This is a genomic window from Sphingomonas sp. CFBP 8760, from assembly GCF_014841615.1.
GTDB lineage: Bacteria > Pseudomonadota > Alphaproteobacteria > Sphingomonadales > Sphingomonadaceae > Sphingomonas.
In genome coordinates this window covers 1-57,671 of record NZ_JACYUG010000020.1, presented here as the reverse complement: position 1 = coordinate 57,671, position 57,671 = coordinate 1, and the positions used below count along the sequence as shown (strand labels likewise).

At 65.5% G+C, this 57,671-nt stretch carries 51 protein-coding genes and 1 tRNA gene (1 of these 52 running past the window's edge); 23 read left to right on the top strand and 29 right to left on the bottom strand.

What is annotated here, in order from left to right; genetic code table 11:
• Both IFT82_RS17690 and IFT82_RS17685 read right to left on the bottom strand, forming a co-directional pair.
• Window positions 1-1,214, bottom strand: the 5' portion of a protein-coding gene (locus IFT82_RS17690) for an HlyD family type I secretion periplasmic adaptor subunit (RefSeq protein WP_274602267.1). 85 nt of this gene lie to the left of the window's left edge; only the first 1,214 of its 1,299 coding nucleotides appear in the window; it begins with the start codon at window positions 1,212-1,214; its stop codon lies off the left edge, out of view.
• Window positions 1,215-1,255: 41 nt separating this feature from the next.
• A complete protein-coding gene (locus IFT82_RS17685) occupies window positions 1,256-2,989 on the bottom strand; it encodes a type I secretion system permease/ATPase (RefSeq protein WP_192129315.1) in 1,734 nt (577 codons plus the stop codon).
• Window positions 2,990-3,293: 304 nt separating this feature from the next.
• Between IFT82_RS17685 and IFT82_RS21240 the strand changes: the two genes are divergently transcribed.
• From IFT82_RS21240 to pelF, 8 genes are read left to right on the top strand one after another with little or no spacing between them, the layout of a single operon-like run.
• Window positions 3,294-6,860, top strand: a complete 3,567-nt coding sequence (locus tag IFT82_RS21240) for a M10 family metallopeptidase C-terminal domain-containing protein (RefSeq protein ID WP_192129313.1) — start codon at window positions 3,294-3,296, stop codon at window positions 6,858-6,860.
• 24 nt (window positions 6,861-6,884) lie between these two features.
• Window positions 6,885-8,282: an exopolysaccharide Pel transporter PelG gene (gene pelG / locus IFT82_RS17675; RefSeq protein ID WP_192129311.1), complete on the top strand. Its 1,398-nt coding sequence runs from the start codon at window positions 6,885-6,887 to the stop codon at window positions 8,280-8,282.
• Window positions 8,273-9,178 carry an endo alpha-1,4 polygalactosaminidase gene (locus IFT82_RS17670; protein ID WP_244646916.1) on the top strand — a complete coding sequence of 302 codons (906 nt, stop codon included), beginning with the start codon at window positions 8,273-8,275 and terminating at the stop codon, window positions 9,176-9,178. Before pelG ends, IFT82_RS17670 begins: the two co-directional genes overlap by 10 nt.
• On the top strand, window positions 9,175-11,295 hold the full coding sequence (locus tag IFT82_RS17665) for a hypothetical protein (RefSeq protein ID WP_192129309.1): 2,121 nt from the start codon (window positions 9,175-9,177) through the stop codon (window positions 11,293-11,295). Before IFT82_RS17670 ends, IFT82_RS17665 begins: the two co-directional genes overlap by 4 nt.
• Complete coding sequence (locus IFT82_RS17660; RefSeq protein ID WP_192129307.1) at window positions 11,292-12,791, top strand: hypothetical protein; 1,500 nt, start codon at window positions 11,292-11,294, stop codon at window positions 12,789-12,791. Before IFT82_RS17665 ends, IFT82_RS17660 begins: the two co-directional genes overlap by 4 nt.
• Entirely contained in the window at window positions 12,791-13,735 is a 945-nt protein-coding gene (locus IFT82_RS17655) for a hypothetical protein (protein WP_192129305.1), read from the top strand. The genes IFT82_RS17660 and IFT82_RS17655 overlap by 1 nt, the downstream gene beginning before the upstream one ends.
• Window positions 13,732-14,697, top strand: a complete 966-nt coding sequence (locus IFT82_RS17650; RefSeq protein ID WP_192129303.1) for a hypothetical protein — start codon at window positions 13,732-13,734, stop codon at window positions 14,695-14,697. Before IFT82_RS17655 ends, IFT82_RS17650 begins: the two co-directional genes overlap by 4 nt.
• Entirely contained in the window at window positions 14,694-16,166 is a 1,473-nt protein-coding gene (gene pelF / locus IFT82_RS17645; protein ID WP_192129301.1) for a GT4 family glycosyltransferase PelF, read from the top strand. The genes IFT82_RS17650 and pelF overlap by 4 nt, the downstream gene beginning before the upstream one ends.
• A 20-nt stretch (window positions 16,167-16,186) precedes the next feature.
• Here pelF and IFT82_RS17640 read toward each other — a convergent pair whose 3' ends face one another.
• Window positions 16,187-16,525 carry a hypothetical protein gene (locus tag IFT82_RS17640; RefSeq protein ID WP_192129298.1) on the bottom strand — a complete coding sequence of 113 codons (339 nt, stop codon included), beginning with the start codon at window positions 16,523-16,525 and terminating at the stop codon, window positions 16,187-16,189.
• Window positions 16,526-16,699: 174 nt separating this feature from the next.
• Here IFT82_RS17640 and IFT82_RS17635 point away from each other — a divergent pair, with 174 nt between their 5' ends.
• Together IFT82_RS17635 and rsgA are read left to right on the top strand one after the other, a co-directional pair.
• Window positions 16,700-17,020, top strand: coding sequence for a hypothetical protein (locus IFT82_RS17635; RefSeq protein WP_192129296.1), 321 nt, complete (start codon window positions 16,700-16,702; stop codon window positions 17,018-17,020).
• A gap of 309 nt (window positions 17,021-17,329) precedes the next feature.
• Complete coding sequence (gene rsgA / locus IFT82_RS17630; protein ID WP_192129340.1) at window positions 17,330-18,370, top strand: ribosome small subunit-dependent GTPase A; 1,041 nt, start codon at window positions 17,330-17,332, stop codon at window positions 18,368-18,370.
• Between the two features lie 57 nt (window positions 18,371-18,427).
• Here the strand turns inward: rsgA and IFT82_RS17625 are convergent, their stop codons facing one another.
• Window positions 18,428-19,231, bottom strand: a complete 804-nt coding sequence (locus IFT82_RS17625; protein ID WP_192129294.1) for a phosphate/phosphite/phosphonate ABC transporter substrate-binding protein — start codon at window positions 19,229-19,231, stop codon at window positions 18,428-18,430.
• A gap of 6 nt (window positions 19,232-19,237) precedes the next feature.
• A complete protein-coding gene (locus IFT82_RS17620; RefSeq protein WP_199860564.1) occupies window positions 19,238-20,149 on the bottom strand; it encodes a fatty acid desaturase in 912 nt (303 codons plus the stop codon).
• Between the two features lie 694 nt (window positions 20,150-20,843).
• Here IFT82_RS17620 and IFT82_RS17615 point away from each other — a divergent pair.
• From IFT82_RS17615 to IFT82_RS21540, 3 genes are all read left to right on the top strand, one after another.
• Window positions 20,844-22,424, top strand: coding sequence for a tyrosine-type recombinase/integrase (locus tag IFT82_RS17615; protein ID WP_192129292.1), 1,581 nt, complete (start codon window positions 20,844-20,846; stop codon window positions 22,422-22,424).
• A 1,363-nt stretch (window positions 22,425-23,787) separates the two neighbouring features.
• Window positions 23,788-25,491, top strand: coding sequence for a hypothetical protein (locus tag IFT82_RS17610; RefSeq protein WP_192129290.1), 1,704 nt, complete (start codon window positions 23,788-23,790; stop codon window positions 25,489-25,491).
• Between the two features lie 437 nt (window positions 25,492-25,928).
• The gene (locus IFT82_RS21540) at window positions 25,929-26,363 is read left to right on the top strand and encodes a BLUF domain-containing protein (RefSeq protein ID WP_192129288.1); all 435 of its coding nucleotides are present in this window, start codon (window positions 25,929-25,931) and stop codon (window positions 26,361-26,363) included.
• 32 nt (window positions 26,364-26,395) lie between these two features.
• Here IFT82_RS21540 and IFT82_RS17600 read toward each other — a convergent pair whose 3' ends face one another.
• The 14 genes from IFT82_RS17600 to IFT82_RS17535 form a co-directional block, all read right to left on the bottom strand.
• Window positions 26,396-26,893, bottom strand: coding sequence for a GAF domain-containing protein (locus IFT82_RS17600; protein ID WP_192129286.1), 498 nt, complete (start codon window positions 26,891-26,893; stop codon window positions 26,396-26,398).
• A gap of 435 nt (window positions 26,894-27,328) precedes the next feature.
• Entirely contained in the window at window positions 27,329-27,517 is a 189-nt protein-coding gene (locus IFT82_RS17595) for a DUF6771 family protein (RefSeq protein ID WP_192129284.1), read from the bottom strand.
• A gap of 118 nt (window positions 27,518-27,635) precedes the next feature.
• The gene (locus tag IFT82_RS17590) at window positions 27,636-27,866 is read right to left on the bottom strand and encodes a hypothetical protein (RefSeq protein ID WP_192129282.1); all 231 of its coding nucleotides are present in this window, start codon (window positions 27,864-27,866) and stop codon (window positions 27,636-27,638) included.
• A complete protein-coding gene (locus tag IFT82_RS17585; protein WP_192129280.1) occupies window positions 27,863-28,372 on the bottom strand; it encodes a type IV secretion protein Rhs in 510 nt (169 codons plus the stop codon). The genes IFT82_RS17590 and IFT82_RS17585 overlap by 4 nt, the downstream gene beginning before the upstream one ends.
• A 120-nt stretch (window positions 28,373-28,492) precedes the next feature.
• The gene (locus IFT82_RS21375; protein ID WP_342355147.1) at window positions 28,493-28,678 is read right to left on the bottom strand and encodes a PEPxxWA-CTERM sorting domain-containing protein; all 186 of its coding nucleotides are present in this window, start codon (window positions 28,676-28,678) and stop codon (window positions 28,493-28,495) included.
• Between the two features lie 98 nt (window positions 28,679-28,776).
• Window positions 28,777-29,355 carry a recombinase family protein gene (locus IFT82_RS17575; protein ID WP_192129276.1) on the bottom strand — a complete coding sequence of 193 codons (579 nt, stop codon included), beginning with the start codon at window positions 29,353-29,355 and terminating at the stop codon, window positions 28,777-28,779.
• A gap of 367 nt (window positions 29,356-29,722) precedes the next feature.
• On the bottom strand, window positions 29,723-30,298 hold the full coding sequence (locus IFT82_RS17570; RefSeq protein WP_192129274.1) for a hypothetical protein: 576 nt from the start codon (window positions 30,296-30,298) through the stop codon (window positions 29,723-29,725).
• Window positions 30,295-31,434 carry a hypothetical protein gene (locus IFT82_RS17565; RefSeq protein WP_192129272.1) on the bottom strand — a complete coding sequence of 380 codons (1,140 nt, stop codon included), beginning with the start codon at window positions 31,432-31,434 and terminating at the stop codon, window positions 30,295-30,297. Before IFT82_RS17565 ends, IFT82_RS17570 begins: the two co-directional genes overlap by 4 nt.
• Before the next feature lie 371 nt (window positions 31,435-31,805).
• Window positions 31,806-31,880, bottom strand: a tRNA-Glu gene (locus IFT82_RS17560).
• Between the two features lie 69 nt (window positions 31,881-31,949).
• Window positions 31,950-33,707 (bottom strand): single-stranded-DNA-specific exonuclease RecJ, encoded by a 1,758-nt coding sequence (gene recJ / locus IFT82_RS17555; protein ID WP_192129270.1) that lies wholly within the window; start codon window positions 33,705-33,707, stop codon window positions 31,950-31,952.
• A 408-nt stretch (window positions 33,708-34,115) separates the two neighbouring features.
• Window positions 34,116-34,799 (bottom strand): prolyl hydroxylase family protein, encoded by a 684-nt coding sequence (locus IFT82_RS17550; protein WP_192129267.1) that lies wholly within the window; start codon window positions 34,797-34,799, stop codon window positions 34,116-34,118.
• 57 nt (window positions 34,800-34,856) lie between these two features.
• The gene (locus IFT82_RS17545) at window positions 34,857-35,849 is read right to left on the bottom strand and encodes an RcnB family protein (RefSeq protein WP_244646912.1); all 993 of its coding nucleotides are present in this window, start codon (window positions 35,847-35,849) and stop codon (window positions 34,857-34,859) included.
• Window positions 35,850-35,962: 113 nt separating this feature from the next.
• Window positions 35,963-36,511, bottom strand: a complete 549-nt coding sequence (locus tag IFT82_RS17540; protein ID WP_192129265.1) for a (2Fe-2S)-binding protein — start codon at window positions 36,509-36,511, stop codon at window positions 35,963-35,965.
• 191 nt (window positions 36,512-36,702) lie between these two features.
• Entirely contained in the window at window positions 36,703-36,924 is a 222-nt protein-coding gene (locus tag IFT82_RS17535) for a hypothetical protein (protein WP_192129264.1), read from the bottom strand.
• Window positions 36,925-37,034: 110 nt separating this feature from the next.
• On the opposite strand from IFT82_RS17535, the gene IFT82_RS17530 reads away from it, so the two are divergent.
• Window positions 37,035-37,205, top strand: a complete 171-nt coding sequence (locus IFT82_RS17530; RefSeq protein WP_192129262.1) for a hypothetical protein — start codon at window positions 37,035-37,037, stop codon at window positions 37,203-37,205.
• A 31-nt stretch (window positions 37,206-37,236) separates the two neighbouring features.
• Here IFT82_RS17530 and IFT82_RS17525 read toward each other — a convergent pair whose 3' ends face one another.
• Window positions 37,237-37,854, bottom strand: a complete 618-nt coding sequence (locus tag IFT82_RS17525) for a S24 family peptidase (RefSeq protein ID WP_192129260.1) — start codon at window positions 37,852-37,854, stop codon at window positions 37,237-37,239.
• A gap of 89 nt (window positions 37,855-37,943) precedes the next feature.
• Between IFT82_RS17525 and IFT82_RS17520 the strand changes: the two genes are divergently transcribed.
• The 6 genes from IFT82_RS17520 (at window position 37,944) to IFT82_RS17495 (ending at window position 47,927) form a co-directional block, all read left to right on the top strand.
• Window positions 37,944-38,120 (top strand): hypothetical protein, encoded by a 177-nt coding sequence (locus IFT82_RS17520; RefSeq protein WP_192129258.1) that lies wholly within the window; start codon window positions 37,944-37,946, stop codon window positions 38,118-38,120.
• Entirely contained in the window at window positions 38,117-38,446 is a 330-nt protein-coding gene (locus tag IFT82_RS17515) for a hypothetical protein (protein WP_192129256.1), read from the top strand. Before IFT82_RS17520 ends, IFT82_RS17515 begins: the two co-directional genes overlap by 4 nt.
• 106 nt (window positions 38,447-38,552) lie before the next feature.
• Window positions 38,553-40,724 carry a TonB-dependent receptor gene (locus IFT82_RS17510; protein WP_192129254.1) on the top strand — a complete coding sequence of 724 codons (2,172 nt, stop codon included), beginning with the start codon at window positions 38,553-38,555 and terminating at the stop codon, window positions 40,722-40,724.
• A 288-nt stretch (window positions 40,725-41,012) separates the two neighbouring features.
• Entirely contained in the window at window positions 41,013-41,771 is a 759-nt protein-coding gene (locus tag IFT82_RS17505) for a class II aldolase/adducin family protein (RefSeq protein WP_192129252.1), read from the top strand.
• 43 nt (window positions 41,772-41,814) lie between these two features.
• Window positions 41,815-43,815 (top strand): autotransporter assembly complex protein TamA, encoded by a 2,001-nt coding sequence (locus tag IFT82_RS17500; protein ID WP_192129250.1) that lies wholly within the window; start codon window positions 41,815-41,817, stop codon window positions 43,813-43,815.
• The gene (locus IFT82_RS17495) at window positions 43,815-47,927 is read left to right on the top strand and encodes a translocation/assembly module TamB domain-containing protein (RefSeq protein WP_192129248.1); all 4,113 of its coding nucleotides are present in this window, start codon (window positions 43,815-43,817) and stop codon (window positions 47,925-47,927) included. The genes IFT82_RS17500 and IFT82_RS17495 overlap by 1 nt, the downstream gene beginning before the upstream one ends.
• Here the strand turns inward: IFT82_RS17495 and IFT82_RS17490 are convergent.
• Window positions 47,921-48,319, bottom strand: a complete 399-nt coding sequence (locus IFT82_RS17490; RefSeq protein WP_199860563.1) for a PIN domain-containing protein — start codon at window positions 48,317-48,319, stop codon at window positions 47,921-47,923. The genes IFT82_RS17495 and IFT82_RS17490 overlap by 7 nt on opposite strands.
• Window positions 48,319-48,579 carry an AbrB/MazE/SpoVT family DNA-binding domain-containing protein gene (locus IFT82_RS17485; RefSeq protein ID WP_192129241.1) on the bottom strand — a complete coding sequence of 87 codons (261 nt, stop codon included), beginning with the start codon at window positions 48,577-48,579 and terminating at the stop codon, window positions 48,319-48,321. Before IFT82_RS17485 ends, IFT82_RS17490 begins: the two co-directional genes overlap by 1 nt.
• 122 nt (window positions 48,580-48,701) lie before the next feature.
• Here IFT82_RS17485 and IFT82_RS17480 point away from each other — a divergent pair, with 122 nt between their 5' ends.
• Together IFT82_RS17480 and IFT82_RS17475 are read left to right on the top strand one after the other, a co-directional pair.
• Entirely contained in the window at window positions 48,702-49,685 is a 984-nt protein-coding gene (locus IFT82_RS17480) for a quinone oxidoreductase family protein (protein ID WP_192129239.1), read from the top strand.
• 123 nt (window positions 49,686-49,808) lie between these two features.
• On the top strand, window positions 49,809-51,137 hold the full coding sequence (locus IFT82_RS17475) for a GGDEF domain-containing response regulator (protein ID WP_192129237.1): 1,329 nt from the start codon (window positions 49,809-49,811) through the stop codon (window positions 51,135-51,137).
• A gap of 146 nt (window positions 51,138-51,283) precedes the next feature.
• Here IFT82_RS17475 and glnA read toward each other — a convergent pair whose 3' ends face one another.
• From glnA to aroQ, 7 genes are all read right to left on the bottom strand, one after another.
• The gene (gene glnA / locus IFT82_RS17470) at window positions 51,284-52,696 is read right to left on the bottom strand and encodes a type I glutamate--ammonia ligase (protein WP_192129235.1); all 1,413 of its coding nucleotides are present in this window, start codon (window positions 52,694-52,696) and stop codon (window positions 51,284-51,286) included.
• A gap of 109 nt (window positions 52,697-52,805) precedes the next feature.
• The gene (locus IFT82_RS17465; protein WP_056528474.1) at window positions 52,806-53,144 is read right to left on the bottom strand and encodes a P-II family nitrogen regulator; all 339 of its coding nucleotides are present in this window, start codon (window positions 53,142-53,144) and stop codon (window positions 52,806-52,808) included.
• Window positions 53,145-53,295: 151 nt separating this feature from the next.
• A complete protein-coding gene (locus IFT82_RS17460; protein WP_192129233.1) occupies window positions 53,296-53,613 on the bottom strand; it encodes an ArsC/Spx/MgsR family protein in 318 nt (105 codons plus the stop codon).
• Window positions 53,610-54,074, bottom strand: coding sequence for a hypothetical protein (locus IFT82_RS17455; RefSeq protein WP_207105821.1), 465 nt, complete (start codon window positions 54,072-54,074; stop codon window positions 53,610-53,612). The genes IFT82_RS17460 and IFT82_RS17455 overlap by 4 nt, the downstream gene beginning before the upstream one ends.
• Before the next feature lie 40 nt (window positions 54,075-54,114).
• A complete protein-coding gene (gene accC, locus IFT82_RS17450; protein ID WP_192129229.1) occupies window positions 54,115-55,467 on the bottom strand; it encodes an acetyl-CoA carboxylase biotin carboxylase subunit in 1,353 nt (450 codons plus the stop codon).
• Complete coding sequence (gene accB / locus IFT82_RS17445; RefSeq protein ID WP_192129227.1) at window positions 55,467-55,949, bottom strand: acetyl-CoA carboxylase biotin carboxyl carrier protein; 483 nt, start codon at window positions 55,947-55,949, stop codon at window positions 55,467-55,469. Before accB ends, accC begins: the two co-directional genes overlap by 1 nt.
• Before the next feature lie 34 nt (window positions 55,950-55,983).
• Window positions 55,984-56,430, bottom strand: coding sequence for a type II 3-dehydroquinate dehydratase (aroQ, locus tag IFT82_RS17440; RefSeq protein WP_192129224.1), 447 nt, complete (start codon window positions 56,428-56,430; stop codon window positions 55,984-55,986).
• A 161-nt stretch (window positions 56,431-56,591) separates the two neighbouring features.
• Here aroQ and thiS point away from each other — a divergent pair, with 161 nt between their 5' ends.
• Window positions 56,592-57,623, top strand: coding sequence for a sulfur carrier protein ThiS (gene thiS, locus IFT82_RS17435; protein ID WP_192129222.1), 1,032 nt, complete (start codon window positions 56,592-56,594; stop codon window positions 57,621-57,623).
• Window positions 57,624-57,671 lie beyond the last annotated feature (48 nt).

The following is a 57,671-nucleotide window of genomic DNA, read 5'->3' as shown; positions in this document are numbered from 1 at the left end:
AGAATTTCTGCTGGTGCTCCCGCTCGTAGCGTCGTCTGTCCGCCGCGTCGATTGATTCGCGCCATTTCATTTGCCGGCACGGCGATCTCACCAAGATAATAGCCTTGGCCGGAATGGTCATCGACAAAGGCGTCGGCGGACAATCTGGTCAGTTGGCCGGTAAGATCGGTCTGAGCGCGATCGTGCAATGACGGGAACCGGACCATCGCCTTTTGGCCGATCCGCAAATCGTCGGCATCGTCGGGCGAAAAGCGTGCCTGTACGATCAGCTTTGCCCGATCGGGCACGATATCCATCAGCTTTTGTCCGCCCGCGACGACACCGCCGGGGGTGAAGGCCGTCAGCCCGACGATCGCCCCGGTCGCCGGTGCCCGTATCATCGTACGGCGCAGTTGATCGCGGGCAGCGGCCAGCTTGGGCAGTGCATCGCCCAGGGCGGTGTCGACTTCCCGAAGCTCGGCGGCGACCCGCTCGCGATAGGTGCGCTGCGCCTCAAGGCTTTGCAGCGCGCTCTCCTGCGCGGATTCGCGGCTGCCGCCGATACTGGCGTCGTACTGGCCCTCCTGCCCCTGTAACTGCGCACGCAGCCGTTCCAGTTCGCGCAATCGGGTCTGCGCCACGAAGCCACGCTCGGCCAGCGGTGCGAGCGCGGCGAGTTGCGCGTCGACGATCCGCAACTGTTCGACTGTCGCCTCCACCTGGCGCGTATAGCCGCGCCCCTGGGTCCGGGCCTGCGCGGCGCGCTGGCCCAGTGCGCCGCGCTGGGCGGAGACGGTGGCCCGCCGTGCCGATAGTTCGACTTGTTGCGCGTGCAAGGCGCGGGCCGCGGCCGGGCGATCCTCGTCGGGCAGATCGGCGAATTCGGCAGGGGTGGCCAGCCGGGGCAGATCGGACTGTTCCGCCTCCAGCCGCGCGCGCTGCGCGAGCAGGCGGATCACGCTGGAAGCCAGCGCGCGTTCCTGGGCGCGTACCTCCGGCGCTGCCAGCGCGATCAGCAATTGCCCGCGACTGACATGCTGTCCTTCATGCACCATGATACGGCCGACGACCCCGCCCTCGCGGTGTTGCACCGCCTGACGCTGACCCGAGACGACCAGTTGGCCGCCGGCATGGGCCGCCGCATCCAGCCGGACGAAACCGGCCCAGCCGAGCAATCCGACGAAGAAGACGATCGCGACAATGGTGCCGGTGCGGATATCGGATGCGGGGTTCATCCAGTGCGCCGTGCTGGCGCGTGATATCGATGGCGCGTGCATCACAGCGCCACCGGCCGGCGCGGTTGCAGCGGTGTTACGGCAGCGGATGGTTGCAACTTGGCCATCACCTCGTCCCGCGGGCCGAACAGCGCTTTGCGACCGTCGCGCATGACCATGATCTTATCGACGACCGGCAGCACGGACAACTTATGCGATACGATCACGATCGTCTTTCCCTGCGCCTTCAACCGGGTGAGTGCGGCGACCAGCAAGGCGTCGCCTTCGACATCGAGATGCGCATTCGGTTCGTCGAGCAGCAGGATCGCGGGATCGCCGAACACCGCACGGGCCAGCGCGATCCGTTGCGCCTGCCCGGCCGACAGGCCGACGCCGCCCGCACCCAGTTCATAGTCGTAACCGCCCGGCAGACGGACGATCAGATCATGGGCACCGATCGCCTGCGCTGCGGCGACGACCGCCCGGTCGATCCCCTCCCGATCATCATCCAGTTCGCCGGAGAACCGCGCGATGTTGTCGCGTATGCGCCCGGCCAGTAACGCGGTGTTCTGCGGCAGGAATCCCAGTGACCGGGTGAGACGTTCCTGATCCCAGTTCTCGCTCGCCGCCCCGTCGAAGCGGATCGCCCCATGATCGGCGGGCAAGGCGGTGGCCAGCAGTCGAAGCAGAGTGGATTTACCTGCCCCGCTCGGCCCCATGATCGCCAGCACATCGCCCGGCGCCAGTGCGAAGCTGACCTGATCGACGAGCGGCTGTTCGCGGCCCTGCAACACCGATGTCAGCCCTTCCGCCGCGATCGCGCCGCGCGGGGCGGGCAAGGCGGTGGGCGCGACGGGGGCGGCATCGCCGACCAGGGCGGACAGCGTCGCATAGCTGTTGTGTGCCTGCACCAGTCCCTTCCAGGCGGCGACGAGTTGTTCGATGGGGGCCAGTGCCCGCGCGATCAGGAAGGATGCGGCAAAGATCGAACCGGGCGAAATCTGCCCGTCGATCGCCAGCAGCGCGCCAAGCCCGAGTGCCAGCGACTGCAAGGCCAGCCGCACGAACTTGGTCGTAGCCAGATAGAAGCCGCTGGTGAATCCCGCCTCGGTCGACAGGTCGAGTGCCACTTCACGCTGGCGCACCTGCCGGGCTACGGTTGTGCGGCGCATGCCGAGCGCCCGTACCGCCTCCGCAGACGCCAGCAGCGCGTCCTGTGCGGCATAGGTCGCGACCGCGGCGTATTGCGCGCGCTTCATCTTCGCCCCGGTCGCCACCTCGTTGCGCCATGCGATACAGGGCAGCAGCAGACCGCCCACCAACGCGACCCCACCGATCGCGGGGTGCACGAGGAAGCAGACCAGAATATACACGGGGGTCCATGGCGCGTCGAACAGCGCCAGCACGCCGGGGCCGGTCAGCGTCTGGCGCATCGCGTCGAAATCACGCAGGGCCTGCCGGCTGGCGGGCGGATCGGGACGACGGATCGCCGCATCGAGAATCGCGGGCGCCAGCATGACGTCCAGCACCACGCTGGCCCGGACCAGCAGGCGCATCCGCACCCGGTCGAGCACCGCGATCACCAGAAGTGCGGCGATCAGCACGATCGTCAGGAACAACAGCGTCAGGTGGCCGTGCGTCGGCACCACCCGATCATATACCTGAAGCATGTAAAGCGTGGGCGCGATGTACAGCATATTCAGGAGGGCACTGAACACGCCGCCCGCGATCAGATGCCGCCGGCACGCCGCCAATGCGGTCTGCATCGCGCCGACCGGCCGTTCCGCCCCTGCCATGCCATCCCTTCCTTAACCATCTATCCCCCCTGTAGGGACACTTGGAGTTTTCGCGACGATCGTCCCCAGGGGGCATTGCGTCTGCCCCAGTAAAAGGAAAATGTTATTAAATCCTAATGGCGAGGGATCATGTTCCATATTGGAACAGCCGCCGCGACCATCCCGTCAGCCAGTTTACCGCGCGATTTCATCCGTGATAGGCGACCGTCAATCAGGGCTACAAACAGCAAAAATACAAACGACTTGATGCTGACCAATAGGTCAGCATTGCAGAGGTTGTTTGCAACATTCCGGGGCAACATCAATGATCGGCAAACATGTTCCAATCCGCGTCGACGGCGTTCTCGACGACTGGAATGAAGCCGATCGCATCGATGGTTCGGGCCCGGTCGGTGGATACCGCGTGTACGGCACGTCGGATACCGGCAGTTATTCGATCGCGCTGACCGCACCCACCGCGATCGGCCCCAATACGACGATCTGGCTCAACACCGATCGTAACGCCACGACGGGGTATCAGGTGTTCGGCTTTGCCGGCGGCGCCGAGTACAACATCAACATCGCCGCCGATGGCACCGCATCGTTGTACACCGGGGGCGCCGGGCAAACGCTGGTTGCCGCCAATCTCGTGATGGCGCGATCCGCAGACGGCAAAACGATGGAGGTGCAGATTCCCAAGGCGCTGATCGGCAATCCGCCCGCTATCAGCATCCTGACCGACGTCAACGACGCCGCCTTCGTTCCCGGCAGCTACTCGGGTCCGCAATACACGATCTTCGGGGACACGGGCATCGTCCCCGATGCCGGCAAGCGCGTCGCGATCGTCTATTCCGAAACGACCGCGAAGAATTATTTCAGCGAAACCGCCTATACGCAGCTGTTCATGGCGGCGCAGTCGCAGGTGATGCAGGCAGGGGTGCCATTCGACATCCTGACGGAAAAGGATCTCACCAGCCTCCAGACCCTGTCGAAGTACGATACCATCGTTTTCCCCTCGTTCCGCAACGTGCAGGCAGGATCGGTCGATGCGATCACCGCCACGCTGGAACAGGCGACGCGCCAGTTCGGAATCGGACTGGTCGCAGCGGGCGAGTTCATGACCAACGGCGCCGACAATGCCGCGCTGGCCGGGGATTCGTACAGCCGGATGAAGCTGTTGTTCGATGCGACGCGCATCACCGGCGGCTTCCCTGCGGACGTGACGCTGAAATCGGCGGATACCAACCATCTCGTCCTGGACAATTATGCCGCAGGGGAAACGATCCGTCAGTATAGCGGCGTCGCTTGGACCGCGATCGACAGCGTCAGCGGCACCGGCACCGCGATCGTCACCGAAACGGTGAACGGGCAGAATTATACCGCGGCGCTGGCGACGCAGACCGCTGGCGGCGGCCGCAACGTCATCTTCTCGTCCGAGGCGGTGATGGCCGACAGCAACCTGCTGTGGCAGGCGGTCGATCATTCGATCAACGGTGCCGGCGTGTCGGTGGGCTTGCAGATGACGCGGAACACGTCGATCGTCGCATCGCGCAACGACATGGACCAAAGCCAGTACACCGACGAGGTGAACCCGGCCAACAATGCCGCCGGTATCTACGACAAACTGCTGCCGATCCTGGAGAGCTGGAAGAAGGATTTCAACTTCGTCGGCAGCTATTATGTCAATGTCGGCAACAATGCGGCAGCGCAGGAGCAGACCGACTGGACGGTGTCGGGTGCCTATTACAAGAAGCTGCTGGAGATGGGTAACGAACTCGGTTCGCACAGCTATACCCATCCCGAGAACACCAATACCCTGACGCCCGAACAAGTGGCGTTCGAGTTCGGTGAAGCCCGCAAGGTGCTGGAACGGGAAATGTCGAAGGTGCTGGGGTACGCCTTCACCGTCGGCGGCGCGGCGGTGCCCGGCGCGCCGGAAGGGCTGGCGACCTCGCAAGAGATCATGAAGTACGTCGATTACTTGTCGGGCGGCTACAGCGGTGTCGGGGCCGGTTACCCCAACGCATTCGGCTATATCCAGCCCGGCACGGACAAGGTGTATCTGGCCCCGAACACCAGTTTCGATTTCTCGCTGATCGAATTCCAGGGCAAGACGCCGGCACAGGCCGAGGCCGCATGGGCGGCGGAATGGGGGGCGCTGACTGCCAAGGCGGAAGTGCCCGTCGTGGTATGGCCGTGGCATGACTATGGTCCTACCGCATGGTCGGCCGATCCGGTGGCGGCGCCGAGCAAGTACACCCAGTCGATGTTCACCGACTGGATCCAGCGTGCCTATAACAGCGGTGCGGAATTCGTGACGCTGCTGGACCTGTCCCAACGCGTCAGTGCGCTGTCGCATGCCACGCTGACGACCAATGTGGTCGGCGACGTCGTCACCGCGACGGTCGGGGCGAGCAACGTCGGCACCTTCGCGCTGGATGTCGATGGACAGGGCAGCAAGGTCATCAAGAGCGTCGCGGGCTGGTATGCCTATGACAATGACAGCGTGTTCATGCCGGCCAATGGCGGCACGTTCACTATCACGCTGGGCGCGGTGGCGGACGATGTGACGCATATCACCGCCTTGCCGATGCGCGTGTCGCTGATCTCGGTGAAGGGCGATGGCCGCAACCTCGCATTCACGGCAATGGGCGAGGGGAACGTGACGATCGACCTCGCCGCTGCCGGCAACGACTGGGTCACGATCCAGGGGGGCACGGTGGTATCGCGGGTCGGCGACATCATGACCCTGGCGCTCGGCGCGATCGCCAGCCACGACGTGGCGGTGAACTACATCGCCAATGTCGGCCCCGTGCTGACGTCCGGATCGGGCAAGGCGAGCGTGGCGCTGACCATCGCGGAAAACACCGCCGCCGTCGCCACGATCACTGCGACCGACGCCAACGTGCCGCTTGGCGATGCAGTGAAGTACACGCTGGCCGCCGGAGGCGACGCCGCCCTGTTCGCGGTCGACGAAAAGACGGGTGTCCTGAAGTTCATCGCTGCGCCCGATTTCGAGACGCCGCTCGATATCGGCAAGGACAACGTCTACAACGTGACGGTACTGGCAAGCGACCTGCGCGGTGCCAGTGTTGCCCAGGCCTATGCGGTCACCATCCGCGATGTCGCCGGCATCTCGCTCAAGGGCGGTCTGTTCGCGGACAAGCTGACCGGCACCGGCGAGAACGATACGATCGACGGCGGCTGGGGTAACGATTTCCTGTATGGCGGCGGCGGTAACGACGTGCTGCTCGGGGGGCTTGGCGACGACAGTTTGTTCGGTGAGGATGGCCACGACGCGCTGACCGGTGATCTGGGTCGTGACACGCTGGATGGCGGTGCGGGCAACGACACCCTGAACGGCGGATCGGGGGAGGACTTCCTGTATGGCCGCGCCGGTAACGATACGCTGATCGGCGACACCTATGACGATTATCTGGACGGCGGTGACGGCGACGATGTCCTCGATGGCGGCAACAGCGAGGACACGCTGATCGGTGGCGCCGGCAACGACATCCTCGACGGCGGTGACAATGAGGACATGCTGACCGGTGGCAGCGGGCGTGACATCTTCCGGTTCAGCAAGGCCGGCGACACGGGTGTGTCCCGGTCGACGCGCGACGTCATCACCGACTTCGTGCGCGGCGAGGACCGGATCGACCTGTCGCTGATCGACGCCAACACCCGCGTCAGCGGCGATCAGGCGTTCACCCTGCTGACGGGGGCGAACGCCAAGTTCACCGCGCCAGGCCAGCTGCGCGTCGTCTATCAGGTGATCGACGGGGTCACGCACACGATCGTCGAAGGCAGCACCGACACCGGATCGCTCGCCGAATTCACGATCGATCTGGTGGGTCATTTCACGCTGACGCCTTCCGACTTCATGCTGTGAGGACGGGGCGGGGGGCCTAACATCATGGCAGGTATCGGCTTCAGGCTGGCCCGTATCGCGCAGGTCGGCGGCATCGGTGGCGTCGTGTCCGCGGCGTCGCACGGTGCCGTCATCAGTTCCGGCCCGTGGCTGATGGCGGCGGGCGCGGTGATGGCGCTGGAGTCATGGGGACAGCGCCATGCCGGCATGGCGGTGACGGGGGCGTTGCAGACGATCCTCGTCTATGCGTTCAGCCTGTCGGCGCTGGCGGCGGCGCCGACAATCGCGGTCACCACGCGGGTGATGTCCGATATGCTGTATGCGCGACGACCATCACAGGTCCCCGGCATCCTGATCGCGGCACTGGTCGGTGCCGCCATGACCGCCGTGCCGACCGGGGCGCTGGTCTATGGCCTGTCGGGGCTGGCGCTGCTCGATCAACTGGCGGCCACCGCCATTCTGACGCTGCTCGCCGAAATATGGGTCGCGAACCTGTTCCTGACGGCGACGCGGCGGCACCGGGCGGTGCTGACGGGCTATGCCGGCGGGATCGGCGTGGTTGTGCTCGCGGGTGCGTTCGCGACCGATGTCGGGCTGCGGGGGCTGTTGTGGCTGACGCTGGCCGGGGTCGGGGTGACGGCGATCATGCTGGTGCGCGCCGTGCGCTACAGCTTCGTCGCCCCACCGGTCTGGCCGATGGACTGGGGCAAGGCGTATCGTCGCCACGCCCTGCTCGCCATCGGCGGCACCTTTGCCACCCTTGCGCTCTGGATGGACAAATGGATCACCTGGTACGCCGCCGGTGACAGCGTGGCCGGGCTGTCGATGCTGAGGTTCAATCCGATCTACGATCCCGCCAGTTTCCTCGGCCTATTATCGCTGGTGCCAGGGCTGACGTTGTTGCTGATCGCAACCGAAACCCGGTTCGACCGGCGCTTTACGGTATTGATGGCCGCCTGCACCGGCACCGCGCCGATCGCCGGCATCCATGATGCGCGCCGTTCCGTGATCCGGACCGTATTGCACGATGCGCGCCTGCTGGTGGTGGTGCAGGCAACCATCGCTGCTGCCCTGTGGGTGCTGGCACCGGAAATGTTCAAGGCGATCGGGGCCGATCCGCGCGGAATCTTCGCTTTTCGCTTCACGGCGGTGGGGGCGGTGTTCCATCTTGCGGCGTTGTTCTTCACGATCATCCTGTCCTATCTCGACCTCGCGGGACGGGTGTTGATCGTCTGGGCGATGTTCTTCGTCGTCAGCACGGTGGCGACGCTGATGACGGTCCATGCCGGGTTTGCCTGGTATGGATGGGGTTATCTGGCGGGTGCGGTGATGGCGGCGACGACGGGGGCGGCGCTGGTCGCGCACGCGCTGTGGAACCTGATCTACCTGCTCTTCGTGGGCAACAATCCTGCCATCATGGGGGACCGTCGGCGATGGGCCTGAACGCCGACATGCCACTATATCGTCGTCTGCTGCGGTTGGTGACCCGCGCCGGTCTGGCGCTGCTGATCGGGCAGGCGGGCGCCTTCGCCAAAACGCCGCGCGAGCTACGGCTGCCGGCCGGCAACGACTGGCGCTGGGCGGTCGATTATGGCGCGCGCACCGATCCGTCCCATGCCCGGCAATACGATCTGCTGGTACTGGAGCCGGATCACGCCCGGCCGCTGGCGCCGCTGCGACGGCCGGGTGCGCTGGCCATCGGCTATATCAGCCTGGGGGAAGTCGAAAAGCGGCGGCCTTTCGCGGCGGCGCTGGCCACCGCCGGGGCATTGCTGGCTGCCAATCCGCACTGGCCCGACGCCCGTTATGCCGATCTGCGTCATCCCCGCTGGCGCGCCGAAGTACTCGACCGTCTGGTGCCAGCGATTATGGCGCGGGGCTACAACGGAATTTTCATCGATACCCTCGATAACGCGGAAGCGATGGAACGAGCTGATCCGATAGGCCGGACAGGCATGATCGATGCGGCGGCATCGCTGGTGCGGGCGATTCGTGAACGTTTCCCGGCGGCGATCATCGTCATCAATCGCGGCTATGCCCTGTTGCCCCAGGTCGCCGATGCCATCGACGGGGTACTGGGCGAAGCGATGGCGACGCGGTGGAACTTCGCGACGCGCGGCTACGATCGATTGAGCGATACCGACTGGCAATGGCAGGCGGAGCGGTTGCGCGCGGCCAAGGCGAAGAACCCGGCGCTTGCCCTGCTGACGCTGGATTACTGGAATCCTGCCGATGCGGCAGGCGTCCGTGCGCTGTACACGCGCGAACGGGCCGCCGGCTTCGTGCCCTATGTCTCGGTACTGGCGCTTGATCGCATCCTGCCGGAGCCGCCTCGGTGATCGCAGCCCGACAGGCGCCCATCGTCGCGGCGCTGGGGGTGGCGGCGGTGGGAACGGGATTGATCCTGTTCGCCGGGGGCTGGCTGCTGGCGCCCACGACAGGAGAGAAACTGAGCGCGGCGATGGGCACGGCGGACCGATCCACGCTGGCGCAACTGGCGCAGGAAAAGGCGGAAGGCGATGCCGGCACGCAGGCGCTGATCGCCCGTTCCCTGCTGGCGGCCGGCAAGCCGGATCAGGCGCTGGCGCGACTGGCGCCGGTGGCGGCCGGACATGCCGACGATCCGGTGCTGATCGCGTTGATGAGCCAGGCGCTCGCCGCGGCGGGACGGCAGAACGAGCGGCTTGCCTTGTTGCACGATGCGGCTGCCCGAACCGATAGCGAGGCCGATCTGCGACGCCTGCGGGTGGTCGCGCTTGCCGCGAACGACGCCCGCGAGGAACGGTTCGCACTGACCCGGCTGGCGCGGATGGCCCGCCTCGAAGGGGACGGTATCGAACGGCTGGCCTATCTGGAGGAGCTGGCGGGAGCCGGGGGTGCCGCGCGGACGCGGCTGGCGGCGTATCAAGCCGCCGCCGGTCGGGCGATGTCGGCGGATGCGATGCAGCGGCTGTTGCGGCTGTCACTGGACAGTGCCGATGCCAGGACACTGGGGGGGATGCTGGAGGCGTTGGCCGCCCGCGGTGCCTCGCCGAACCGGACGGGCATCATCGACGAACTGATCGCGCGGGGCCGTCCGCGGGTCGCACTGGCGCTGGCCGGCGACCCTGCGGCAACGACGCCGGCGCTGTGGCGCAGACGTGCCGAACTGCTGACGGCGCTTGGCGACGAGGTCGGTGCGCGCCGGCTGCTGGCCGCTGCCGCCTCACGCCCCGGGTTCGCGCCGCCGGTCGACATCGTCGCCGTCGCCTACCGGCTGGGCGCGCCGGACATGATCCTGCTGGCGGCGGAGCATGGTGCGATCCCCCGCCCGGATACCACCCTCGCGCTCGATCTGGCGCGGCGGCTGGCCGACCGGCCCGCGATGATCGCCCGGCTGGACCGCGTCGCCGGGGGCGACTGGCGACAACGGGACCCGTGGCTGGCGATGCGGCTGGCGGTGGCGACGGACGATCGTGCCACCGCGCTCCGCTATGCGAACATGGTCGCGCCCGATCAGCGCGATGCGGCGCGCGAGAACCTGTTGACCCGGTTCGGGGACATGGCGGGTCTGCGGGCGTATCTGGTCGAGCGGGCGCATCGCGATCCGGTCGCACGTCCCGTTCTGGTGGAACGACTGCTGGCCATGGGCGCCCGCAGTGACGCGACCGAATTGCTGCAGACACTGGCGGTGCATCCGGACGACATGGCGACCCGCCGCCTGCTCTACCTGTGGGGACCTCGCCCAGGCCCCGCTGCGCTGACCTGGCTTCGCCGGCGGGCGGATCAAGCCGATACCGCTGGTGACAAGCTGCGCTGGCTGACGCTCTATGCGATGCGGGACACCCCATCGCGGGCGCTTCGCGTTCTGGAGACCAACGCACGCGGCGGCGAGACGGCCGCGCTGATCGCATGGCTGGACCTGTCGGCGGAGGTGGGTGACCCCGGTGCCAACCAGCGCGCGGTACGACGCCTGCTGGATGGTCGTGCGCTTTCGGCCATGCAACTGCAACAAGTGACGGCATCCGTTCTTCCTGCCATCGATCAGGCGCTCCGCCTGACGCTCGTCCGACGGCGGATAGCGGGTGGCGCGGCACTGCCCTCGGATCGGATGGATATCGCCTGGGCGGCATGGAACGCGGGTGACCTGCCTGGTGCACGGCGCGCCGTCGGCGATCAACTGGCCGTCCGGCCCGACGATGCCACCGCGCTGATGCTGATGGCCGATATAGAGGTACGCCAGCGGCGTGATCGCGGCGCCAGACCTTGGCTGGAACGCGCGCTCGCAGCCGGCGATGGCGACAGCCGCATCCGATCAACCTTGCTGGCGCGCCTCGGCCGCACCGACGATGCGCTGGCGATGACACGCCGGTTGCGCGCCGTGGCGACCTCCGATCGGTCGCTGATCGCGGACGAGGCGCGGCTGCTGATCGCCGCCGGCCGTCCGGCGGCAGCGCGGGCGCTGTTCCTGCCATGACGGCGGCGTCGATCACCTTGTCGTTCGCCTCGGTTGCGCTGTTCGCCGGGCAGGTGTCGCCGGTCACCCCGGTGGCTGCGACCGCCGACGAACTGACGCTGGACTGGCCGGCCCGGACGATCCTGTCGATGGAAACCGATGGCGTCGAAACCGTCATGCGGTTCGACCGTGCGCCGGATGCCGTGTCGCTGGAGGCGTTCCGGCGCGACGCCGGCACCGATCTGATCCGGATGGACTGGAACGATACCAGCATGGTCATCCGGCCCGCCCCCGGACGGACCTTCGTGCCGAACCTGAAGGGAACCCGGCTGTCGATCCGGATCGTGCGTGATGCACCGCCCGGCGCTGATATGGCGACGGAGCCGGTGGACTATTCACTGGCCAGGGCGGCGGCGGAATCCGCATCGGGCTATCCCGGCCGGGCGAGGAAAATGCTGCTGACGCTCGCGCGGTCGCTGCCGGACGACCCGCAGCTGATCCGGACGATGGCGGATATGGACGCTTCCCGCGGCGCCACGTTGCGCGCCGCGCGGCATTATCGCGCGCTGGATGCGGCCGATGCCTATGCGCGTCGAACCATCCGTGCGGCAGGCGGCGAAGTCGCCGCGATCGTGGCGGCGCGTGATGGCGGCGGGTTCGCCCAGATCGAGGCAAGCGTGCGTGCCACCGTCCCGGTCGCTGCCGCACGCAACGGTCTGGACACGGTCATCGGCGGTGCGATCCGCCAGGTCCGGACCCGCGCCGATGCCGTCGTCGCGCGTGACGGCGGTATCCGGACGTTGCGGCGACCTGTCACGCTGGCGGAGGTGATGGGCAGCATCGGCGATGCGACCACCCGGCTGGAACTGCTGGGCGCGGGGAACCTGTCGCGGACCCGGATCGGATTGGCGGCGCGGCTGCTCCGGGGGCCGGCGGAACGCGAATGGCGGCTGGCCGCGGCGTACCATCTACCCGACGTGCTGACGGCCGAGCAGGTGTTGCTCGGGGGCTATGTCGATCGCTGGGGCGGGGGTGTGACGTGGCGGTCGTCGCCGGCGATGCAGGTACAGGGCGATATCGTCCGCACGTCCTATGGGCTGGCGCGCGAAGGCATCTTGGCCACCAGCACGGTCGTGACGGGCGGGGTGGATGCGACCGTGCGTCGCCTGAACCCGGCCCTGACCCTGTCGTATCGGCTGGAGGCGGAATATGTCGACCGGCTGGATCGGCGAGTGAACGGCCCGGCAGCGTTGTCGCTGGCCGATCGGGAGAATCATACGGTGCAGGCGTTGGTGGCGGAACAGCGGGGCCCCTGGCGGCTCGTGGCGGCAGCGGGCTGGACGTTCGACCGCTTCGGCGGCAACGGTCCTACCGGCGCCCTGACCGTGGCTGGCTTCATCGGCGATGCATGGCAGGCGGAGGCGACGGGCGGGGTCAGTTCGATCCGTCGCCCCAATCTTGTCGGCACCCAGTTGTTCGCACGGGTGGCGCTGCGCCGAAGCATGGGGCGGCTGTGATGAACGTGCGGAAATGGCTGCGGATCAGCATCGAACTGGCGATCATGATCGGCATGATCGTGGCGATCGACGTGAAATGGGCCGGCGGTACCGCTTTCGCGGCGGTCAATCCGAACCCGCTCTGGTTGCCGGTGCTGGTGATGGCGCTTGCCTATGGCAGCGGTGTCGGCCTGATCGCGGCGGGGGTTGCGACCTGCTACTGGATCGCCGTGCCCCATGCGGCGATGGCACTCGACGACAGTCCGTTTCATTATCTGCTGTCACGATCGCTGCCGCCGTTGATGTGGGTGGCCGCCAGCGTCGCGATCGGGGAATTGACCTATGTACGCCTGCGCCGCATCGCGTCGCTGGAGCGCCTTCATGCCCGCGCGATGGACGATCTGACGGCGGCCACCAGCGCCTTCCGCCTGGCGAGCGAGAACGCCCACGCGCTCAACATCCGCATCGCCATGGACGAGGTGGGGGTCGGCCGGGCGATAGAGGCGGCGGCGGGCCTGTTCGATGACGACCGGACACGGGTACCCGCCGTGCTGGCACGGCTGATCGCCATGGATGCGCAGGCCGAGGATTTCACCGTCTACACGCCCGTCGGCGGCCGGTGGCGCGCATTCGCGCAGGGGCCGGCCGCGGCGGACCGGCCCGATCATCTGCCCCAGCCGCTGGTCGACGCCGTCCTGGCCGTGGCGCAGGCGCTGATCGTCAACGATCCCGCGCACGGGGCATTGCTTGCCGAAACCGGGGTGTTCGCGCTGCCGGTGCGGGATGCACGGGGAGGGGCCTGCGGTATCCTGATGTTCCATCACCTTCCGCCGGAACGGTTCTCGCGCCGTGGCATCATCGATCTCGATGCGGTGGCCGGCCGGCTGGGGATGTTGATGACCGCCATCGGTGCGGCGGATCACCACCCCCGGTTGCGGATCGCCACCACCAGCAACGCGGCGTGATCCGGCAGCTCGTCCTGTGCTCGCTGGTGGAGGCGGGGGTGGTGGCGGTGCTGACGCAGCGCCCGGCATGGTCGCCGCTGTTCGGCCCCGCGCATCTGGCGGTGACGCTGGCGGCGGTGAGGATCGCCCGCCGGTCGGCGGACTGGCGCGCGCCGGGGGGCTGGACGATATGGCTGGGTGCGGCGTTCGGGCCGGTGGGGATGCTGGTCATGCGTCTCGCCATGCCGGTCCTCTCGCTGCGCCTCCTCCGGTTCGATTCGCCCCGGCTGGCCCTGCCCGAGCCGGACGACGACCATCATGACCAGGAAGACCGGTCGATCCATGTCGCGCCGTTGAGCGGGGAACCGGTCAACCTGCCCGATCCCGCGCTGATCGGGTCATTGGTCTCGGTATTCCGCCACGGTACGGTCGCCGACCGGCAGGCGGCGATCGAAACCGTGGTCGCCTCCTACGAACCGCGGCTGTCAGGCATCGTCGCACGCGGGCTGATCGACGACGACCAGACGATCCGGGCGCTGGCGGCGTCCGCCTCGACGCGGGCCGGCCAGCTGCTCCTGCAGCGGCGACGGCGGCTGGAACGCGCGGTGGAGCGGGCGGGACGCGCCGATGAACGGCTCGCCCTCGCCCGGCTGCTGGCGGATCATGGCGAGCATGACGTGCTGATCTCCGACACTGCGCGGGGGCGTCTGCGCGCCGACGCGGTGGAGGAACTGGAGGGGGCCATCGCGGTGTTGCCGCGGGTCGATCCCCGATATCCCGCTGCCGAAGCGCTGCTCCATCGACTGCGTCCCCGCCGCAAGGACCCGACGAGGCTGCCATTGGCGACCGCCCTCGATCTCCTGATCCGGTCCCGCGATGTCGCAGGACTGGCACGCCGGTGCGCGATGGACGATGCGGCCGCCCTGCCGCCCGCCGATCCCCTGTACGATGTCGTCCGGTTCTGGCGGGGGCGGGCGGCGTGACCGATCGACCCGATGCCGATGTGTGCCTGATCGTCGAGGGGGCCTACCCCTATGTCGTCGGGGGGGTCGCCAACTGGTTGCAGGATCTGATCGGCGGCCTGCCCGACGTGCGGTTCGCGATCGTTGCGATCAAGCCCGATGTCACGCCGATGCCGTGGCGCCTCCAGCCGCCGGCCAATGTCGTTTCCGTTGCCGAAGTGTCGCTGGCGCCCGGGCTAGAGGTAGTGCCCCGCCGCCGCCGGTCTGCCGATGTAGCCGCGATCGCGGCCATGTTGCTGGCCTTCCTAGAGGAGGACGGCGAACTGCCCCTCGCGGCCCTGTTCGCGGCGCTGACCGCGAGCCGCCAGCCATGGACCCCGGCCGAACTGTTGAGCCATCCCGTGCTGTTCCAGGCGATCGTCGCCTATACCGAGCGGACCATGCCGTCGGCGTCGTTCCATCACGTCTTCTGGGCGACACGGACGTTGCTCGGCGGGTTGCTGGCGGCGTTGCTGACGCCGCTGCCGGTGGCGGCGCGGTATCACACCATCTCGACCGGCTTCGCCGGCCTGATCGCGGCCCGCGCCGTGATCCAGTACCGCGCGCCGGCGATGATAACCGAACATGGCATCTATCTGCTCGAACGGCAGATCGAGATCATGATGGCGGACTGGATCGGTTCGCCGGCGGGGCAGGGGCTGACGCTGGATGCCGACGTACCGGGCCTGCGCGAACTATGGCGTCGCGCATTCCGAAGCTATGCACGGCTGTGCTACGATCATTGCGATCCGATCATTGCGCTCTACGCCGCCAACAACGCTGTCCAGGCGCGGCTGGGGGCCGCACCCGACCGGTTGCGCGTCATCCCCAACGGCATCTATCTCGACCGTTTCGCCGATATTCCCGTCGCGAACGATCCGGCGAAGCCGCTGGTCGCCCTGATCGGGCGGGTGGTGCCGATCAAGGACATCAAGACCTTCATCCGCGCCGCTGCGATCGCGCATCGTGCCGTGCCGGCCGCGCAGTTCGCCGTCATGGGGCCGCTCGACGAGGATGCCGATTATTACGAGGAATGCCGCGCGCTGGTGACCGCGATGGGCATGGACGATGCGATCCGCTTCACCGGTCGCGTCCGGGTCGACGAGTGGTTGCCGCGGATCGACATCGTCGTCCTGACCAGCCTTTCCGAGGCGCAGCCGCTGGTCATTCTGGAAGCCGGCGCGTTCGGCATCCCCGTCGTCGCACCCGACGTCGGCAGCTGCCGCGAGATGCTGGAGGGCGCACAGTCAGGGGACGGGCATGGCGGCATCATCACGCCACTGGTCGATCCGGAGGCGACGGGACATGCCATCGCCGGCCTGCTCGCCGACCCCGATCGCCGCGCCGCCATGGGGCAAGTGCTGCGCGAGCGCGTGAAGTGCCATTACGACCAGACGACCGTGATCGACCGTTACCGTCAGCTCTATCTGCCGGCGCCCGCGGCCGGATGACGGCATCGCTGACGGGCAGGTCAGCGCTGCTTCCTGGTGATGGTCGCCGTGAAGTCGGGGTCCTTCTTCGCGACCCAGTAGACGAATTTGCGGATGGCCGGGTTGGCCAGCAATCCCTCCACGTCCATCCCGTGCCGTTCAAGTTCGGAATTGGTGAAGTTGGCCGTCACCGTCTGCTGGCAGATCGGATGCATCGGCACGACATCGCGGCCGCCCCGGCTCTTGGGAACGGGATGATGCCAGACGATCGTCTTGCCGATGGGGCGGCCACAGAGCCAGCACGGCGCAGCCGCCGGCATGACCTCGTCCTCGACAGGCGGGGCATCGGCCAATCCGTGCTTGGAATGCTTGCGGGCCATATATCTTTCCGAACTCCGTGTTCTCGTGGGGCCATTGCCGGCGTCGCTGTCTCACGCCCGCCATTGCCATCGATCGGGCGGATATCATGCGCCTGACTTCGCGGGTACCGGTATCGCCGTACCACATCGACGCGACCGGATGGCCCGGGGCGATCCGCGTGCTACGGCATCCGGATGTCAAAATCCCGAAACAACAGTGGCACCGTCGAGGTCGACGGCGAGAAATACGATTGGGAGCTCCAGCGCGAGCCGCAATGGTCGGATGACGACGGCTGGAAGGGGATGATCGTGTCGCTGCTGCAACGGAATACCAAGCGTGAGGCGCTGCTGGAATTTCCTCCCCCCAAGCGCCTGTTGAAGGGGTTGCAGCGGGGGCGTCTGCAACTCGACGACGCGACCGTCGCACGAGGCGTCCGGGCGGCGCTGGGGGCGGGGTGGGAGCCGATGTCGCGCGGCAAGCCGATGATATTTTCCGTGGATGCGGAGGCGAACTGATTCCGCTGCGGGCGGCCTTCATCTCGTCTTCCGCCTCGATCGATGTGGCCCGACCCTAGTCGCGACCGACGGATCGGTGTAGCCGAAAGCACGGTTTGAAGGGTGAGCGCTGTGCTCGAACCCGAACCCCGGACCCGGAGCGACCACCATTCCACGCAAACCGAACTACGACTTCGAACGGCGCGAGCGCGAAAGGCTCAAGGCGGTGGAGTCCGCGAAGAAGGCGCAAGCCAAGCTGGACAAGCGCGCAGGGGGGCAGGGAGCGGCCGAGCCCGACCTGTCGGACGGGTCCTAGATTTCGGCGTGACGATGGGGACGCCCCACCCTGTTCTGGCGCAGCTAGGCTGGACATCCTTCTTCAGCGGGCAGGTCTCGGCCGAGCAGGGCACGACGTACCTGCCGGTTCGCGTCTTGTCGGTTCACCGTGGCCGGGTGACCGTTCTGGGCGAGGAAGGCGAGGAATCGATCTCGTCCAGAATGCCCGCGCAAGGGGCGGCGGAGGATCGACCGACCGTCGGCGACTGGTTGCTGATCGACCCGACCACCCGGGGCATCCTGCGCATCCTCACCCGCACGAGCCTGTTCAAGAGGCCCACCCCCGGTGACGATCGCCGGGTGCAGCTTATCGCCGCGAACGTCGATACGCTCTTCGTGGTCGCCTCCTGCAACCAGGACTTCAACATCGCCCGGATCGAACGCTACCTCGTCCTGACGCGCGAGGTAGGCGCCCGTCCGGTGGTGGTGCTCACGAAAGCCGACCTGTCGCCGACGCCGGACCATCTGGCCGACGCGGCGCGGGCGCTTCAGGCGGGGTTGCAAGTGGAACTGGTCGATGGGCGGGACCCGGCAAGTGTCGCCCGGCTGGCCGCGTATTGCGGCTTCGGCGAGACGGTGGCGCTGGTGGGGTCGTCCGGCGTCGGGAAATCGACGCTGGTAAACACGCTGAGGGGATCGGACGGCATTCCGACCCAGTCGATCCGCGAGGATGACGGGAAGGGCCGGCATACGACGACGGTTCGCGAGATGCATCGCCTGACCGATGATGCGGGCGGAGGCGGGGGCGGTTGGCTGGTGGATACGCCCGGCATGCGCGAACTTCAGATGTCCGAAGTGGCTACCGGCGTGACTGAGGTGTTCGACGACGTCACGGCCGTCACGCTGGAATGCCGTTTCACCAATTGCACCCATGGCGACGAGCCGGGATGTGCCATCCGCGCCGCCATCACGGCGGGTGATCTCGATCCGGCCCGCGTCGAACGGTGGGACAAGCTTGCCCGGGAGGATGTCGCCAATAGCGGTGCCGTCGCGGTGCGCCGCGCCCGTCTTCAGAAGGGCGGCGGCAGGCGATGACGATCGGCCGCCAGACCCGGATACCGGTTCCCGCCGGTCGACGTCCCGGTCCGGCGATCAGGCCAGTACGGGATAGCCCGATTGCACCGCCTCCCGCTCAAGGCGCATGACGAGATCGTACGACGAGACGCCGATGTCCCTGATGGAATGCAGTCGCAGCGTCCGGGCCGCACCGTCAGTCGCCCGGACGCTTTCTGCCAGGACTTGTCGAAGCAGGTCGACGGTGGACGGAGCCGTCGTGATGCTGGTGACGAATGGCAGGTTCGGCACGGGCAGGCTCCATCCGATCGTCCGGGTGGCGTCGGCAAGCGCGGGTTCGTGTCGGGCGAGGTAATCGAACGTGACCGCATCGATCGCGGCGACGTCTGCCGTTCCTTTCACCACCGCGTCCAGTGACGATGCGTGGGACCCCGTCACGACGATGTCGGAAAAGAAGCGGCCATCGGTGTGGAGGGGCGCGACCGCCCGGCGCAGCAGGTTCATGCCGGTATTGGACTGGACGTCGTTGATCGCGGCGCGCCGACCGGCGAGCGCGCCGAGGGTTCCGGCGGCGTCGTCGCGGCGGACGACGAACCGGCTGCGGTGGTAATGGTCCTCGCCGCCATCCCCCTCGTACACAGGCGTCGCCACATAGGTCAGTCGACCGTGCCAACGGGTCGTCAGCGGATAGCCGCAGGTCTGCGCCAGCAGCAGATCGGGATCATCCCAGATCGCGTCGAGCGAGCGATCGCGGTCCAGACGATCGGGAACGTCGGACAGCCCTGCCTGCCGGAGACGGGTCGCGATAGCGGTCCAGAGCCGGTCGTTGGCCGATTGGAGATGGGGCAGATCGTACATCCCCAACGAGGCGACCCGGATCATGATCGATCAGTTCGCATGATCGGGATGCACCAGCACGTCGTGTGCCCGCCACGCATAGCGGCGAAACACCTCGCCATAGCCATCGTAGAGCAGGCCCCCGTTCCGATCCAGCAGATCGATCCGATTGTCCGCATAGAAACGTGGCAGGGCATACCAGGGCAGGCCGGGCGCCCGATGATGGGCGGCATGGAGATTGTTGTTCAGGAACAGGATGCCGAAGATCCCGGCGTTCTCGATGACCGCGACACGGTGATCGGGCGTCGGCGACGCGCGATGCTCGGCGAAGGATCGCAACAGCGTCAGCGACGTGCCGGCATAAATGATCAGCAGGTAAGTGCCGGTCTTCATCCCGCACAGCCGCACCCATGCGAGGATGACGATCACGCCGGCCAGGTGAGTGCTCCAGTCGCGCAGCACGGCGGCGGGCGACACCATCGCGCGGCGGATCTCACCGGCCAGAAAGCCGCCTATCACCACCGCCGGCCCCAGGATCAGCCGGCCGAGCAGCGACGCCTGCATCGCCCGCACCCCCAGCCGGATGGCGCCCCATCTGCCGACCGGACGGCTGGTATAGCGCGATTCGGGGTCCTGCACCGGATCGGTGACATGTCCGGTTGCATGATGGGCGATATGATCGCGCCGGTAACAGGCGAATGGCAGCCACAGCGCCAGCGGCACGCCGCCGATCAAGGCGTTGACCCGATGCCAGCGGGTGGGGTGCCCATGGATCGTCTCGTGCTGGAACGAGCCGTGCCACGCGATCAGCCACGCCCCCGACACCACCACGACTGGACCCGGCAACGGGGCATGGAAGAGGGTGAGCAGCAACCACGCGGTGTAGATCACGACCGCGAGCGCGACGGTGGGCCATTCGATCGGCTGTGACGCGCGATCCCGGCGCGATGTCCGTTGGGCCAAGGCCTTTCTCCTTCCGACCAATGCATTTCCCCTTCGCCGGGAACAACGGCAGGATGCGCAGCACCATCGGCCTGCGGCAATAAATCTATACTATGTTAGTAGATATTAGGAATGGCTCGCTAGTGCAACGATATCGCATCAGGCAGCGTCAGGGCGTGTGACGATCACGTCCGATGGCGGCGGCGAACGCATCAGCGAAGCAACGAGCGGCGGGGGCGGGCTTCATTTACGAACGCCAGCGAGGCCGATGGCTGCCGTGCTGCATCATGTGGGGCCGTGAAGATAGCGCGTCACCGATCCGCGCGAATGAACCGGTCGACCGGTTTCAGGGGGCTGCGAAGGCCCATCGACATGGGCGGAACCATACTGCTCCCGCACCAGCTAAGTCATTGAAATCGCTGATGTGGTGACCCCTACGGGAAGAAGTGCAGGCTACAAGTAAGCCTCTGAAAAGGTACTAGCCGTTGTGATTGCACGGTTTTCTGGCATCCTCTGTGAGACAAAGGTGTGAGACTGCACCCTCACGGAGGAAAATTTGGCTGCCACGGTAAAGCACGTCAGGAAGCGCGATGGCGTGTTCCAATACGAACGCAGGGTGCCGACCCGCATCCGCTCGGACCCACGCCGGTTCGCGGAGCTATTCGGGTCAAAGGCACTGTTTCGTTGCTCGTTGGGTACGAAGGACGAGGGCGAAATGTTCGCTGCCGCCAAGGTAGCCCATAGCGAGTTTGAACGCCTGATTGCTGGCGGTAAGCCGGTTCGGGGGGAGCCGAAGCCCATACCCGTTCACCCGGTGGCGACACGCGCGGTTACCAATGCGGACCTTGCCGCCATTGTTAATCGCTACGCGGACGTGACCGCACAGCCTTTCGAACGGCTGAACTTACGGCGGAACGTAGACGGTCGCGCCGCTGCCGAATACGCCCGCATGGAATACGAGTTGGAGCGGGACGCAGAGGGAATTGCCGCGTCTCTACGTTGCTATGGCGATGACGGTGATGCCCTATCCCTTGGCCCGCAAGCCGAAGCCGGGTTCGTCATCACCGAACAGGGATTAAATGCCCCGGAAGGTAGCTTGGAACGTGGAGCCATCGTTGGCGCGATCCGCGCTGGCATCGAACGGGGCTACAGTCGAATTTCCGACCTATCAGAGGGCAAGGCGGCTCCCCGGCTTGGTAACGCCAAGGTAGCGGCGGAAGCGCCTAAGGCATTGATGCTCGCCGACGTTGTAGAGCGTTATCTTACTGCCCGCGACACGTCCAGAAAGTTGGCTTCCGAAACCCGGTTAGCGCTGCGCCAATTCGAAAGCGTTGTGGGTCGTAAGGACTTAGCCAGCATCACTCGCCCCGATGTTTTTAATTTTGTAGAGCATGTTGCCAATATGACCGTAGGTGGCAAAACCCCCGGCAGTATCTTCCGCCCGATATCAGCACAGAGCATCAAAAAGCGGATTACGATGCTTGGATCGGCGGTAAACCACCTAAAGGATACAGTGCATTTCGAAGGTCCTAACCATTTCGCTGGTGTCAAGGTATCGGCCCTCGCCAAAAAGGTTGACCCTTCTATCATGCCAGAAAAGCGCCGGTTTTACGTCGAAGAGATTAACAGGCTCTTCGAGCATCCTTGGTTTACTGGTTGCAAGTCGGCGAGCGAACCGTACAAGCCGGGATCACACCGTCTTCGGGGGGCAGAGTTTTGGGTGCCAATTGTCGCTCTCTACACAGGTTGTCGAGCCGGTGAACTTGCTGGTTTGACACTATCGGAAGTCCGGCTTGACGATCGGTATCCACACTTCATCGTAAGGCCGAACAAGTACAGAGGCGTTAAAAGTGGCCATATGAGAGAAGTACCCATTCTGGATGCTCTGATCGCCACAGGCTTTGATGATTACGTGCGGCGGATCGCTAAGGGTGGTCATGAAAGGCTGTTTCCAGACTGGACCGTTAGCGCTTCTCTCGCGGCAAAGGATGCAGACGATCCCGCTTGGTCTAATGCTAAGATCATTCGAGCCTTTAACCGGAACGTTGCTGCAACGGCACTCGGTGATAAGCGTAATGAGAATGCTCGACTCGAAACTACATTCCACAGCTTCCGTGGGGCATTTAAAATGATGCTCGGTAAGCACAAAGTGCCGTTTATGACATTGAACAAGGTCATAGCTCACTCTCCGAACGAACTAGACAAAAGATACCTTAGCCAAATGTCGATCGAGGAAACCTACCCCGATGTACACGGCTGTAACTACAAAGACATTGTTCTTCCGAAAGCTCCATAATTGATAGGGTGGCGGACCCTATCCCGCCACCTGTTGCCCTCCCCCCCGTCCTAGATCGCTACCACCCCCACCGGACGACGTCATCCCCATCATTCGTAAGTATAATAAACGCCAATTTATAAAAGTTCGCTAACAGTGGCGGCTAACTAATGGAACTAGAAGAGTAACGGTAGACACTATTAAGCTAACTATATCGATCATCTAAATTGGTTTTGTACAAGCCATTGCCGCCTATCGCCCGTTGGCTATGATCCCGTCGTCATCCCAATACGAAGGACTTGTGTAATGCTCTGCACTGTGCCGGGAAGTTATAACCTGTCATTCTAAAAGCCCTTCCAATGCCATGCCGTCTGTAATGCGATTACAGGCTGTTTGTAGGTAGCGGCAGGCCACATACCCAAAAGGCCAGCAAGGCTCTGTACGGGCTTCTACGGGGCATATGCGGGGTATTGGACATAGCTCCTAGCTACCCCGCTTCCGGCCCCTTGGTATTCCTGCCGACCCCGTGACCGTAGCGCTTATGCCCGCCGATCACCGGTCACGCGTTCACCGGAATAACGAATGCCATTGTATGGCTAGGTCCGTTCACGACGCCCCTAGGAGTGTCACATCGCCGCTTGGATCGCTCGCGGCTCGGTTAAGACCAGCCCAACGCCCCATTACGATTGCTTAGCCGACCCTAGAAATCGGTGCCGTGACTCTAGTAATCTCGCATCGCGGATAACATCGCCTGTTCCCGCGCTAGTAATGACAAATTTTTCTCTAGCACTGCCATCCTACAAGCCATTGCGATCCCCCGGCCCCGATCTACGATGCTGTCTCCACCATTGATAGGAGATACCATAAACATCAGTGATGTCCATTAGCTCGCTTATCCAGTTACCGGACAATGCTGACATTTGACCGTAGAAGCCTCGACATCGTAGTTTTGGCTTGCTGGCAGGAATAGCGGCGAGACACCGCTTAAGGGGTCTGTGCCGGCTTGTGCCCGTCTTCCGAACTGGAAAGCTATCGGCCCATTTCCAGCGACAGGGCGAAGATTGCCCCAACCGGGGCGCCTTCGGATAGTCGGGGTGTGAGCATAGTTTTTCGTGGGCAATAATTCTGATCCACCAGTCTTTCCACGTAATCGGAATGAATGTTTTTACAGGGCGAGCCCCTTCCGCAAGAGAATCCCGGAAAGTTTAAAGGGAGGAAAAATTAACTGAAAACGCCGTTTGATTAAGAAATTTAGCAGCCATGACTTAAACTTACCTTAATTAGACTAAACTTATAACAAATACGAAGCCTAATGTTTGAAAGTTCACTAATTACTATAATAGTAATAAGTTATATGAAGTTTTATCAGAAAGAACTATATTAAATGTCAATTGTACTACCTTATCAGCTTAAGAATGCTTTTTTTGGAAGTTTAGGCTTGGAGCCTTCAACAGAATCTAATGAGCCTGTTATTACTTTCCTATGCAAGCAGATTTTATCAACCCTTTTTACTGGCTTATCCGGTTACAATAAGGTTATTAGTTTCGATGTAGGCCGGGGCAAGTCACTATTCATCATTACCTTGCTCCGGTTCCTTAAAGATAGAGGACTTCTATCTACCGGAGGAATTGTTGTATTCCTGTCTAGACACGACGAGATTCGAAACTTTATTACCGGTTCCGGTTTAGAAGAGGATGATTACGCCGTCTACACCGGTAATAATGACCTTAATGCTATGGGACTTGGGAACCTTAATATCAATGAAGCACCGGTCCTGTTTGTAACCCAACAGAAGCTACAAGCGTATTGGGATAAGAATGGTGACAAGCCATCCCTTACCTTCGCGGATATGTCTAAGCTTCACTACAGGGGTATGCCCCGTAAACTTCGGTTGTGGGATGAACGGTGGCTAGGGGGTAAGCCTGTAACTGTTAAGCTGGACGACGTATTGGCCCTTCCCATTCAATACCGGATGAAAAACGAGGGGCTATGCAGCCTTATCGATACGCTTGGACAGGAAGCTTACCGGGACGATACCGTCATCCTTACGGTTCCGGCTGGCTTCAAGGACTTCAAGCTACCCTATAACGCCCCCGATAGGCATCGGGATACGGTCAAGGCGCTGGCGGAACTGGCGGGGGCTGTGGTTCGCGTCGTGACTAGCAATCAATCCGGTAAGGTGCTGTGCGGGTCCAGTTGTCCTTTTCCGGCGGATATGGCCCCTATGTTCATCTTCGATGCCGCTGCACGGGTTACAACGGGCTACGGTCATCGACAGGCGATTGTCGGCGATACCCAACGCCTTGGCACGATCCAGAGCGATTACCGGAATGTCAGGGTGCATTGTTGGGAACAAGGCGCGTCACGTAGTAGCCTACGCGGCAAAGTCGTCCGGGATCGGGTTGTGGACGGTATTGCCGCTACCAGCAACGAGCGCTTCCTAATCGTCCACCCCAAGGCGCGGGATGAAGACGGCTACGACCTTCTAGATGAAATCAGAAAGGCATTGGACGACCCTAGCCGGGTGGATTTCATCCACTGGGGAAACCATCACGGAACCAATGAACACCGGGAGACACGCAACGTCATCCTGATCGGGGTGTGGCATAAGCCTACCAGTGCTGTCGTCGCGGAATATATGGCGATGACGGGTTTAGCGGGCGACCAGATGGAAGATGGTGACTGGAACGAGCTTGGGGGCGGGTTACTGAAAGAGAACGTCATGCAAGCAGCGGGGCGGGCGAACCTTCGCAACGTCCGAGACGGGGTGGCGGGGGAGTGCAACGTTTATGTAATTACCGCTGCTAAGGATAAGCCTATAAAGCTTGTACAGGACGTGTTCCCCAATGGGGTGGTTGTGCCGTGGATGCCGGTTGAAAAGCCGCTGGCGGGCCGTCCTGAACAGCTTATCAATCATCTGGTAGGTTTGAAGTCTAGCGGCTTTGGCGAGGCTCGCAAGCAAGACGTTAGCAAAGCGCTTGGCTTATCGACAAGTGGTCTAAGCAACCTGTTAAAGAGTACGGCAGAATTGCTACGGCAACAGGGCTTTGAGTGGAAAGGACAGAAGATATCTTGGGGCCGTGCTTAGTGTGAGCCTACTATGAACCGATAGCTAGTGGCTGCATGGACACAGAAAACGCCCTTCCATTCGACCTAGGACTTCCGACTTCCGAGCTGCAATCACCACAACAATGACCCGGCATGGCTCCCTATCGCCGGGTAGTATTCATCTAGCGAGATGGCTCGTTGTGTAGCTCTTTGATATGTCGTGGCGTTAGATAGCAGGTTATGGCTGTAAGCCGCGCATAAGCCTCGTAGCGCCCTATAGCGATGGTTGGGCTAGTTCCACTAGCCCAATGACGCCTTCGGCCTTGTAAGGCCATCTACGGGGGGATTGAGGCGACGCGCTGTGGTTCCATGATTCAACGGCGACCGGGGCCGGTCATGGTGTCCTAACCTATGTGATATCCGATGATTGTCCGACCAGATATGACATAAACACTGTCGTTTTTATGGAACGGTTGCGTGGAACTACAAAGCGTACTTTATGTAAGTCGTAGTAATATAGACTTTCCGAATAAAGCTTATCTGGTTGGTGACCTTGTTAGATGGTCTGTGTCATGGAATAGGCGCGTCGGGATAACAGGTGCTTTAGCGTTCACAGAGACGCACTTCTCGCAATATATCGAAGGTCCGCCGCAAGCCATAAGCGATCTTGTGTCGAAAATACTATGTGATGACCGTCACTGTAATGTTGATGTGATTAGAATAGCGCCAACCATAGACAGAACGTTCCAAGATTGGAGCCTAGCATTCTCCGGGCCCGATGCCTTTACAGGGGACCATCTTAGGCCCCTGATTGAACGAGATTTAGAAGATAAGGCATTGACCGATCAACTGGCCGACAAATGGATACGATTCCTCAAAGAAATGGCGGCAGCAACTCAAACGCACATATAACCTTTTACAGGTTCAACGATTGGCAGCCCACCTTAGGTAAGCATTCCGGTCACCCGATCAGCGAACCCACACAAAAGCCCGGCTTCGTACTCACTAAAAGACGAACGCGGCGTGGAATCGCTGACACATAGCGCACCAATAGCCAATCCTGCCTTATCTAACACGGCAGCACCGGCGTAGAATCCAATAAGGCCATTATCTACAAAAGGGTTACCGGCGAATCTATCGTCGCTGACCGCGTTAAGCACAATAAAGACTGTGCCGGGGTCATAGATTACGTAACTGCTAAGCGTAGTAGATCGACGGTACAGCCCTGCTAGCCCGTTGGAAGAAGCTATAACGTGTTGAATCTGATCTATCATTAATATTAAGCCACACCAACGCGCATTAAAAACGCGGCGACCTTCTTTCGTGAAGTCACATAATAGTGGCTCATTAACCCGATCCAACAAGCCAGACTGCTCGGCAGCTAAGCTCCTAGTGCGGTCATTTTCGGGCAACGGCGCGGGCGTAAAGATCGTGATACCCATGCTGGCTGCGCCACCCTCTCCCCGCTGCTTGGTAAATGCAGTCGTTGTTGCCCTATGCCGTAACCATTACCGAACCGGACTTAAACCGCAAGCACTTGAACCGGAACCGAACGGGGGCAGTCGCTATCCCCGTATCTTGCCGATGACCCGCTTCCATTCCCCTTCGCCTTCGGGGAAGAATTTCATATGCGTGACGCCCTGTTCGGTTGGTCGGGGGGTCGGGTTTCTTGCCCCGCACTTGTGACAGCGAAAGTGATCCATCACGTTGCCGTCTAGCGCCATCGACCAGCGCCAGATCGATCCCCATCGCCAGACCTGTCCGCTGCTAAGGATTGCCGTATGACGACACCGCCGGTTGCGGCATTCCAAATGCAAGTTCGTCCGGTCCCGGCAGAAGTCGTAGAGGCTACGGAAGCGCTGGTTGCTTCCCATAGGTCACAGCGGGAGTGGAAGCTGTTCGCCACCGTCTACTGGAAGCGCGTAGAGGCTGTTGTAGACGTATGATGCCACTTCGTGGCGCGCCGCCTCTCTTAGCCCCTCTTGCGGCATCGTAAGGGCGACCAAGGCCCAACCCGGCGCTTCCTCGATTAGCTCCGCGATCCGCTCAACGGTGATGATACCCATAACTTTCCTCCTACACGTCCTTTTGGAACATAATAGGAACGAAAAGCAAGGGGTGTGATCCGTCGCGCTTGATCGAACAACAAAAGGCTTGGCAGTCGCCTCTGCCCTTACATGCCGGTTATCGACCAGACCGACCGGCGATCCGCTTCCACCCAATCAGGATCAACGCATACACGACGACAGCTAGGACGATGGTGCCGATGGTCTGTGCCATCACCGTGCCTTCGTCGGGGGGTGGCAATGACGGGTTCCGGCTTCCGCCAAAGAAGCCGTAGGATACCGTCGTCACCAACCACCAATACGCGGCAGTCAAGGCGCTCTGGATCAACGCGACCACAAACGTCTTCATGTTCGACTTCCCTGTATGAACGGGATGGTGGCAATGTAATCAGCTATAGCCCCGGAACCACGGGTAGGCTTCATGCCATGATAGATGCGAAAATAGTCGGCAACGATAGAAGCCTGTTGCTCAACCCCGAACGAGATTAAGCTTCGTTTGGCACCTGACAGATCGCCATAGTCATAGGTTCGATTAGCTAAGGCTCTTGCCCGCACCCACATACCTTGTTGGTGCTGCCATACATGGGTTAATTCGTGGATTAACCATGCCATCTGGCTAACGTTCACGCCGAAGTCAGCAAGGTAGTCTGACTTGTTGAAATAAACCTCGCCATTCGGGGCGATGGCTGTTCCGTTTGGCTGAAAGAAATAAGCCGGGGTATTGTGTACTTTAGTGCGCTTGTAGTCGATGGCGCTACCGAACACGGCAGATGCGTATCGTAGCTCTCGCGGTGTCAAGGAACGAGCTATGTCCCCGTCATTCGGCTTTGCGGCGGTAGTGGGCTTCTGTGCCATTCCCATCCCCTTAAGCGGTCCTCGAACCAAAGCCTCGGCACGAAAGAGGTTCCGCTTAAAGCATGAAGGGCCGCTAACCTCTGGCTAGCGACCCCACCACCTACGCTAAAGCATGGGAGTTCAAGCGTAGGCGATCTTTGTAGCACGACGACGGTAGCGAGCGGTAGCGCCAACCATCCCGAAGCCCGCGATCATAAGAAGCCAAGAGGATGGCTCCGGTACCAGTGACGCCAACGCTACAGGCGCAAGAACGCCATACCCTAGCGCACTAACCCCGAACCCCTCGATAGCCCTTCGGTCGAACACCAAGGCGTCGTAGACGGTGGAGCCGAACTAATAGGCGAAAGAGGCTACTAACCGACCCACAATTGATCGGGAAGCCGCTTGTGATACCGTCGTTGCCATCATGCAGTAGCACAGTACCGCTTCACCGTGGCCAACGAGAGTCCGAACCGCGAAGCTGTCTGTGCGATGCTCGCCGTGTTCTCTTTGCGCCAAGCTTGAACTTCAACGCGATCCGCCGCCATCGGCCTTCCAAGGCTTGCCTTACCCCGGTGCGTCCTACCTGTTGCAGCTAGGGCAGCCTTTGCAGCGGTACGACCGGCATCGCACCGGTCCCTGATCCGCTGGCGTTCCATTTCCGCTACCTGTGCCAGTACCGCTACGATCAATTCCCCGACGCCCTTGGCGATGGGACCAAGCCCCCGCACGTCCACCGTAACGCCCTTGTCTATCAGGCGACGGATGGTGGTCTGGATATCGAGGGCATCGCGACCAAGGCGATCAATGGCGTAGATGCAAACGGTGTCGCCTTCACGTACAAAGTTCAACAGCGCAGCGAACCCCGGTCGGTCGGCGGCAAGCACAGCCCCCGATACGCCTTCATCGGCAAACTCCCTTTCAAAGGTGCCGCCAAGCGCCTGACGTTGTGACTCCACGCTTTGGTCCGAAGTCGAACAGCGGACGTAAAGGATACGGGACATACAGGCTCCGAGTCGCTCAAAAGATAGACTCTTATTAAGCGCCTAGCTTGTTATTGTGGAGTCCTATCTTTTGAACCCGACCGTGTTGAGGCTTGGTGGGTGGCTCGCATGTTACAACTTTCGTTGGGCTGCACCCGCCGTATGGACCACTTCTAACTTTCTTTCGGACGAGGGCTGTTGCCCCACCCGAAAGGCATTACAGCGCCGCGTGGCGGGGCGTGGAGCGCTTCACAGATCAAGCGGGTCATCGAGCGCGGGTAGCTCGATAAGGGAGCTACAAGCGCCCCTGTATCATGATGACTTATCGCTATTCAATGCTTTCGGCATCCGCGCGTAAGACAGCACTTCACACACCCGAAGAAAGTGCTTAGCTTTCGGAACAGGTCAATGTGCGCTTCCAGAAGCGACCTGTTGTCACCTGAATATTGTCCATGCCGGTTGCTCTGTTGGAAGCCGTAATTAGGCTTTGACTGTTATCAAATATATATTCTAGTTCTTGATATAGCGGTCCTAATTTCGTGCCAGTCGGATTTTTTTCCGCTTCCACTACAAAGTTGACCACAGCATCATCGAACCGTTTAGCCGTCTCTTTACCATCGATGTTCAAGTAGGGTGTAACGTAAGCTAATCTTGTGCGCTGCTGTCGCAAATTAAGAAGAACGGCTTTTTTCGACGCATCGGCATTGTGTCCATGCAAAGCCTTCCCCATGTAGTCATCAACAAGAGGTTCAAAGTCTGCCGCGACGGTACGGAAACGCTCTACGTCTGCAAGTCGTTGAGTGCGTATAGCCTGACACTCGGCCGAACGATCCTGTGCAACAAATCCAAAATAGCTTGTAAATACCGTTGTTAAAACGAATCCGCCGACCATTATTATACGGTCAAAGCTCGAAAGCTTCGAAGTCGTTGGCGGTGGAGTGGTAGCCATCGTCGTGCTGCTCACTTCTTCCCACCCTTATGGGTGGATGCGTGCATCGATGTATTAAGTCCGGTTTCTTTCTTCGTCTCTTTTAGAGCCTCACACATTTCCTTGAATTCATCGAAATGTGCCAAGCGCATAGAATTGCGAGCGCGCTCTTCAACCTGAACGGCGCAAGGGTCTTTTTTCAGCATAGCAGAGTTACGAACACGAATCTCTGTGGTTTGAGCGAACGCCGCCCCTGAAAGCGCTGCCGTCATCAAGGCGCCAATCACAAGCGGCGCAATGTGGTCGTTATATATCCGCTGAAAACCGGGTGAAGATATGCTTTGGTCGAGTTCTGGCACCAAGTCGCGCCGCTCGCGGAGGAAGGCGAGCGCCTGTTGAATGTGAAGCTCTGCCCCAGGCTGAACACTAGCTTCTTCTGCGGCAAGAAGTCCAGCAACATAATTATTAAATAATTGAATATTGAAATCATCAAGTGTGCTAAAGTCTTGTGAAGTCGTAAAAACCTTAGTGCTATTGATACCTTGGAAAACAAATTGTTTGAATGCGGCCTTGGCTACTTCTTCGCGTAGGCTTCTCTCAATCTGCATAACGGGCGTAGGCCGACCAACGGCTCCCCGAAGGGCAGGGCTTAAAGATGCCTTCTGCTTCCTGCCAAGCCAGCGAACCGGACGAACCATCATATCCTCGCCGGGATAGGCGCGCACAGCTTTCCGGCGCTCGACTGGCCCCGATATTTCAGCAAAAAGAACGTCGCCAATGTACGTCTTGCTTGGTATAATAAGGACGGCACCTATTGGTAGATCATAGTAGAGCCGCTGGATTGCGCCTACATATGCCCCGATGCGACGGTTCGACGCCTTGCCTTTGTAGTCTGCCTGATCACGCGATGGCTCGCTGGATCGCTTTCCAAGGCGCCAATCGCGTATCTCAATCGATCGAGCCACGATCTCTCGTAAGGCTACGGTCGCCTTCGGCTTCTTTTCAAGCGATAGCGGTAGGTCCGGGAAATCGAGGAAGATAGCGTCCTCGCGCTGAAAGTCGTCGTAAAGGGAAAACGACGCGCCGGGCCGAATGACGTACATGTCCTCGTCATCCGCGATGATACGCGTAGCAATATCGATTTCGATGACGTTGTGTTCGTTGGCGCTCATTCGAACATTCACTTCCTCTTAAACGCCTGCACACGAACGCGTCCGACCGGCATCAAGGCCTACACGCGGTCATCCGCATCATATTCGCAACCGACGAGCAGCCACGATAGCGTACTCGAAACGAAAAAGCGTACAGAATTAAAAGGGCCAAAACGGACTTTGGATGGGCGTATTGGGTGCTTGACCGGACTAGGTGATCCCTTCCGCCACAGGGTCTTACGTGACGTAGGAAGCCGTCCGTAAAGCTGTTGGAGATTCGAGGGCATGCATCGTTTGATTGGCTTTATGCCGTCGAGACGCCAATTTTATGTGAGACAAAAGTGTGAGACAATCGCGTCTTCATTCCAGCTAAGTCGTTGAAGTTGCTGGCGTGGTGACCCCTACGGGAATCGAACCCGTGCTTCAGCCGTGAAAGGGCCGCGTCCTAACCGCTAGACGAAGGGGCCGTCATGGCGTTGCGTGCCGTTAGGGGAGGATCGGCGGGGCGTCAATCCTTTGTGTGGTCGGTCGCGTCATCAATCGGCCCAGGCGGCGTCGTCGAGGTGGAGTTCGGCGGCGGGGCGGCTGCCCCAGTCGTCGCGGCGGGCGCGGCCGGCGAGCCAGAGGCGCCGGTGGGGCGGGCAGGCGAGCAGCGCCTGGCCGAGCGGCGTGTCGGCGGCGCGGAACGCCATCGCCTTGATCCGGCCGCCATCGTCGCCCGCCGCGATCGCGCGGACATGGCCGTTGCCGACGATATCGACCTTGATGAGGCGGAACGGCCCCGCCGCGACGCGGGGGTGCGGCCAGCCGGCGCCGTAGGGGCCGCCGACCTCCAGCGAATCGACCAGCGCGGGGGTGATGCCGCCGGGGGCCAGCACCGCATCGACCAGCAGCGCCCGGTCCTCGCGCGCGGTGGCGACGGTGGCGGCGAGGCGTTCGTCGAGGAAGGCGGCGAGCGCGGGGAGGCTCGCCTCCGCCACGGTCAGCCCGGCGGCCATGGCGTGGCCGCCGCCGGCGATCAGGTGGCCATGCTCCTTCGCCGCGAGGATCGCGGCGCCGAGATCGACGCCGGTGATGGAACGGCCCGAGCCCTTGCCCAGCCCGTGTTCGTCGATCGCGACGACGACGACGGGGCGGCCGAGCCGTTCCTTGAGCCGGCCGGCGACGATCCCGATCACGCCGGGGTGCCAGCCATGGCCGGACACGACCGCGACACTGGCGGCGAGGTCGATGCGGGTATCCGCCTCGATCTGCACCGCCGTCTCGATCGCGCGGCGATCCTCGTTCAGGCGGTCGAGATCGGCGGCGAGGGCACGGGCCTCGTCCGGGTCGGCGGTGGTGAGCAGGCGGACGCCGAGATCGGCCTGCCCGACCCGGCCACCGGCATTGATCCGGGGGCCGAGCGCGAAGCCGAGATCCTGCGCAGTGGGCGCGCGGGTGAGGCGCGATGCCTCGATCAGGGCGGACAGGCCGATGTTGCGGCGGCCGGCCATCACCTTCAGCCCCTGCGTCACGAAGGCGCGGTTGAGGCCGCGCAACTGGGCGACATCGGCGACGGTGCCGAGCGCGACGAGATCAAGCAGGTCGAGCAGCTTCGGCTTCGCCCGATCGGCGAAGTACCCGCGTGCCTCCAGCGTGCGGACCAGCGCGGCGGCAAGCAGGAAGCACATGCCGACCGCGGCGAGATGGCCGTGCGCGGCGGCCTCCGCCGCCTCGTCGAGGCGGTTGGGGTTCACCAGCGCGTGCGCGTGGGGCAGCGCGGTGGCGCATTTGTGGTGATCGACCACGACCACCTCCACCCCGGCGTCGCGCGCGGCATCGAGCGCGTCGAACGCCTGCGCGCCGCAATCGACGGTGACGATCAGCGTCGCCCCCTCCGCCGCCAGCCGGCACAGCGCCGCGCAGGTGGGGCCATAGCCTTCGAGCAAGCGATCGGGGATGTAGGGGCGGGCGGCCAGACCGAGATCGGCGAGGACACGGACCATCAGCGCGGTCGAGGTGGCGCCATCGACATCGTAATCGCCGAAGATCGCGACCTGTTCGCCGGCCTGCACCGCATCGGCGAGGCGGGCGGCGGCGCGGTCCATGTCGCGGAAGATCGAGGGATCGGGCATGAAGCCCCGGATCGAGGGGGTGCGATGCGCCTCGATCTCGTCGGGGGGGCAGCCGCGCGACAGCAGCAACTGGATCAGCAGGCCGTCTTCGCCCAGCGTCCCGTCACGCGCATCGGCGGACAGCGAGCGCCATCGCCAGGGCTGGCCGAGGATCGAACGGGTGACGCCGAGAACGGTCATGCGGTGGGGGTCCGGCAGGGTGCGAGGGGAATCGGAAAGTCACGAACGTCGCATCCTACAGGGGTGCGCGGGAACGCCCGGCGGTGGGGCGGTGTCGCGCCATGGCATGATCGGTCGTCTATCGCGGTGACGGCGAAGTCGCTGTAAAATATGCCCGTTTTCCTGACGAAGACGACGCCGGCGGGCGTCGGTGTCGCGCGGCGCACGGATCTGGCGGCGTTCGATGCCCCGATCGGAAAGTCACGGTCAGTCATGCGGAGAAATACCCGGCTGGACCCCGGCCGTTGCCGGGGCGGGGGCGATGGGGAGACGGCCGATCGGGCGGGGAAGCGGCCATCACCGGGAGTCGGATCGGAAGTCGGCGCGCCATCGGGCCGCCCTGCCACGATCGCGGGGCTGTAGGACAGGCTATTTGATCCAGCGGCCCTCGCGGAACCACTTCGTCACGATGTACTTCACACCCTCCACCACCGGCATCCCTTCGTGGATGGTCAGTTCGTTGGGCGTGCCGTCGGGGTTCATGTTGTTCCAGATCAGCATCAGCCCGCGACGGGGCGCGACCTTGATGCCGGCCTGCGGGAACCAGGTGGCGCCGCCTTCGGTCACGTCGTTGAGGTAGATCATCGCGGTCCAGGTGCGCTGCCCGCCCTCCTTGACCATGCGCGGCCAGTAGCTTTCGCTTTCGTGGAAATAATCGTGGTGCGCGCGGAAATGCTGGCCGGGGGCGTAACGCTGCCCCTGCATCGTTTCGCCGTGCGCCGGATCGATGCCGAGCAGGTCGGCGATGCCCGTGTCGATCGGCTGGATGTCCGCCGACCAGCGATCCATGTCGCAACTGTCCGAGGTGCGGAAATTCTGGTCGTTGCGGTCCGACAACAGCGTCGAGGGCCGGCGATTGGTGTCGATCGTGTCGATCAGCCGCGCGCAGGTGGCCGCATCGAGGAAATCGGGACGGTAATAGACCTGCGCCGCCGGGATCGCAGCGCGTTCGACCATGGGATCGGCATCGAGCCGGGCGGCGACATCCGTCCCGAAACGCTGACGGACGGGCGAGGCGGCAGGTGCTTTCCTGCGGGGGGAGAACAGGCTCATGATCCCCGTATGTTCGGGGCGCGCCGGCCCGAAAGCAAGGGGCCGGCGCGCGAAGTCCTACCAGAAGATATCGTAGACGCTGTCTACGACGAGGCCGGTGCGCAGATCGATCAGCAACGCATCGCCGAAATAGCGGACCCAGCGATAGGGGCCGTACGCCTCCGGCAGGCGATAGGCGAACGGGTCCCCGATCCAGTAGTTCTGGCCCCACAGCCCCGACGACAGCGTCGCGCCGATTCCGAACCGGCGATAGCCGCCGCCCCAGCCGGAGGGCGCATAGTAGCGCGGCAGGCGATAGGCGTTGCGGTTCGCGGTGCGGTATCGCGTCCAGTCGTAGCGGGTGTCGTTACGCCAGCCACGGTTCCAGCCGCCGCGATTGCCGTTGTCCCGATCGGAATACCAGGCGCTGCCGCCGCGGGAGTCGGTCCAGCGGCGCCCGTCGTCATCGCGGCGCCCGTCTAAACGGCGCCCGTCGTAACGGGGGGCATCGTTGCGGCGACCGTCGTAGCGGCCATCGCCCTGACGATCGTTGCCCTGACGATCATTCCAGCGCGGATCGCCGTTCGGGCGGGGGCCGTCACGGCGGGGATCGACCGTATCGCGCCCGCCGATGCCGTCGCGGCGGCCATCGTCGCCGCCGCCGCGCGACCAGCCGGCACCGTTGCGGTCGGGCCGGGCGCCGGCGTTCCAGCGCCCGTCATTGCCGCGCCCGTCATTGCCGCGACCATCGTCCTGCCGGGGGGCGGGGCGGGGTTGATCGGGGCGGGTCTGGTCGGGGCGGGGTTGCTCTGGACGGGGCTGGTCTGGACGGGGCTGGTCCACCGCCCGATCCCGGGTGCGCTCGAAGCGGCGGCGGGCGTCGTCGGCGCCGCCCCCGGCCGGTTGCATCTGGTCGCGCCACGGACGCTGGCGGGCTTCACCGGTGGCGGGGCCGGCCGCGGGGCCGCCGGTGCCCTCCGCGCGGGAGCGGCGTTCGCCCCGGTCCTGCGCAGCCGCCATGGTCGGCAGCACCATGGTGGCGGTCAGCAATGTCACGATCAGCCTGCGCATCCGCTTCGTCCTTGTTCGCCGGGGTTAAGACGGCGTTGTCGATGGATGAACCGTGCCATGGTCACGGTGAGGCGAAGCTGAACCGCGCTGTCAGCGGCGCGACAGGTTTCGGTTCACCGGGCAGGCGGGCGGGGGGAAAGCGCGGGGACCGAAATGGCCGCTTCGGCGGGGGTGATGCCGGGGCGGGTGGCGGCGGGGATCACCTCTTCGCCGCGCATCGCCGCGGCGGCGTGGCGGATCGCCTCGACCAGCCGGGGATAGATGCCGCAGCGGCACAGGTTGGTGATGGCGGCCCGAATCGTCGCCTCGTCCGGGTCGGGTACGCGGCGGAGCAAGGCGGCGGCGGCCATGATGATGCCGGGGACGCAGAACCCGCACTGGACGACGTTGCCGGCGAGGAAGGCGAGTTGCAGCGGATGATCGCGGTCGCGCGAAAGCCCCTCGATCGTGGTGACGAAACTGCCTTCCGCCTGCGCGATCGTGATCCGGCAGGACGGCACGGCGCGGCCATCGACATCGACGATGCAGGCGCCGCAATGACCGGTGCCGCAGCCATAGCGGGTGCCCGTCAGGTTCGATGCGTCGCGCAGCGCCCACAGCAGCGGGGTGGCCGGATCGAGCCGGTATTCGACGGCCTGGTCGTTGACGGTGAAACGGGTCATGCCGATCCGGGATAGCGCAAGGGACGCACGCTGCGAAGCAGTGGCGTGCGCGGCCTTGGCGCGGGATGACCTCGACCCGATTCATCCGTCATTGCGAGCGTAGCGAAGCAATCCAGAGCCCGGCGGGTGACGCCCTGGATTGCTTCGCTACGCTCGCAACGACGGATGGCCAGGTTTCACGTCATCATGTCCTAGTGGACGGTGCCGGTCGCCTGTTCCGCGACGAGGATCACGATCAGCCGTTCGATCTGGCGCCAGCGGCAGAAGTTGATGTGGTTGCCCAGATCGCGACTGCGATCGGCGCGGGCGGCGGCCTCGGTCGCGGCGGCGGGGCCGAAGGCGGCGATCAGGTCGGCGGCCTCGGCGGCCTCGGCGGCATCGGCGATATAAGGCGCGGGAAACGGGGCAGACATCGGCGGGGCTCATTACGCAGCGGCAATGGTCCGTCAATCGGGGTCGCCCCGCGATGCGACGGGCCGAGGATGGTGGCGCGGCGGCGACGGGCGTGGCAGGAACGGCGGCGATGACCGATTCTTCCCCTCCATCCGCCGCGGGCGGTGTGCTCGTCGCGCTGGGTTCGATCCTGGGGGCGGCGGTGGGCTTCGCGATCGGCGAGGCGACGGCGGGCTTCCTGATCGGGCTGGGGCTGGGCGCGGTCGGCGCGCTGCTGATCTGGTGGCGCGACCGGCGATAGCGGCCGCGCATCGACGGTCAGGCCCTCCTGGTCAGACGGGGGCGCGCATCTGCCAGACGACGCGGCCGATCAGTTCGACCGGCGCATCGGGCAGGGGCGGGGCGAGCGGATTGTCGCTGCGCGCCCGCGGCACGCCGGCGTGGAGCGCCACGCGCTTGACCATCACCGTGCCGTCGATCCGCACCACGAAGATGCCGCCGCGCGGACCGGGGTGGCGATCGGCGGTGTCGACCAGGATGTGATCGCCCTCGCGCAGCCCCGGCTCCATCGAATCGCCCCGGACGCGGACGATCGCCGCCCGGTCGGGCTGCAATCCCAGCCGGCGGGCGAGGCCGGGATCGAGCAGGTCGGTGCCGGTCACCACCTCCGCATCGATCAGCGCGCCGGGGCCGGCCGAGACGGCGATGTCGAGGCGCTTCACCCGCCACCATGACGGGGCGGCGACCGCCCCCAGCCGGACGGGATCGACCCCGAAGAACCGGGCCAGCGCGGCGATGTCCGCCTCCTCCAGCGTGCGCGGGCTGCGGCGGTGGACATATTGCTGGATATAGGCGGGGTTGCGCCCGAGCATCCGCGACAGCGCCGCCAGGCTGGTGCCCCCCGCCGCCGCCAGATCGATCAGGGTCGTGCGCGGGTCATCCATCGTCATGAATCGTCGGTACCGTAGGAAATTATCCTAGACAAGTTGGATTTGTGAGAACAAATGAAGAACGCCGTTGTGGGATTGGGAGAGTCGGCGTGACATTGCTTATAGAGATCGACCGGTATCTGAGGGCGACCGGGATGCCGTCCACGAAGTTCGGGCGGCTGGCGGTGGGCGACCCGCGGCTGGTGGGTGACCTGCGGCGGGGGCGGATGCCGCGCGACAAGATGGTCGCGCAGGTCGAGGCGTTCATGGCGGGGATCGGGGCATGAGCGCGCGGCGGGATCGGCCCGGTACGCCGGACGCGGGCGTGCCGCTGGTGCGGGCGTTGCTGGCGGACGCGGCGGCGGCGGGATGCGCGGCGCGCGTGGTGTCGGCGACCGCGCGCGACTGGGCGAGCGCGACCTTCGTCGGAGCGCGGCATCATATCGTGATCGCGGTGACGGGCGAGGGGGCGGACGGCTGGACCCGGCATCTGCCCGAGGCGGACCTGCCCCTGTGGCAGCATATCGTCGCGGACCTGACGATCGACGCGGTGACGACGGTGGGGGAGGAGCGTCATGTGACGATCGCCGCGCTGACGCTGGTGGCGGCGTGACGATGACGGGAGAATGACAAGTTTGTCGCGGTGCAGCACGATACTTGATATAACGTAACATGGGCGATAGGGGTTGGCGATCGTCCCGTTTCGGAGCCCGTTGCCCATGACCCGTTTCCCGCTGCTGGCCGGTGCCGCGCTGCTGTTCCCCCTGTCCGCCACCGCCCAGACCGCCCAGACGGCCGACACGCCGGCGGCGGGGACCACGCCCCCCGCCGCCCGCCCGTCGTCCACGCGCGGCGGCGATATCGTGGTGACCGCGCCGTTCCGGCAGAGCGAGGCGGACGTGCTGTCGGGCACGTCGATCGTGACCGGCGAGGAACTGCAACGATCGCTGCGCCCGACCATCGGCGAGACGCTGGCGCGCCAGCCGGGCGTGTCGGCGACCTCGTTCGGGCCGAACGCGTCGCGGCCGGTGCTGCGCGGTTTCCAGGGCGAGCGCATCCGGGTGCTGACCGACGGGATCGGATCGATCGACGTGTCCAACACCTCGGTCGATCACGCCGTCGCGATCAACCCGCTGATCGCGGAGCGGGTGGAGGTGCTGCGTGGCCCGTCGGCGCTGCTGTTCGGATCGTCGGCGGTGGGCGGCGTGGTCAACGTGATCGACACGCGCATCCCGCGCACCGTGCCGGAGAACGGATACCGGCTGGGCGGCACCGCCACCTATGGCTCCGCGGCGAACGAGCGATCGGGATCGGCGGCGGCAGACGTGGCGGTGGGCGCCGGCTTCGTCGTCCATGCCGATGGATCGTACCTGAAGACCGACGATCTGGAGATCGGCGGTTTCGCGCTGTCGCGGGAGCAGCGCGCGGCGTCGCTGGCGGCGGCGTCGGCGGCACAGCCCGCGGTGCCCGGCGAGGAGGCGATCGATTTTGCCGGCAACGCCGCGATCCGTGGCCGCCTGCCCAATACCGCGTCGGAAACGTGGAACGTCGGCGTCGGCGCGGCGCTGATCCGCGACGGCGGCAGCCTGGGCGTGTCGTACAGCCGGTACGACAGCCTGTACGGCGTGCCGGTCCGCTATGCGACGCAGGTCGGGCAGGAGCAGGAGGCACCGCGCATCGACCTGAAACAGGACCGCGTCGACCTGCGCGCCGAAGTGGCGACGGGGGGCAATTTCCTCGACCGTATCCGCCTGCGCGCGGGCTTTGCCGACTATACCCATGCCGAACTGGAGCCGGACGGCGAGGTGGGCACCACCTTCATGAACCAGGGGCTGGAGGGGCGGCTGGAGTTCGTGCAGGCCAATCGTGGCGGCTGGCAGGGCGCATCGGGCGTGCAGGTGTTCAACCGCCGGTTCGACGTGGAAGGGGACGAGGCGTTCCTGCCGCGCAACGAGACCAGTCAGGTCGGGCTGTTCACGTTGCAGCAGTACAGCGCCGGCCCGTTCCGCGCGGAGGCGGGCGGCCGGTACGAGCGGACGTCGGTGGACGCGCGCACCGGGCTGGATGACGCACGCTTCTTTGCCGGTGGTCGCGATTTCGAGGCGGTGTCGGGATCGCTCGGTGCCTCCTACGAGGTCGCGCAAGGTGTGCGGATCGGCCTGAACGGATCGCGCACCGAACGCGCGCCGTCGGCCGAGGAACTGTTCGCCAACGGCCCCCATGCCGGGACCCAGTCCTACGAACTGGGCAGCCCGAACTTCCGGCTGGAGAAGTCGTGGGGACTGGAGGCGACGCTGCACGCGCACCGCGAGGCGTGGAGCTTCGACGCGGCGGCCTATTACAACTGGTTCTCCAACTACATCTTCGAGAGCCAGGTCGATCCGGGCGCGTGCGAGGCGGCGGCGGCGCCATCGGGGCGCGAGGTCGACCTGCCGTGCTTCCAATATGCGCAGGCGGACGCGCGCTATTACGGACTGGAGGCGGAGGCCAATGTCCGGCTGGCGACGATCGGCGGCTATCGGATCAATGCCGATCTGCTCGGCGACTGGGTCCATGCCAAGGTGGTCGATCGCGGGCCGGTGCCGCGCATCCCGCCGATGCGGCTGCTGGGCGGGCTGGAAGCGCAGGGCGACCGCATCACCGCGCGCGCCGAGGTGGAGCACAGCTTCAAGCAGGACCGCGTGACGCAGTTCGAGACGGAGACGGGCGCGTTCACGCTGGTCAACGCCAGTGTCGCACTGAAGCCGTTCGGAGTGGACAACGGCACGACGCTGACGCTGAGCGCGAACAACATCTTCGACGTGAACGCGCGGCGCCATGCCAGCTTCCTGAAGGATTTCGCGCCACTGGCGGGGCGCGACCTGCGGGCGACGCTGGGGTTCCGGCTGTAGGGGGTTGTCGGGGCGGGGTGGCATCGGCCTGATCCATCCCGTCGCCGTTCGGTTCCCGGCCCCGGCCCCGGCCCCGGCCCCGGCCCCGGCCCCGGCCTCCTCCCGTCATTGCGAGCGTAGCGAAGCAATCCAGAGCCCGGCGCGCAACGCCCTGGATTGCTTCGCTGCGCTCGCAATGACGGACGGATGGTTTTCACACCGGAGGGGCGGGGCGGCAGAACGGCAATGCTGGAAACCTGCTTCCTGCCATGCGATACCCGAACGATAAAAAATCAGGAGAGAAACGCCATGGCCACCGCCCCTGCGTCCAGCCCGGTCGCGACCCCGGAATGGGAGGCGCGGCAGCAGCTGGCTGCCTGTTACCGGGTGTTCGACATGCTCGGCTGGTCCGAGATGATCTACAACCACATCACGCTGAAGGTGCCGGGCGAGGAGGGCGCGTTCCTCATCAACCCGTTCGGGCTGCATTTCTCGGAAGTGACCGCGTCGAGCCTGGTCAAGATCGACATCGACGGCAACGTGCTGGGCGACAGCGCCTATCCGGTCAACCGGGCGGGGTTCGTGCAGCACGCGGTGTTCCACCGCCACCTGCCCGACGCGCATTGCATCATGCACACCCACACCACCGCCGGCATGGCGGTGAGCGCGCTGGAAGGCGGTTTGAGGCCGATCAACTTCTATGCGTGCAACTTCGCCGGGCAGATCGCCTATCACGATTTCGAGGGCGTGACGGTGCGGTCCGAAGAGGGCGAGCGGCTGGTGCGGAACATGGGATCGAAGCGGATCATGTTCCTGCGCAACCACGGGATGCTGGTGATGGGGCGGACCTTGCCCGAGGCATTCGTGAAGCACTGGGCGTTGCAGCGCGCGTGCGAAATCCAGCTGGCGACGCTGTCGATGGGCACCCCGCTGGAGGTCGCGCCGGAGGTGGTGGCGGTGCATCAGCGCGACCTGCACATGGCGCAGGTACCCGGCGGGCCGGGCGCGGCCGATTTCGCGGCGATGGTGCGGCTGGCCGACCGGCGGGACCGCAGCTGGCGCGACTGAGGTTGGGGGTGTCTTCCACGCCGTCGCGACGCTAGGGGGCGACATGCACTTCCGCGTCCGGCGGGCGGGCCGGCTGGCCTCTGCCGCCTGCCTTGCCCTGGCCGCATCGCCCCTCGCGGCGCAGGGCGGGGGTGCGCCCGCCCCGCAGGGCATCGGATCGCCCGCCCCGCAGGGCATCGGATCGATCGACCCGCAGGCGATCGATCCCGACGCCCCGCTGGCGAACCTGCCCGATATCGGGGTGGAATGGCCCGACCTGCCGGTCGAACCCGCGACGGCGCAGGTGGCGGGCACCGACGTGACGACCGAGCGCCGCTACGACTGGCGGATCGAGGGGATCGACGCGGTGTCGACGCCGCTGCTGCGCCAGCGGTTTGCGGAGAATTCGACGCTGGACGCCAATGACGGCAGCCCCGCCAACGCCGCGCAGCTCGACCGGCGCGCGCGCGAGGATGCGGCGCTGCTGGTGTCGCTGCTGCGCGCGCAGGGTTATTACGATGCGACGGTGGCGACGCGGGTGGGCCAGGGGGAGGGGGCGCCGGGCACGCGGATGCAGGTGGTGCTGGAGGCGGCACCGGGCGGGCTGTACCGCTTCACGGGCGTGACGCTGGCGGGCGTGGCGGCGGCGGGGGACAAGGCGGCCGACCTGACCCGCGCCTTCGCGGTGAAGGCGGGCGATCCGGTGGATGCCGATGCGGTGGTCGCGGGACAGGCGGCGGTGACGGTGGCGGCGGGGCGCGAGGGGTTTCCCTTCGCCAGGATCGACGCGCCGGCGATCGTCGTCGACCGCGCGGCGAAGACCGCGACGCTCGATCTGGCGGTGGCGCCGGGCGGCGCGCGGCGGTTCGGCGATATCGTCGCGCTGCCCGGCAACCGCGTGTTCGGGCCGGACCATGTCGCCGAGATCGCCCGGTTCGACCGGGGCCAACCCTTCGATCAGGCGCGACTGGACGATCTGCGCCGGGCGTTGATCCAGACCGGGCTGGTATCGCAGGTGACGCTGCGCCCGGTGGAGGGCGCGGCGCCCGACACCGTCGACATCGCGGTGAAGCTGGACCCGGCGCCGCCCCGCACCGTGGCGGGCGAGGCGGGGTACGGCACGGGCGAGGGCGCGCGGCTGGAACTGAGCTGGACGCACCGCAACCTGTTTCCCCCCGAAGGCGCGCTGACGATCCGGTCGGTGCTGGGCACGCGCGAGCAATTGTCGTCGCTGGTCTATCGCCGCAACAATTTCCAGGCGCGCGACCGGGTGCTGACCCTGCAGGCCGCCGCCGCGCACCAGAACCGCGACGCCTACGACGCGAGGACCTATTCCCTGTCCGGCGCGCTGGAACGGCAGACCAACATCTTCTTCCAGAAGACATGGACATGGTCGCTGGGGGCGGAACTGCTGGCATCGGACGAGCGCGACGTGATCGTGTCGACCGGGCAGCGGCGGCGGCGGACCTTCTTCATCGGTGCGCTGCCGACCAGCCTGATCTATGACGGCACCGACGATCTGCTGAACCCCACGCGCGGATTCCGGCTGGGCGGGCGGTTGAGCCCGGAGGCGTCGTTGCAGGGCGACGTGTTCGGGTATGCGCGCACCCAGATCGACGCCAGCGTCTATCGCACGGTGCATGACGGCGTGGTGCTGGCGGCGCGGACGCGGCTGGGCACGATCGTCGGCGCGCCGCGCGACGCGGTGGCGCCGTCGCGGCGTTTCTATGCGGGTGGCGGCGCATCGGTGCGCGGTTACGGTTTCCAGTCGATCGGGCCGCGCGATCCCAACAACGATCCGATCGGCGGCCGCAGCCTGACCGAATTCGCGGTCGAGGCGCGCATCCGCGCCTTCGGTAATTTCGGAATCGTGCCGTTCGTCGATGCCGGCAACATCTATACCGATCCGCTGCCGGGGTTCAGCGGCCTGCGCTACGGCGCAGGGCTAGGCGTGCGCTATTATTCCAATTTCGGGCCGATCCGGCTGGACGTCGGCACCCCGCTGAACCGGCAGCCGGGGGATTCGCGGATCGCGGTCTACGTGTCGCTGGGGCAGGCGTTCTGATGCGACGGATCAGGCACTGGATCGCCGGCGCCGTCACCCTGCTGGCGACGATCGTCGCGCTGGCGCTGGTGCTGGTCGATACCGGCTGGGGGCATCGGCTGGTCGCCGAGCGGATCGGCACGATCAGGACCGCCAACGGATTGCGCTTCGCGATCGGGCGGATCGACGGATCGGTGTACGGCGCGACGCGGCTGCGCGACCTGCGCGTCTACGATCTGGACGGGTTGCTGTTCAGCGCGCCCGACGTGGCGCTGGACTGGGCGCCGTGGCGCTGGCTGAAGGGCGAACTGGCGATCGAGCGGCTGGCGGTGCCCGCCGCCCGGCTGGAGCATGTGCCGCATACCCGCAAGACCGGCAAACGCGGGCCGATCCTGCCCGATTTCGACATCCGCATCGGCGACCTCGCCATCGACCGGCTGGTGCTGGCGCCACCGGTGTCGGGCCGGGAGCGGACCGGCCGGCTGGCGGGCCGGGCGGATATCCGGTCGGGCCGGGCGATGGTGACGCTGGCGGCGACGGTGGCGGGCAGCGACCGGCTGCGCGTGGCGATCGATGCCGAGCCGGCGCGCGACACTTTCAGGGTCGATGTCGCGGCGGCGGGGGCGGCAGGGGGCGTGCTGGCGAGCGCGGCGCGGGTGAACGGGCCGGTGACGCTGACCGTGGACGGCGACGGGCGCTGGGCGGCATGGCGCGGCCGGGCGGTGGCACGGGCGGCGGGGGCATCGGTGCTGGATCTGGCGCTGAGTGCGACCGCGGGGCGCTATACGCTGGCGGGGACCGCCGCGCCGTCGCGCTTCCTGACCGGCAAGGGCCAGCGGCTGACCGCACCGCGCGTGCTGGTGGAAGGGGCGGCGACCTATGGCAACCGGCGGCTGGCGGGGCAACTAGGGCTGCGATCGGCGGCGCTGGCGGTGACGACGACGGGCGAGATCGATCTGGCGGCGAGCGTCTATCGCAACGTCCGGGTGCGGGCGCGGCTGTTGCGGCCCACCGCGCTGTTCCCGAACATGAGCGGGCAGGGCATCGAACTGCGCGCGATCCTGGACGGGGCGTTCGACCGGGTCCGTTACGATTACCGGCTGACGGCGGACCGGCTGGCGTTCGACAATACCGGGTTCGACCGGGTGCGGATCGGCGGCGCCGGGCGCTGGTCGCTGATGCCGGTGACGGTGCCGATCCGGCTGGCGGCGGCGCGGGTGACGGGGGTGGGCGATGTCGCGGGCGGCATCCTGCGCAACCTGAGCGTCGACGGCGCGCTTCGCCTGGCGCCGCCGATGCTGACGGGCGACGCGCTGCGGCTGCGGTCCGACAAGCTGCAGGGGCGGATCACGCTGGCGCTCGACCTGCGGACCGGCCGCTACAGGATCGGGCTGGGCGGGGCGCTGGGCCGGTATCTGATCCCCGGCATCGGTGTGGTCGACGTGCAGTCGCGGTTGCAGGTGGTGCCCGGACCGGGCGGGCGCGGCACGCGGATCGCCGGGCGGGGCGAGGCGCAGGTACGGCGGCTGGACAACGCGTTCTTCCGATCCCTGGCGGGCGGGCTGCCCCGGATCACGACCGGGCTGGAGCGGACATCGGACGGCGTGCTGCACTTCACCGGGCTGGTGCTGACCGCGCCGTCGCTGCGGCTGGCGGGCAACGGGTATCGCCGGCGCGACGGCACGTTCCATTTCGAGGGGGCGGGGCGGCAGGCGACCTATGGCCCGGTATCGCTGGTGCTGGACGGGCGGATCGAACGGCCGACGCTGGACCTGCGCTTCGCCAGCCCCAATGCGACGCTGGGCCTGCGCGATGTGCGGGCGCATCTCGACCCGACGCCGCAGGGCTTCGCCTTCATGGCCGAGGGGCGATCGCGGCTGGGGCCGTTCCGGGGGCGGGGCGCGATCCTGCTGCCGAGCGGCGGGCAGGCGAGCATCGGCATCGATACGGTCGAGGTGGCGGGATCGCGGGGCAGCGGCCGGCTGGCGATCGTCGACGGCGGCTTCGACGGCCGCATCGCGATGACGGGCGCGCTGACCGGCGACCTGACGTTCCGGCCGGAGGGCGCGGTGCAGCGGATCGACCTGCATCTGGCGGCGCGGGGCGCGCAACTGGACGGCGCGACGCTGCGGCAGGGGCGGCTGGACGGATCGGTGCGGCTGAACCCCGCCGGACCGGTGCTGGACCTGACCGCGCAGGGACAGGGCTTGCGCTATGGCGGACTGTTGCTGGCGCGCTTCGCCGGGACCGCGAAGCTGGTGGACGGCATCGGCGAGGTGCGGGCGGCGATCGCCGGGTCGCGCGGACGCTCGTTCGATATCCAGACGGTGACGCAGGTGCGCGCGGACGGCTTCACCGTGAATGCGCAAGGGACGCTGGACCGGCGGCCGATCCGGCTGCTGGAGCCGGCGGTGATCGTGCGGGAGGGCGAGGGCTGGCGCGTGCAGCCGACGCGGCTGACCTTCGCCGGCGGCGAGGCGCGGCTGGCGGGCCGGTGGAGCGAGGCCGGCACCAGCGTCGAGGCAGGCGTCACCACGATGCCGCTGACCATCCTCGATATCGGTTTTCCGGGACTGGGGCTGGGCGGATCGGCATCGGGCACGCTGACGCTGGCCACGCCGGCGGGCGGTGCGCCGACCGGGCGGATGGACATGACCGTGCGGGGGCTGACCCGTGCCGGACTGGTGCTGAACTCCACCCCGATCGACGTGGCGATGGCGGGCGTGCTGCGCGCCGACCGGGCGGGATTGCGCGCGGTGATGGCGGCGGGCGGAAAGACGATCGGGCGGGCGCAGGCGCAGCTTGCCCCGTTGGGGCAGGGGACGTTGACGCAGCGGCTGGCGGGGGCGGGGCTGTTCGCGCAACTGCGCTATGCCGGGCCGGCGGACGCACTTTGGCGGTTGACGGGGGTGGAGCTGTTCGACCTGTCCGGCCCGGTATCGATCGGCGCGGACGTGACCGGCCGGCTGTCCGCCCCGCTTATCCGCGGCGCGTTGCAGACCAGTGCGGCCCGGATCGAAAGCGCGACGACGGGCACGCTGCTGACCAACGTGCAGACCAGTGGGCGCTTCGCCGGATCGCGCCTCGCCATCGACCGGTTCGCCGCCGACGCCGGTCGCGGTGGCCGGGTGACGGGATCGGGCCAGTTCGATCTGGCGGGCCGTGGCGGCGTCGGGCTGGACCTGCGGATGCAGGCGGACCATGCGGTGCTGATCGCCCGCGACGATATCGGCGCGACCGTATCCGGGCCGCTGCGCTTCGCCTCCACGGGCACGGGCGGCACCATTTCGGGCGACGTGACGCTCGATCAGGCGCGGTATCGGCTGGGGCAGGCGACCGCCGCCACCGCCGCGCCGCAGCTGAACGTGCGCGAGATCAACGTGCCGGGTGGCGTCGACACCGACGATCGGCCCGCGACGCCGTGGACGCTGGCGCTGAACGCGCGCGCGCGCAGCGCGGTGGCGGTGACCGGGCTGGGCCTGACCAGCGAATGGTCCGCCAACCTGCAGATCGGCGGCGCGCCCGACAATCCGGCGATCACCGGGCAGGCACGCCTGATCCGGGGCGATTACGAGTTCGCCGGACGCGAGTTCGAACTGTCGCGCGGCATCATCCGCTTCGGCGGCGAGACACCCGCCAACCCGTCGCTGGATATCGAGGCGAATGCGAACACCACCGGCCTGAACGCCTCCATCCGGGTGACGGGCACCGCGATGAAACCCGAGATCGGCTTTGCCAGTGTGCCGGCGCTGCCCGAGGACGAATTGCTGTCACGCCTGCTGTTCGGGACCTCGATCACCAACCTGTCCGCGCCCGAGGCGCTGCAACTGGCCGCCGCGGTGGCGGCGTTGCAGGACAGTGGCGGCGGGCTGAACCCGATCAACGCGGTGCGGCGCGCGGCGGGGCTGGACCGGCTGCGCATCCTGCCCGCCGATCCGCAGACCGGGCAGGGCACGTCGATCGCGGCGGGCAAATATGTGACGCGGCGGCTGTATGCGGAGATCGTGACCGACGGACAGGGCTATTCCGCGACGCAGGTGGAGTTTCAGGTGACGCGCTGGCTGTCGTTGCTGTCGAGCATCTCGACGCTGGGGCGGCAGAGCGTCAACGTGCGGGTATCGCGCGACTACTGAACCGGAGCGGGCCAGGGTTCGAGCCGCAGGCCGGGAATGTCGCGGAAATCGGCGGCGTTGACGGTGATGAGCGTCAGGTCGCCGACCAGCGCGGTGGCGGCGATCAGCCGGTCGATGATCTTCGAACGGGAAAAGCCGCAGGTGGCGACGATGCGGCCATAGGTAGTGACCGTGTCGGCCGACAGATCGAGCATCGGCAGTAGCTGCAAGAGCGAGTCGAGATTGGCACGACGTTTGACGGCATTGCCGGGATCGCGATGGACCCCCGCCTCCAGTTCCACCCAGCTGAGTATCGATATTGCCGGGGTTACGGCCAATCGCTCCACCCGCTCCGTTATCGTGGCTTCGACATCACGAAGGTAGATCGCGATGTTCGTATCGATCAGGTACATTATTCCAGGCCTGTGCGATCCGGAAATTCGATCGGTGCCCGCTCTTCAATCGGCGTGATCGGTCCGATCGCCCGCAGCCTGCGAACCAATTCGCTTACCTTGGCTTTTTCGGCATCCGCGTCGATGGCGGGTTTGACCATCACCGTATCCCCGACCTGCTCCATCGTCACCATCGTGCCGGCAGACAGCCCGAAGCTTTTGGGCAGGCGCACCGCGACGCTGTTGCCGCTCCTGAACGTCCGTGTTTCGATCGCACCCATCGGCCGCACTCCCGTATGGCCCGGTATATACGCCTTGTCGTAACGCTTGCCCAGCGAGTGGCGCAACCGGCGGCGGGCACGCGGCGTTTCGCGGCCACGATCATGATGGAAGGACGATGGTGATGGACCAGTCAGCCCGCGTCGCGCGGATCACGCGTACCGGCGGACCTGAGGTGATCGAATGGGTCGATGTCGATCTGCCGCCGCCCGCCCCCGGCGAAGTACGGTTGCGGTCGCTGGCGGTGGGGCTGAACTATATCGATGCCTATCACCGCAGCGGACTGTATCCGATCGACCTGCCCGGCGGACTGGGATCGGAAGCGGCCGGCGTGGTGGAGGCGGTCGGCGAGGGGGGCGATGGCTTCCGCGTCGGCGACCGGGTGGGCACGTTCGGGCCGTCGCGCGGTGCCTATGCCACCGCGCGCAACGTCGCGGTCGGCGAACTGGTGCATCTGCCGGACGCGGTCGACGACCGGACGGCGGCGGCGCTGCTGCTGAAAGGCGGTACGGCGGCGATGCTGATCGAACAATGCGCCCGGGTGCAGCCGGGGCAGGCCGTGCTGGTCCATGCCGCCGCGGGCGGGGTGGGGCATCTGCTGGTCGGCTGGCTGAAGGCGATCGGCGCGACGGTGATCGGCAGCGTCGGCACCACGGACAAGGCCGAGATCGCCCGCGCGGCGGGTGCCGATCACGTGCTGCTGCACCGGGAGGAGGATGTCGCCGCGCGCGTCCGCGAACTGACCGATGGTCGCGGTGCCGATGTGGTGCTGGACGGGATCGGCAAGGCGACATGGGACGTGTCGCTGGCGGCGACGGCGCGGCGCGGGATGATCGTCAGCTATGGCAATGCCTCCGGCGCGGTGGAGGGGGTCAATCTGGGGATATTAGCCGCGAAGGGATCGCTGTTCGTGACGCGGCCGACCCTGTTCGATTATGCCCGGACCCAGGGGGAGCGGCAGGCGATGGCCGACCGGGTGTTCGCGATGCTGGCGCGCGGGGCGATCCGGCCGACGATCGGCCGCAGCTTCGCGTTGGCGGACGCCGCCGAGGCACACCGGGCGATGGAGGCGGGCGACACGCATGGCAGCACGGTGATGATGCCATAGGGCACGGGTAAGATCGCACCATATCAAGCTGGTAATCATATGGCAGGATATCCTGTCTACGCCCCGCCGGACATGGCCATCAGGCCGGGACGACCGGATGCCCGTGGATATGATGGAGCCAGCATGACCCGTTTTCGGGAACTCGATCGCAAGGCGCAGTCGGATCGGTCCTCCGCTTACCCGCCCGGCGGCACGCCGGAGGTGTTCCTGATCGAGGAATCGGTGGCGATGGGCCTGTTGCTGCAGGGCCGGATCAAGGCGAAGACCAGTGCGGAGGTCACGTGGTTCCGCAGCTATGCCGCGGCCGCCGCGGCACTGGAGGAGCGGCGGCCGGCGCTGGCGATCACCGGCACCAGCCTGCCCGATGCGCCGGCGGGCGAGATCCTCGACCTGCTGGCCGATGCCGACGTGCCCACCGTGCTGTTCACCGCGACGCTCGACCGCAAGGTGCGCGAGCGGTTCACCTCGCGCAACATCGTCGATTATTTCTACAAGGATGCCGACGCCACCGTCGCGCAGGTGGTGCGGACGGTGGCGCGCTTCACCGACATGCCGCCACCGCCGGTGCTGATCGTCGACGACACGGCCAGCGGGCGATCGGTGCTGGCGGACCTGCTGCGCCGTCAGAACTACCGGATATTCGAGGCGGCATCGGGCATCGATGCCCTGCGCATCCTGGCCGAGAACGACGATATCGAACTGGTCATCACCGATCATCACATGGCCGACATGGACGGTTACGAACTGACGCAGCGCATCCGTGCCCGCCACCCGGCGGACCGGCTGCGGATCATCGGCATCTCCGGTTCGTCGGACCCGTTCCTGTCCGCCTCGTTCCTGAAGGCCGGGGCCTCCGATTTCGTCTATCGCCCCTTCATCGCGGAGGAAGTGCGGTACCGGATCGAGAGCAATATCGAGACGCTGGCGCAGATCAGGCACCTTCGCTTCCTAGCGGAGCGCGATCCGCTGACCGGCCTGTACAATCGCCGCGCCTTTTTCGAGCGGGCGCATCCGATCGTCACCGAGCTCGGCACGACGGGGGGCGAGGGGTATATCGCGATCCTGGACATCGACCATTTCAAGGCGGTGAACGACCGTTACGGGCATGACGTGGGCGATCAGGTCATCAAGCGGGTCGCGACGGCGATCCGCGACTGCTGCGATCGGGGCGATGCCGTCTCCGCCCGGTTCGGGGGGGAGGAGTTCATCATCATCTTCAGCCGGATCGACCGCGATGCCGTGCAGGCCCGCTGCGAGGCGCTGCGCGAGGCGATCGCGGCGGTTACCGACCGGAGCGTCCTGTCGGTGACCGCATCGCTCGGCGTCGCGGCGATCCATCCCGGCGAAGGGCTGGACAATGCGCTGAACGCCGCCGACCAGCTGCTCTACATGGCCAAGGCCGGTGGCCGGAACCGCGTGACCTATGACGCGGCGCTGTGGGGGGCGGACTGACGCGGAAAAGGGCGCCCGGATCGCGCCGGACGCCCTTCTATCGTGGTCGGCATCGCGACGAGGCCGCGCCGTCGGTCGGGGCGGTGCCCCGCCGGCCGGGCCCGGGCGCACGCAAGCAACTGCGCTGCTTGCGTGCGCCCTACGCCTCAGCCGCTGTAATACATGTCGTATTCGACCGGGCTGGGGGTCATTTCCCAGCGCGCGACTTCCGAACGCTTGATCTCGACGAAGGAGTGGATCTGGTCCTTCGAGAACACGTCGCCCTTCAGCAGGAAGTCGTGATCCGCTTCCAGGCAGTCGAGCGCCTCGCGGAGCGAACCGGCGACGGTCGGCACCTGCGCCAGTTCGGCGGGGGGCAGGTCGTACAGGTTCTTGTCCATCGCCTCGCCCGGATGGATCTTGTTCAGGATGCCGTCCATGCCCGCCATCATCAGCGCCGCATAGGCGAGATAGGGGTTGGCGAGCGCATCGGGGAAGCGCACCTCGACGCGCTTCGCCTTCGGCCCGGTGCCGTAGGGGATGCGGCACGAGGCCGAGCGGTTGCGCGCCGAATAGGCGAGCAGCACCGGTGCCTCGTAGCCCGGCACCAGCCGCTTGTAGCTGTTGGTCGACGGGTTGGTGAAGGCGTTGACCGCCTTGGCATGCTTGATGATGCCGCCGATGAAATACAGGCACATCTCCGACAGGCCGGCATAACCGTTGCCGGCGAACAGCGGGTTCTTGCCTTCCCAGATCGAGAAGTGGGTGTGCATCCCCGAGCCGTTGTCTTCCTTGATCGGCTTGGGCATGAACGTCGCCGTCTTGCCGTAGGCGTGCGCGACCTGGTGGACGACGTACTTGTAGATCTGCATCCGGTCGGCGGTCTGGGTCAGCGTGCCGAAGGTCAGGCCCAGTTCGTGCTGCGCGGCGGCGACCTCGTGGTGGTGCTTGTCGCAGGGCAGGCCCATCTCGATCATGGTCGACACCATCTCGCCGCGGATATCCACGGCGCTGTCGACCGGCGCGACGGGGAAGTAGCCGCCCTTGGCACGCGGGCGGTGGCCCATGTTGCCGCCTTCATATTCGCGACCCGAATTGCCCGGCAGTTCGATGTCGTCGATCTTGTAGTAGCTGGTCGAATAGCTGTTCTCGAACCGCACGTCGTCGAACAGGAAGAATTCGGCTTCCGGGCCGACATAGACGGTGTCGCCGACGCCGGTGGTCTTCAGATACGCCTCGGCGCGCTTCGCGGTCGAGCGGGGATCACGGGCGTAGAGTTCGCCGGTCGAAGGATCGACGATGTCGCAGAACACGATCAGCATCGGCGTCGCCGAGAAGGGATCGGTATAGACCGCCTCCAGATCGGGCATCAGCGTCATGTCCGACTCGTTGATCGCCTTCCAGCCCTCGATCGAGGAACCGTCGAACATCAGGCCGTCGGTGAACTCGTCCTCGCCGAGCAGCGAGGCGACCATGGTCAGGTGCTGCCACTTACCCTTGGGATCGGTGAAGCGCAGATCGACCCACTCGATCTCCTCTTCCTTGATCCGCTTCAGAATGTCGCTGGCCGAAGTCGCCATGTCAGGTGCCCCTTGCTCTTGAGATAGGCCGGCCGCATGGCCGGACGTGATGTTGCGCCGCGAGCATCCAATTCCACAGAATGTTGCGTCGCGTCAAATCAAGTTATGGTCAGATCGCTGCTTCATCGCGTTCGCCGGTGCGGATGCGGAGCGCCGCCTCGACCGGGATCACGAAGATCTTGCCGTCGCCGATCCGGCCGGTCTGCGCGGCGGCGGCGATCGCCTCGACCACGCGGTCGGCCAGGGCATCCTCGACGACGACCTCCAGCTTCACCTTGGGCAGGAAATCGACGACATATTCGGCACCCCGATACAGTTCGGTATGCCCCTTCTGCCGGCCGAAGCCCTTCGCCTCCGTCACGGTGATGCCGGATACGCCGATCTCGTGCAGCGCCTCTTTCACCTCATCCAGCTTGAACGGCTTGATGATGGCCTCGACCTTCTTCACGGCTTCCCCCGGTGCATGTTCGATCCTCGCCCTGACGATGGACGATGCAGACTACGTGCCAGTCGCGCCTGCCTGCGGCAAGCCCGGATCGGCGGCGTTGAGGGTGCCCGAAAACCGGGCATTTCGATGAGTGCTGCCCACAAGTGCGGCATCACAGAATGAAATGGACGCGTTCGGGCGGACGGGCGAGGACGACGCCGCGTTCGGTTTCGACCAGGGGACGCTCGATGATCGTCGGGTCGGCCGCCATCGCGGCGAGGATCGCGTCGTCGGCAAGCGGCGGCGCATCGCCGCGCAGTCCCTGTCGCGGCGTCAGTCCGGCACGGGTGTAGAGGCGGGCGAGGTCGGCTGCGGTCGGCGGGGTCTTCACGTAATCGATCACGGTCACGTCCGCGCCGGCCGCGTGCAGCAGCGCCAGCGCGGCACGGGATTTGGAGCAGCGCGGATGGTGCCAGATCGTCGCCTTCATCGCAGGTGCCGCCATTCCTCGACCGCATCGAGGAACGGCTGCGAGGTGCGCAACTTGGCGGATTCGGCGATCCGCCGCCGCGTGCTCCACGCCATGCTGCCGTCGAAGCCGTCGCGCGCGCTGCACAGCGAGGCGCAGGTATCGCCCGCATCGACATAGGTCAGGCGCCGGTCCTGCCGGCGGATCGTGATCCGGCATTGCCGCGCGCTGCTGTGGCGCGAGGCGCGGTAGATCAGCGCCGGGCCGACCGCATCGGCGATCCCCGTCAATTCGCACCGCGCGCCGTCGGGGGCGTGAAGGTCGAAATGCACATAGGCGTGGCGGGCGGCGATCGGCACGATCTCCACCACGCTGTCCACCCGCTTGCCCTGCGCATCGGTGGTGCGGCTGAGGTAATGGCCGGTCAGCGCGCGAACCGGGTCCTCGATCGACGAGCCGACCTTCAGCGACATCGCGAGCAAGAGCGGGGGGGCGGCGAGCCACCAGTATCGCCGCATCCCGTCAGGCGTCCTGCTTCGCGAGCCAATCCTCCAGCCATTTGATCGTGTAGCTGCCCGCTTGGAATTCCGGGTCCTCGATCAACTGCTGGTGGAGGGGGATGGTGGTCTTCATCCCCTCGATCACGAATTCCTCCAGCGCGCGGCGCAGCCGGGCGATGCAGCGGTCGCGGGTGGTGCCGTAGACGATCAGCTTGGCGATCATGCTGTCGTAATAGGGCGGCACCTTGTAGCCCGCGTACAGACCGGAATCGACGCGGACATGCATCCCGCCGGGCGCGTGGAAATGCGTGACCTTGCCGGGCGAGGGCATGAAGGTGCGCGGGTCCTCCGCATTGATGCGGCATTCGATCGCGTGGCCGGAGAAGCGCACCTCGTCCTGCCGGACCGACAGGGGATTGCCCTCCGCGATGCGGATCTGTTCACGGACCAGATCGATGCCGGTAATCATCTCGGTGACGGGATGTTCGACCTGGAGACGGGTGTTCATCTCGATGAAGTAGAACTCGCCGGCTTCCCACAGGAATTCGATCGTGCCCGCGCCGCGATAGCCCATGTCGGCCATCGCCTTCGCCACGATGCCGCCCATCCGTTCCCGCTCGGCGGGGGTGATGATCGGGGAGGGGGCCTCCTCCAGCACCTTCTGGTGGCGGCGCTGGAGCGAGCAGTCGCGCTCGCCCAGATGGATCGCCTGGCCGTTGCCGTCGCCGAATATCTGAAACTCGATATGGCGCGGGTTGCCGAGATATTTCTCCATGTAGACGGTCGCGTCGCCGAACGCCGCCTTCGCCTCCGTCCCCGCCTGCTGCATCAGCGTTTCGAGCTGGTCTTCCGAATTGCAGACCTTCATGCCGCGCCCGCCGCCGCCCGACGCCGCCTTGATGATGACGGGATAGCCGATCTCGGCGGCTAGCGCCTTCGCCTCGGCCACGTCGGAGATCGCGCCGTCGGAGCCGGGCACGAGCGGCAGGCCGAGCGCGCCGGCGGTCCGCTTCGCCTCCACCTTGTCGCCCATCGTGCGGATATGTTCGGGCTTGGGGCCGATGAAGATCAGGTCGTGCATCTCGACGATCTCGGCGAAGCGGGCATTCTCGCTGAGGAAGCCGTAGCCGGGATGGATTGCGTCCGCCCCGCTGATCTCGGCGGCGGAGATGATGTTGGGGATGTTGAGATAGCTGTCGGTCGCCGCCGGCGGCCCGATGCAGATCGCCTCGTCCGCCAGGCGCACGTGCATCGCATCGGCATCGGCGGTGGAATGGACCGCGACCGTCCTGATGCCCATCTCGTGACAGGCGCGGTGGATACGCAGCGCGATCTCGCCGCGGTTGGCGATCAGCAGCTTCTTGATCTGCGGCATTATTCGACCACGATCAGCGGCTGGTCGAATTCCACCGGCTGGCCGTTTTCGACCAGCACCTGACGGACGACGCCGGCGGTGGGGGCGAGGATCGGGTTCATCACCTTCATCGCCTCCACGATCAGCAGCGTGTCCCCCGCCGCCACGGTCTGGCCGACGCCGGCGAACGGCTTCGCGCCCGGTTCGGCGGACAGATAGACGGTGCCGACCATCGGCGATTTCACCGCATCGACCGCGGCGGTCGGCGCGAAGGCCGCGACCTCTGCGGTGACGGCGGCCGGGATCGGCGCGGCGGCGGGCGGTGCCGGCGCATAGTGCATCGGTGCCGCGGCGGCCGGCGGCGCCTTGCGCGCGACACGGATCTTGCGGTCCTTGTCCTCGACCTCGATCTCGGTCAGCTGCGTGGTATCCAGCAGCTCGGCGAGCTGGCGGACGAGGTCGACATCGATCTGCATCGGGCCGTTCGGTTTAACGTCGGTCATGGTGACCCTTCCCCTGTTCAAGCGCGGGCGTCTGTCAGAAGCGGGCCGCGGCTTCAAGCGCCAGCATATATGATTGCGCCCCGAAACCCGCGATCGTACCCTTTGCCGCGCGTCCTACATAACTGATATGGCGGAATTCTTCCCGCCGGTGCGGGTTCGACAGATGAACCTCGATCACCGGGGTCGTCACCGCCTTGATCGCGTCGTGGATCGCGATCGAGCTATGGGTGAAGGCCCCGGCGTTCAGCAGCACCGCTTTGGCGCGGCGGGCCTGGGCCTCGTGCAGCCAGTCGACCAGATGGCCTTCGTGGTTGGACTGGCGCAGGTCGATCTCCAGCCCGAGTTCGCGGGCGCGGTCCTCCAGCATCCCGGCGATGTCGTCGAGCGTGTCGTGGCCGTAGATCTCCGGCTCACGCAGGCCGAGCAGGTTGAGGTTCGGACCGTTCAGGACATAGATGGGGCCGGTGGCGTTTTCGGCCATGTCGGGGCGCTTTCGGTTGCGGGGCGCGGACCGCGCCCCTAGATCGCAGGTCTTCTACCCGTTCGTGTCGAGCGAAGTCGAGACATGTGTCCATGCGGGTCGGCCCTACAGATGACCGGTGCTTCTCGACTTCCGCTCGAAGCGACCGGCGGGAACGCGACATGGCCCATAGCGACGGCACCGTGACGATCACCGTGAATGGCGAACACAAGCGTATCAGCGCCGGGCTGACGCTGGCGCAACTGGCCACCGAGATGGGGCTGGTGGTGGAGAAGGTGGCGGTCGAGCGCAACCTGGAGGTGGTGCCGCGATCGACGCTGGCGGACGTGCTGGTCGAGGACGGCGACGATATCGAGATCGTGCATTTCGTCGGTGGTGGCGACCATCCGGTCGCGGGGGGCGGCGATCACGTCGCCCCGGTTACGCAGGACAGCTGGACCGTCGCGGGCCGGACGTTCCGGTCGCGGCTGATCGTCGGCACCGGCAAGTACAAGGATTTCGCGCAGAACGCGGCGGCGGTCGAGGCATCGGGCGCGGAGATCGTGACGGTGGCGGTGCGGCGGGTGAACGTGTCCGACCCCAATGCGCCGATGCTGACCGACTTCATCGATCCGAAGCGCATCACCTATCTGCCCAACACCGCCGGCTGCTTCGATGCCGAATCGGCGATCCGCACGCTGCGGCTGGCGCGCGAGGCGGGTGGCTGGGACCTGGTGAAGCTGGAGGTGCTGGGCGAGGCGAAGACGCTGTACCCCGACATGGTCGAGACGCTGCGCGCGACCGAGATCCTGGCGAACGAGGGCTTCCTGCCGATGGTGTACTGCGTCGACGATCCGATCGCGGCGAAGCGGCTGGAAAATGCCGGTGCGGTCGCGATCATGCCGCTGGGCGCGCCGATCGGATCGGGGCTGGGCATCCAGAACCGCGTCACCATCCGCCTGATCGTGGAAGGGGCGGGGGTGCCGGTGCTGGTCGATGCCGGGGTCGGCTCCGCCTCCGACGCGGCGGTGGCGATGGAGCTGGGCTGCGACGGCGTGCTGATGAACACCGCCATCGCCGAGGCGAAGGACCCGGTGATGATGGCCGCCGCGATGCGGGCCGCCGTGGAAGCGGGACGGCTGTCGTACCGGGCGGGGCGGATGGGGATGCGGCGCTATGCCGATCCGTCCAGCCCGCTTGCCGGCCTGATCTGAGAGCCCGACCGAAAATTGAGTTGAGCGATTTCAGCAGCTTGTGATTCA

Bases quoted from the DNA above. Each gene is read 5' to 3' on its own strand.
- IFT82_RS17685 (WP_192129315.1), bottom strand. From the start codon at position 2,989: ATGGCAGGGGCGGAACGGCCGGTCGGCGCGATGCAGACCGCATTGGCG.
- IFT82_RS21240 (WP_192129313.1), top strand. From the start codon at position 3,294: ATGATCGGCAAACATGTTCCAATCCGCGTCGACGGCGTTCTCGACGAC.
- pelG (WP_192129311.1), top strand. From the start codon at position 6,885: ATGGCAGGTATCGGCTTCAGGCTGGCCCGTATCGCGCAGGTCGGCGGC.
- IFT82_RS17670 (WP_244646916.1), top strand. From the start codon at position 8,273: ATGGGCCTGAACGCCGACATGCCACTATATCGTCGTCTGCTGCGGTTG.
- IFT82_RS17660 (WP_192129307.1), top strand. From the start codon at position 11,292: ATGACGGCGGCGTCGATCACCTTGTCGTTCGCCTCGGTTGCGCTGTTC.
- IFT82_RS17655 (WP_192129305.1), top strand. From the start codon at position 12,791: ATGAACGTGCGGAAATGGCTGCGGATCAGCATCGAACTGGCGATCATG.
- IFT82_RS17640 (WP_192129298.1), bottom strand. From the start codon at position 16,525: ATGGCCCGCAAGCATTCCAAGCACGGATTGGCCGATGCCCCGCCTGTC.
- IFT82_RS17635 (WP_192129296.1), top strand. From the start codon at position 16,700: ATGTCAAAATCCCGAAACAACAGTGGCACCGTCGAGGTCGACGGCGAG.
- rsgA (WP_192129340.1), top strand. From the start codon at position 17,330: ATGGGGACGCCCCACCCTGTTCTGGCGCAGCTAGGCTGGACATCCTTC.
- IFT82_RS17625 (WP_192129294.1), bottom strand. From the start codon at position 19,231: ATGATCCGGGTCGCCTCGTTGGGGATGTACGATCTGCCCCATCTCCAA.
- IFT82_RS17615 (WP_192129292.1), top strand. From the start codon at position 20,844: ATGTTCGCTGCCGCCAAGGTAGCCCATAGCGAGTTTGAACGCCTGATT.
- IFT82_RS17610 (WP_192129290.1), top strand. From the start codon at position 23,788: ATGTCAATTGTACTACCTTATCAGCTTAAGAATGCTTTTTTTGGAAGT.
- IFT82_RS17600 (WP_192129286.1), bottom strand. From the start codon at position 26,893: ATGGGTATCACGATCTTTACGCCCGCGCCGTTGCCCGAAAATGACCGC.
- IFT82_RS17595 (WP_192129284.1), bottom strand. From the start codon at position 27,517: ATGGGTATCATCACCGTTGAGCGGATCGCGGAGCTAATCGAGGAAGCG.
- IFT82_RS17590 (WP_192129282.1), bottom strand. From the start codon at position 27,866: ATGAAGACGTTTGTGGTCGCGTTGATCCAGAGCGCCTTGACTGCCGCG.
- IFT82_RS17585 (WP_192129280.1), bottom strand. From the start codon at position 28,372: ATGGCACAGAAGCCCACTACCGCCGCAAAGCCGAATGACGGGGACATA.
- IFT82_RS17575 (WP_192129276.1), bottom strand. From the start codon at position 29,355: ATGTCCCGTATCCTTTACGTCCGCTGTTCGACTTCGGACCAAAGCGTG.
- IFT82_RS17565 (WP_192129272.1), bottom strand. From the start codon at position 31,434: ATGAGCGCCAACGAACACAACGTCATCGAAATCGATATTGCTACGCGT.
- recJ (WP_192129270.1), bottom strand. From the start codon at position 33,707: ATGACCGTTCTCGGCGTCACCCGTTCGATCCTCGGCCAGCCCTGGCGA.
- IFT82_RS17550 (WP_192129267.1), bottom strand. From the start codon at position 34,799: ATGAGCCTGTTCTCCCCCCGCAGGAAAGCACCTGCCGCCTCGCCCGTC.
- IFT82_RS17545 (WP_244646912.1), bottom strand. From the start codon at position 35,849: ATGCGCAGGCTGATCGTGACATTGCTGACCGCCACCATGGTGCTGCCG.
- IFT82_RS17540 (WP_192129265.1), bottom strand. From the start codon at position 36,511: ATGACCCGTTTCACCGTCAACGACCAGGCCGTCGAATACCGGCTCGAT.
- IFT82_RS17535 (WP_192129264.1), bottom strand. From the start codon at position 36,924: ATGTCTGCCCCGTTTCCCGCGCCTTATATCGCCGATGCCGCCGAGGCC.
- IFT82_RS17530 (WP_192129262.1), top strand. From the start codon at position 37,035: ATGACCGATTCTTCCCCTCCATCCGCCGCGGGCGGTGTGCTCGTCGCG.
- IFT82_RS17525 (WP_192129260.1), bottom strand. From the start codon at position 37,854: ATGACGATGGATGACCCGCGCACGACCCTGATCGATCTGGCGGCGGCG.
- IFT82_RS17515 (WP_192129256.1), top strand. From the start codon at position 38,117: ATGAGCGCGCGGCGGGATCGGCCCGGTACGCCGGACGCGGGCGTGCCG.
- IFT82_RS17510 (WP_192129254.1), top strand. From the start codon at position 38,553: ATGACCCGTTTCCCGCTGCTGGCCGGTGCCGCGCTGCTGTTCCCCCTG.
- IFT82_RS17505 (WP_192129252.1), top strand. From the start codon at position 41,013: ATGGCCACCGCCCCTGCGTCCAGCCCGGTCGCGACCCCGGAATGGGAG.
- IFT82_RS17500 (WP_192129250.1), top strand. From the start codon at position 41,815: ATGCACTTCCGCGTCCGGCGGGCGGGCCGGCTGGCCTCTGCCGCCTGC.
- IFT82_RS17495 (WP_192129248.1), top strand. From the start codon at position 43,815: ATGCGACGGATCAGGCACTGGATCGCCGGCGCCGTCACCCTGCTGGCG.
- IFT82_RS17490 (WP_199860563.1), bottom strand. From the start codon at position 48,319: ATGTACCTGATCGATACGAACATCGCGATCTACCTTCGTGATGTCGAA.
- IFT82_RS17485 (WP_192129241.1), bottom strand. From the start codon at position 48,579: ATGGGTGCGATCGAAACACGGACGTTCAGGAGCGGCAACAGCGTCGCG.
- IFT82_RS17480 (WP_192129239.1), top strand. From the start codon at position 48,702: ATGGACCAGTCAGCCCGCGTCGCGCGGATCACGCGTACCGGCGGACCT.
- IFT82_RS17475 (WP_192129237.1), top strand. From the start codon at position 49,809: ATGACCCGTTTTCGGGAACTCGATCGCAAGGCGCAGTCGGATCGGTCC.
- glnA (WP_192129235.1), bottom strand. From the start codon at position 52,696: ATGGCGACTTCGGCCAGCGACATTCTGAAGCGGATCAAGGAAGAGGAG.
- IFT82_RS17460 (WP_192129233.1), bottom strand. From the start codon at position 53,613: ATGAAGGCGACGATCTGGCACCATCCGCGCTGCTCCAAATCCCGTGCC.
- accC (WP_192129229.1), bottom strand. From the start codon at position 55,467: ATGCCGCAGATCAAGAAGCTGCTGATCGCCAACCGCGGCGAGATCGCG.
- accB (WP_192129227.1), bottom strand. From the start codon at position 55,949: ATGACCGACGTTAAACCGAACGGCCCGATGCAGATCGATGTCGACCTC.
- aroQ (WP_192129224.1), bottom strand. From the start codon at position 56,430: ATGGCCGAAAACGCCACCGGCCCCATCTATGTCCTGAACGGTCCGAAC.
- thiS (WP_192129222.1), top strand. From the start codon at position 56,592: ATGGCCCATAGCGACGGCACCGTGACGATCACCGTGAATGGCGAACAC.